At 69.4% G+C, this 55,595-nt stretch carries 58 protein-coding genes, 2 tRNA genes and 2 pseudogenes; 45 read left to right on the top strand and 17 right to left on the bottom strand.

Annotation, left to right across the window (positions count from 1 at the left end):
- Positions 1-292: 292 nt before the first annotated feature.
- From FKR81_RS39295 to FKR81_RS39285, 3 genes are all read left to right on the top strand, one after another.
- Positions 293-1,030 (top strand): HAD family hydrolase, encoded by a 738-nt coding sequence (locus tag FKR81_RS39295; protein ID WP_235922171.1) that lies wholly within the window; start codon positions 293-295, stop codon positions 1,028-1,030.
- 138 nt (positions 1,031-1,168) lie between these two features.
- Positions 1,169-1,243, top strand: a tRNA-Gln gene (locus tag FKR81_RS39290).
- Between the two features lie 67 nt (positions 1,244-1,310).
- Positions 1,311-1,383 (top strand) — tRNA-Glu (locus tag FKR81_RS39285).
- Positions 1,384-1,509: 126 nt separating this feature from the next.
- Here the strand turns inward: FKR81_RS39285 and FKR81_RS39280 are convergent.
- Positions 1,510-2,211, bottom strand: coding sequence for an IclR family transcriptional regulator (locus FKR81_RS39280; protein ID WP_186763444.1), 702 nt, complete (start codon positions 2,209-2,211; stop codon positions 1,510-1,512).
- Positions 2,212-2,282: 71 nt separating this feature from the next.
- Here FKR81_RS39280 and leuC point away from each other — a divergent pair, with 71 nt between their 5' ends.
- From leuC to FKR81_RS39265, 3 genes are all read left to right on the top strand, one after another.
- Entirely contained in the window at positions 2,283-3,689 is a 1,407-nt protein-coding gene (leuC, locus tag FKR81_RS39275; RefSeq protein ID WP_146359967.1) for a 3-isopropylmalate dehydratase large subunit, read from the top strand.
- 2 nt (positions 3,690-3,691) lie between these two features.
- Positions 3,692-4,294, top strand: coding sequence for a 3-isopropylmalate dehydratase small subunit (gene leuD / locus FKR81_RS39270; protein WP_146359963.1), 603 nt, complete (start codon positions 3,692-3,694; stop codon positions 4,292-4,294).
- A 186-nt stretch (positions 4,295-4,480) separates the two neighbouring features.
- Entirely contained in the window at positions 4,481-5,137 is a 657-nt protein-coding gene (locus tag FKR81_RS39265; RefSeq protein ID WP_146359960.1) for an HU family DNA-binding protein, read from the top strand.
- Positions 5,138-5,807: 670 nt separating this feature from the next.
- On the opposite strand, the gene FKR81_RS39260 is transcribed toward FKR81_RS39265, so the two are convergent.
- From FKR81_RS39260 to FKR81_RS39250, 3 genes are all read right to left on the bottom strand, one after another.
- Complete coding sequence (locus tag FKR81_RS39260) at positions 5,808-6,734, bottom strand: NUDIX hydrolase (RefSeq protein ID WP_146359957.1); 927 nt, start codon at positions 6,732-6,734, stop codon at positions 5,808-5,810.
- A complete protein-coding gene (locus FKR81_RS39255; RefSeq protein WP_407936583.1) occupies positions 6,735-8,834 on the bottom strand; it encodes an RNA degradosome polyphosphate kinase in 2,100 nt (699 codons plus the stop codon). It lies immediately after the preceding gene.
- A 227-nt stretch (positions 8,835-9,061) separates the two neighbouring features.
- Positions 9,062-9,253, bottom strand: a complete 192-nt coding sequence (locus tag FKR81_RS39250) for a cold-shock protein (protein ID WP_146359951.1) — start codon at positions 9,251-9,253, stop codon at positions 9,062-9,064.
- Between the two features lie 60 nt (positions 9,254-9,313).
- Here FKR81_RS39250 and FKR81_RS39245 point away from each other — a divergent pair, with 60 nt between their 5' ends.
- From FKR81_RS39245 to FKR81_RS39235, 3 genes are all read left to right on the top strand, one after another.
- Positions 9,314-10,816 carry an LVIVD repeat-containing protein gene (locus tag FKR81_RS39245; protein ID WP_146359948.1) on the top strand — a complete coding sequence of 501 codons (1,503 nt, stop codon included), beginning with the start codon at positions 9,314-9,316 and terminating at the stop codon, positions 10,814-10,816.
- Between the two features lie 514 nt (positions 10,817-11,330).
- On the top strand, positions 11,331-11,540 hold the full coding sequence (locus FKR81_RS39240; RefSeq protein WP_146359945.1) for a hypothetical protein: 210 nt from the start codon (positions 11,331-11,333) through the stop codon (positions 11,538-11,540).
- Positions 11,541-11,772: 232 nt separating this feature from the next.
- Complete coding sequence (locus FKR81_RS39235) at positions 11,773-13,293, top strand: LVIVD repeat-containing protein (RefSeq protein WP_146359942.1); 1,521 nt, start codon at positions 11,773-11,775, stop codon at positions 13,291-13,293.
- Here the strand turns inward: FKR81_RS39235 and FKR81_RS39230 are convergent.
- Together FKR81_RS39230 and cofC are read right to left on the bottom strand one after the other, a co-directional pair.
- Positions 13,227-14,360 carry an acyltransferase family protein gene (locus FKR81_RS39230; protein WP_235922170.1) on the bottom strand — a complete coding sequence of 378 codons (1,134 nt, stop codon included), beginning with the start codon at positions 14,358-14,360 and terminating at the stop codon, positions 13,227-13,229. The two genes, FKR81_RS39235 and FKR81_RS39230, sit on opposite strands and share 67 nt — an antisense overlap.
- An 80-nt stretch (positions 14,361-14,440) precedes the next feature.
- The gene (cofC, locus tag FKR81_RS39225) at positions 14,441-15,064 is read right to left on the bottom strand and encodes a 2-phospho-L-lactate guanylyltransferase (protein WP_146359939.1); all 624 of its coding nucleotides are present in this window, start codon (positions 15,062-15,064) and stop codon (positions 14,441-14,443) included.
- Positions 15,065-15,133: 69 nt separating this feature from the next.
- Here cofC and FKR81_RS39220 point away from each other — a divergent pair, with 69 nt between their 5' ends.
- From FKR81_RS39220 to FKR81_RS39205, 4 genes are all read left to right on the top strand, one after another.
- Positions 15,134-15,841: a lysophospholipid acyltransferase family protein gene (locus tag FKR81_RS39220; protein ID WP_235922169.1), complete on the top strand. Its 708-nt coding sequence runs from the start codon at positions 15,134-15,136 to the stop codon at positions 15,839-15,841.
- 2 nt (positions 15,842-15,843) lie between these two features.
- Positions 15,844-16,854, top strand: a complete 1,011-nt coding sequence (locus tag FKR81_RS39215; protein WP_146359936.1) for an NAD(P)H-dependent glycerol-3-phosphate dehydrogenase — start codon at positions 15,844-15,846, stop codon at positions 16,852-16,854.
- Positions 16,851-17,921 carry a cystathionine gamma-lyase gene (locus FKR81_RS39210; protein ID WP_146359934.1) on the top strand — a complete coding sequence of 357 codons (1,071 nt, stop codon included), beginning with the start codon at positions 16,851-16,853 and terminating at the stop codon, positions 17,919-17,921. The genes FKR81_RS39215 and FKR81_RS39210 overlap by 4 nt, the downstream gene beginning before the upstream one ends.
- 158 nt (positions 17,922-18,079) lie before the next feature.
- Positions 18,080-18,538: a cysteine dioxygenase gene (locus FKR81_RS39205; RefSeq protein ID WP_146359931.1), complete on the top strand. Its 459-nt coding sequence runs from the start codon at positions 18,080-18,082 to the stop codon at positions 18,536-18,538.
- Here the strand turns inward: FKR81_RS39205 and FKR81_RS39200 are convergent.
- On the bottom strand, positions 18,519-19,151 hold the full coding sequence (locus tag FKR81_RS39200) for a pyridoxamine 5'-phosphate oxidase family protein (protein ID WP_146359928.1): 633 nt from the start codon (positions 19,149-19,151) through the stop codon (positions 18,519-18,521). The genes FKR81_RS39205 and FKR81_RS39200 overlap by 20 nt on opposite strands.
- Between FKR81_RS39200 and pdxR the strand changes: the two genes are divergently transcribed.
- The 5 genes from pdxR to FKR81_RS39175 are packed head-to-tail and all read left to right on the top strand — an operon-like array spanning position 19,150 to position 23,673.
- The gene (gene pdxR, locus FKR81_RS39195) at positions 19,150-20,619 is read left to right on the top strand and encodes a MocR-like pyridoxine biosynthesis transcription factor PdxR (RefSeq protein WP_146360002.1); all 1,470 of its coding nucleotides are present in this window, start codon (positions 19,150-19,152) and stop codon (positions 20,617-20,619) included. The two genes, FKR81_RS39200 and pdxR, sit on opposite strands and share 2 nt — an antisense overlap.
- Positions 20,620-20,636: 17 nt before the next feature.
- Complete coding sequence (locus tag FKR81_RS39190) at positions 20,637-21,287, top strand: DUF4360 domain-containing protein (protein WP_146359925.1); 651 nt, start codon at positions 20,637-20,639, stop codon at positions 21,285-21,287.
- 28 nt (positions 21,288-21,315) lie between these two features.
- A complete protein-coding gene (locus tag FKR81_RS39185; RefSeq protein WP_146359922.1) occupies positions 21,316-21,921 on the top strand; it encodes a DUF4360 domain-containing protein in 606 nt (201 codons plus the stop codon).
- Between the two features lie 34 nt (positions 21,922-21,955).
- On the top strand, positions 21,956-22,570 hold the full coding sequence (locus FKR81_RS39180) for a DUF4360 domain-containing protein (RefSeq protein ID WP_146359919.1): 615 nt from the start codon (positions 21,956-21,958) through the stop codon (positions 22,568-22,570).
- A 35-nt stretch (positions 22,571-22,605) separates the two neighbouring features.
- Complete coding sequence (locus FKR81_RS39175) at positions 22,606-23,673, top strand: D-alanine--D-alanine ligase family protein (RefSeq protein ID WP_146359916.1); 1,068 nt, start codon at positions 22,606-22,608, stop codon at positions 23,671-23,673.
- Here FKR81_RS39175 and FKR81_RS39170 read toward each other — a convergent pair whose 3' ends face one another.
- Positions 23,674-24,237: a DUF3515 domain-containing protein gene (locus tag FKR81_RS39170; protein WP_146359913.1), complete on the bottom strand. Its 564-nt coding sequence runs from the start codon at positions 24,235-24,237 to the stop codon at positions 23,674-23,676.
- Between the two features lie 20 nt (positions 24,238-24,257).
- A complete protein-coding gene (locus FKR81_RS39165; protein WP_146359910.1) occupies positions 24,258-24,491 on the bottom strand; it encodes an Lrp/AsnC ligand binding domain-containing protein in 234 nt (77 codons plus the stop codon).
- A 97-nt stretch (positions 24,492-24,588) separates the two neighbouring features.
- On the opposite strand from FKR81_RS39165, the gene FKR81_RS39160 reads away from it, so the two are divergent.
- Genes FKR81_RS39160 through FKR81_RS39145 form a run of 4 tightly spaced genes read left to right on the top strand, consistent with a single transcriptional unit; the run spans position 24,589 to position 27,241 of the window.
- On the top strand, positions 24,589-25,557 hold the full coding sequence (locus FKR81_RS39160) for a thiamine-phosphate kinase (RefSeq protein WP_146359908.1): 969 nt from the start codon (positions 24,589-24,591) through the stop codon (positions 25,555-25,557).
- A 49-nt stretch (positions 25,558-25,606) separates the two neighbouring features.
- Positions 25,607-26,020 (top strand): GNAT family N-acetyltransferase, encoded by a 414-nt coding sequence (locus FKR81_RS39155; RefSeq protein WP_146359905.1) that lies wholly within the window; start codon positions 25,607-25,609, stop codon positions 26,018-26,020.
- Positions 26,021-26,029: 9 nt separating this feature from the next.
- Entirely contained in the window at positions 26,030-26,551 is a 522-nt protein-coding gene (locus FKR81_RS39150) for a gamma carbonic anhydrase family protein (RefSeq protein ID WP_146359902.1), read from the top strand.
- A 15-nt stretch (positions 26,552-26,566) separates the two neighbouring features.
- The gene (locus tag FKR81_RS39145; RefSeq protein WP_235922167.1) at positions 26,567-27,241 is read left to right on the top strand and encodes a uracil-DNA glycosylase; all 675 of its coding nucleotides are present in this window, start codon (positions 26,567-26,569) and stop codon (positions 27,239-27,241) included.
- Here the strand turns inward: FKR81_RS39145 and FKR81_RS39140 are convergent.
- On the bottom strand, positions 27,177-28,046 hold the full coding sequence (locus FKR81_RS39140; protein WP_146359899.1) for an NmrA/HSCARG family protein: 870 nt from the start codon (positions 28,044-28,046) through the stop codon (positions 27,177-27,179). The genes FKR81_RS39145 and FKR81_RS39140 overlap by 65 nt on opposite strands.
- Before the next feature lie 83 nt (positions 28,047-28,129).
- On the opposite strand from FKR81_RS39140, the gene FKR81_RS39135 reads away from it, so the two are divergent.
- Positions 28,130-28,633 (top strand): TetR/AcrR family transcriptional regulator, encoded by a 504-nt coding sequence (locus tag FKR81_RS39135; RefSeq protein WP_146359896.1) that lies wholly within the window; start codon positions 28,130-28,132, stop codon positions 28,631-28,633.
- An 18-nt stretch (positions 28,634-28,651) separates the two neighbouring features.
- Positions 28,652-29,848 carry an MFS transporter gene (locus FKR81_RS39130; RefSeq protein ID WP_146359893.1) on the top strand — a complete coding sequence of 399 codons (1,197 nt, stop codon included), beginning with the start codon at positions 28,652-28,654 and terminating at the stop codon, positions 29,846-29,848.
- Positions 29,849-29,857: 9 nt separating this feature from the next.
- Here the strand turns inward: FKR81_RS39130 and rpmB are convergent, their stop codons facing one another.
- Positions 29,858-30,049: a 50S ribosomal protein L28 gene (gene rpmB, locus FKR81_RS39125; protein WP_146359996.1), complete on the bottom strand. Its 192-nt coding sequence runs from the start codon at positions 30,047-30,049 to the stop codon at positions 29,858-29,860.
- A gap of 144 nt (positions 30,050-30,193) precedes the next feature.
- Between rpmB and FKR81_RS39120 the strand changes: the two genes are divergently transcribed.
- The 5 genes and pseudogenes from FKR81_RS39120 (at position 30,194) to FKR81_RS39105 (ending at position 36,075) form a co-directional block, all read left to right on the top strand.
- Positions 30,194-31,792, top strand: coding sequence for a DAK2 domain-containing protein (locus FKR81_RS39120; RefSeq protein WP_146359890.1), 1,599 nt, complete (start codon positions 30,194-30,196; stop codon positions 31,790-31,792).
- A 4-nt stretch (positions 31,793-31,796) separates the two neighbouring features.
- Positions 31,797-32,303 (top strand): annotated as a pseudogene (locus tag FKR81_RS45380) (OB-fold nucleic acid binding domain-containing protein); the annotation flags it as partial.
- A 1,017-nt stretch (positions 32,304-33,320) separates the two neighbouring features.
- Positions 33,321-34,994, top strand: a pseudogene (locus FKR81_RS44585) (helicase-related protein); the annotation flags it as partial.
- 66 nt (positions 34,995-35,060) lie between these two features.
- Positions 35,061-35,915 (top strand): helix-turn-helix domain-containing protein, encoded by an 855-nt coding sequence (locus FKR81_RS39110; RefSeq protein WP_146359884.1) that lies wholly within the window; start codon positions 35,061-35,063, stop codon positions 35,913-35,915.
- Positions 35,890-36,075, top strand: a complete 186-nt coding sequence (locus tag FKR81_RS39105) for a DUF397 domain-containing protein (protein WP_146359881.1) — start codon at positions 35,890-35,892, stop codon at positions 36,073-36,075. The genes FKR81_RS39110 and FKR81_RS39105 overlap by 26 nt, the downstream gene beginning before the upstream one ends.
- Here FKR81_RS39105 and FKR81_RS39100 read toward each other — a convergent pair.
- Complete coding sequence (locus FKR81_RS39100; protein WP_235922166.1) at positions 36,053-37,588, bottom strand: hypothetical protein; 1,536 nt, start codon at positions 37,586-37,588, stop codon at positions 36,053-36,055. The two genes, FKR81_RS39105 and FKR81_RS39100, sit on opposite strands and share 23 nt — an antisense overlap.
- Positions 37,589-37,714: 126 nt before the next feature.
- On the opposite strand from FKR81_RS39100, the gene FKR81_RS39095 reads away from it, so the two are divergent.
- The 3 genes from FKR81_RS39095 (at position 37,715) to FKR81_RS39085 (ending at position 40,490) form a co-directional block, all read left to right on the top strand.
- Positions 37,715-38,830, top strand: a complete 1,116-nt coding sequence (locus tag FKR81_RS39095) for a glycoside hydrolase family protein (protein WP_146359875.1) — start codon at positions 37,715-37,717, stop codon at positions 38,828-38,830.
- A 104-nt stretch (positions 38,831-38,934) separates the two neighbouring features.
- Positions 38,935-39,342 (top strand): YciI family protein, encoded by a 408-nt coding sequence (locus tag FKR81_RS39090; protein WP_146359872.1) that lies wholly within the window; start codon positions 38,935-38,937, stop codon positions 39,340-39,342.
- An 8-nt stretch (positions 39,343-39,350) separates the two neighbouring features.
- Entirely contained in the window at positions 39,351-40,490 is a 1,140-nt protein-coding gene (locus FKR81_RS39085) for an RNA polymerase sigma factor (RefSeq protein WP_146359993.1), read from the top strand.
- 786 nt (positions 40,491-41,276) lie between these two features.
- On the opposite strand, the gene FKR81_RS39080 is transcribed toward FKR81_RS39085, so the two are convergent.
- Complete coding sequence (locus FKR81_RS39080; protein WP_146359869.1) at positions 41,277-42,479, bottom strand: coiled-coil domain-containing protein; 1,203 nt, start codon at positions 42,477-42,479, stop codon at positions 41,277-41,279.
- A gap of 279 nt (positions 42,480-42,758) precedes the next feature.
- On the opposite strand from FKR81_RS39080, the gene FKR81_RS39075 reads away from it, so the two are divergent.
- Genes FKR81_RS39075 through coaD form a run of 6 tightly spaced genes read left to right on the top strand, consistent with a single transcriptional unit; the run spans position 42,759 to position 49,582 of the window.
- A complete protein-coding gene (locus FKR81_RS39075; RefSeq protein ID WP_146359867.1) occupies positions 42,759-46,136 on the top strand; it encodes a pyruvate carboxylase in 3,378 nt (1,125 codons plus the stop codon).
- A 39-nt stretch (positions 46,137-46,175) separates the two neighbouring features.
- Positions 46,176-47,246 (top strand): MBL fold metallo-hydrolase, encoded by a 1,071-nt coding sequence (locus tag FKR81_RS39070; protein ID WP_146359864.1) that lies wholly within the window; start codon positions 46,176-46,178, stop codon positions 47,244-47,246.
- Positions 47,239-47,829: an arginase family protein gene (locus tag FKR81_RS39065; protein WP_146359861.1), complete on the top strand. Its 591-nt coding sequence runs from the start codon at positions 47,239-47,241 to the stop codon at positions 47,827-47,829. Before FKR81_RS39070 ends, FKR81_RS39065 begins: the two co-directional genes overlap by 8 nt.
- Positions 47,811-48,494, top strand: coding sequence for an SDR family NAD(P)-dependent oxidoreductase (locus FKR81_RS39060; RefSeq protein WP_146359859.1), 684 nt, complete (start codon positions 47,811-47,813; stop codon positions 48,492-48,494). Before FKR81_RS39065 ends, FKR81_RS39060 begins: the two co-directional genes overlap by 19 nt.
- A 4-nt stretch (positions 48,495-48,498) precedes the next feature.
- Positions 48,499-49,047 carry a 16S rRNA (guanine(966)-N(2))-methyltransferase RsmD gene (gene rsmD, locus FKR81_RS39055; RefSeq protein WP_186763443.1) on the top strand — a complete coding sequence of 183 codons (549 nt, stop codon included), beginning with the start codon at positions 48,499-48,501 and terminating at the stop codon, positions 49,045-49,047.
- Positions 49,048-49,099: 52 nt separating this feature from the next.
- Positions 49,100-49,582 carry a pantetheine-phosphate adenylyltransferase gene (coaD, locus tag FKR81_RS39050; RefSeq protein ID WP_146359856.1) on the top strand — a complete coding sequence of 161 codons (483 nt, stop codon included), beginning with the start codon at positions 49,100-49,102 and terminating at the stop codon, positions 49,580-49,582.
- Here coaD and FKR81_RS39045 read toward each other — a convergent pair.
- Both FKR81_RS39045 and FKR81_RS39040 read right to left on the bottom strand, forming a co-directional pair.
- On the bottom strand, positions 49,579-50,019 hold the full coding sequence (locus FKR81_RS39045) for a GNAT family N-acetyltransferase (RefSeq protein WP_146359853.1): 441 nt from the start codon (positions 50,017-50,019) through the stop codon (positions 49,579-49,581). The genes coaD and FKR81_RS39045 overlap by 4 nt on opposite strands.
- Positions 50,016-50,243, bottom strand: a complete 228-nt coding sequence (locus FKR81_RS39040; protein WP_146359850.1) for a GNAT family N-acetyltransferase — start codon at positions 50,241-50,243, stop codon at positions 50,016-50,018. Before FKR81_RS39040 ends, FKR81_RS39045 begins: the two co-directional genes overlap by 4 nt.
- A gap of 62 nt (positions 50,244-50,305) precedes the next feature.
- Between FKR81_RS39040 and FKR81_RS39035 the strand changes: the two genes are divergently transcribed.
- From FKR81_RS39035 to mutM, 7 genes are all read left to right on the top strand, one after another.
- On the top strand, positions 50,306-50,713 hold the full coding sequence (locus tag FKR81_RS39035; protein ID WP_146359847.1) for a ribonuclease domain-containing protein: 408 nt from the start codon (positions 50,306-50,308) through the stop codon (positions 50,711-50,713).
- An 81-nt stretch (positions 50,714-50,794) separates the two neighbouring features.
- Positions 50,795-51,511 (top strand): ATP synthase F0 subunit B, encoded by a 717-nt coding sequence (locus tag FKR81_RS39030; RefSeq protein WP_146359844.1) that lies wholly within the window; start codon positions 50,795-50,797, stop codon positions 51,509-51,511.
- Positions 51,512-51,677: 166 nt separating this feature from the next.
- On the top strand, positions 51,678-52,259 hold the full coding sequence (locus FKR81_RS39025; RefSeq protein WP_146359841.1) for a YceD family protein: 582 nt from the start codon (positions 51,678-51,680) through the stop codon (positions 52,257-52,259).
- Between the two features lie 2 nt (positions 52,260-52,261).
- Positions 52,262-52,444, top strand: a complete 183-nt coding sequence (gene rpmF / locus FKR81_RS39020) for a 50S ribosomal protein L32 (RefSeq protein ID WP_146359837.1) — start codon at positions 52,262-52,264, stop codon at positions 52,442-52,444.
- Positions 52,445-52,461: 17 nt separating this feature from the next.
- Positions 52,462-53,265 carry a ribonuclease III gene (rnc, locus tag FKR81_RS39015; RefSeq protein ID WP_146359987.1) on the top strand — a complete coding sequence of 268 codons (804 nt, stop codon included), beginning with the start codon at positions 52,462-52,464 and terminating at the stop codon, positions 53,263-53,265.
- 10 nt (positions 53,266-53,275) lie between these two features.
- Complete coding sequence (locus FKR81_RS39010; protein WP_146359834.1) at positions 53,276-53,467, top strand: hypothetical protein; 192 nt, start codon at positions 53,276-53,278, stop codon at positions 53,465-53,467.
- A 1-nt stretch (position 53,468) separates the two neighbouring features.
- Complete coding sequence (gene mutM / locus FKR81_RS39005; RefSeq protein ID WP_146359831.1) at positions 53,469-54,356, top strand: bifunctional DNA-formamidopyrimidine glycosylase/DNA-(apurinic or apyrimidinic site) lyase; 888 nt, start codon at positions 53,469-53,471, stop codon at positions 54,354-54,356.
- A 195-nt stretch (positions 54,357-54,551) separates the two neighbouring features.
- On the opposite strand, the gene FKR81_RS39000 is transcribed toward mutM, so the two are convergent.
- Together FKR81_RS39000 and FKR81_RS38995 are read right to left on the bottom strand one after the other, a co-directional pair.
- On the bottom strand, positions 54,552-55,427 hold the full coding sequence (locus FKR81_RS39000; RefSeq protein WP_146359828.1) for an alpha/beta hydrolase: 876 nt from the start codon (positions 55,425-55,427) through the stop codon (positions 54,552-54,554).
- 36 nt (positions 55,428-55,463) lie between these two features.
- On the bottom strand, positions 55,464-55,595 hold a 132-nt coding region (locus FKR81_RS38995; RefSeq protein WP_146359825.1), incomplete at its 5' end, for an integrase core domain-containing protein.

Raw genomic sequence — 55,595 nt, 5'->3', positions numbered from 1 at the left:
GGTTTCCGCCCCGATGGTCCTCTGTGGACGGTCTGGTACCCGAGTCACGAATCCGATACGGCCCGGTGCGTACCGATACGGCGGCGCGTATGGTGTCGCCCCCGTCGAACTGCCCGCTCGGGCGCAAATCCTTGTCCTGAAAGGAACCCCCGTCTGGGTGATTGCTTTCGGCGCTCGGGGCAGTCTCACTAGTTCGTTTGGGGTCTCAAGTCCTCCTTGATCGTGCAAGGACCCACAGGAATCACCTCGTTAGCCGAATCGGACGAGGGTCCTTCGCCCCTAGCCTCACGGGGTGACAACTGCGTCCCCGACTTTCACGCGTAAGAGAACCGGCGAGATCCGCGCTGTGTGCCTGGACGTCGACGACACACTTGTCGACTACAGCACCTCTTCGCGCGCCGCGTTGGCCTCGATGGTCGGTAACGCCGACGCTTGGTCGCTGTGGCAGCGGATCACGGACGACCACGTCTCCCGTCAGCTCGCCGGTGAGCTCGAGTACGAGAGCATGCGCAACATCCGGACGCAGGCCTTCTTCGCCGCGCTCGGCGAGGAGCTCTCACTCGAAGAGGCGACGAAGCGCGAACTGGCCCGCCAGGAAGTCCTGTCCGCCGGCTGGTGCCTCTTCCCGGACGCCGTGCCGACGCTCGACTGGCTGCGCGCCTCCGGGCTGCCCATCGCCGCGATCAGCAACGCGTCCGGCCGCCACCAGCGCGTCAAGATCGCGCAGCTGGGGCTCGCCGAGTACTTCGACACCGTCCTCATCGCGGGCGAGGTCGGCTGCGCCAAGCCGGACCGGGTGATCTTCCACACCGCGTGCCTCGCGCTGGGCGTTCCGCCCGGTGACACGGTCCACGTCGGCGACCGGCTGCACGCCGACGCCATCGGTGCGCGGGACGCCGGGATGCACGGCGTGTGGATCAACCGGCAGGGGCCGCAGGGCGGCACGCTGCCCGCGGGCCTGTCGACCATCGGGAGCCTCGCGGAGCTTCCCGAGCTCCTCGTGTGCGAGCTGTCGACGGCCACCGCCTGAACGACCCTGGAGACCGGCCCTCACCTCGGCAGATGTCCGTTGGTGGGGGCCGATTTCACTTCTGGCGGGGGCTTGGTCTAGTATTTCTCACGGCACGAACGAGAGGCCCCCGCAAGGGAAGCTGATCAGGACCGCCAATGGGGTATGGTGTAATTGGCAGCACGACTGATTCTGGTTCAGTTAGTCTAGGTTCGAGTCCTGGTACCCCAGCCACAGAGGTTAGAAAGCCACTGTGGTAGAGTACCGAGCAACATAAAGAACTAAATACAGTTAGTTCTAGGGCCCCGTCGTCTAGCGGCCTAGGACGCCGCCCTCTCAAGGCGGTAGCGAGGGTTCGAATCCCTTCGGGGCTACAGAGGTGGAAGAGGTCTGCTCGGCGCATAGCGCCTGAGCAGGCCTCTTTCGCATTTTCATGTTGGGGGGCCGAGCCCCCCACGCCCCCACGTGGTGGGGGTGCGGGGGTGGCGGTCCCTTTGTTATTAAAGGCGAGCTTGCAGTGCTTCGGCCGCCGCCAATAGATCGGCGGCCCATCGCGCACCCGGTCGGCGACCCATTCGGTCAATAGGCCCGGAAACTGAGACAGCGGCCACAACAGCACCGGAACTGTCCCGAACCGGGGCGCTCACGGAAGCGACGCCTGGTTCGCGTTCTGCGACGCTTTGCGCCCATCCGCGGCGCCGCACCTCCAAGAGCGTGCGTTCGCCGTACACGGCGTCCGCCAGGACCGCGCGCTGCGTCCCCGGATCGCTCCACGCCGCGAGCACCTTCGCGCCGGAGCCCGCCGTCATCGGCAGCCGCGCCCCGATCGGCACGGTGTCGCGCAGACCGCTCGGCGGCTCCGCGGCCGACACGCACACGCGCTGCATCCCGTCCCGGCGGTAGAGCTGGACGCTCTCGCCGGTGATGTCGCGCAACCGGGGCAGCACCGAGGACGCCGCGTCGAGCAACGGGTCCGTCGCTCCGCCCGCGAGCTCCCCCAGCGCGGCACCGGGCCGCCACCGACCATCGGAACCGCGGCGCAGCAACCGATGCACCTCGAGCCCCACTGCCAACCGGTGTGCGGTCGCACGGGGCAGGCCCGTCCGGTTGCACAACTCGGCGAGCCCACACGGATCTTTCGCTACGGCGTTCAACACGGCCACGGCCTTGTCCAGCACGCCGATCCCGCTATGCTGTCCCACAAGCCGATACTAACTTCCCAGCAAGTGAGAAGTCCAGATCTGTCGGCGTGTCCAGATCCTGGGAGTCGAAGATGAGCCGCACGCTCGCGGAGAAGGTGTGGGAGGCCCACGTTGTGCGCCACGGAAGTGGTGCGGAGCCTGACCTGCTGTACATCGACCTCCACCTCCTCCACGAAGTCACCAGCCCGCAGGCGTTCGACGGCCTGCGCCTCGCCGGCCGCAAGCTGCGCCGCGCCGACCTGACGATCGCGACCGAGGACCACAACGTCCCGACCGTCGACATCGACAAGCCGATCGCGGACCTCGTTTCGCGCACCCAGGTCGACACGCTTCGCCGCAACTGCGCGGAGTTCGGTGTCCGCCTGCACCCGATGGGTGACGTGGAGCAGGGCATCGTCCACGTCGTCGGCCCGCAGCTCGGACTCACGCAGCCCGGCATGACGGTGGTGTGCGGTGACAGCCACACGAGCACCCACGGCGCGTTCGGCGCGCTGGCGTTCGGCATCGGCACGTCCGAGGTGGAGCACGTGATGGCCACCCAGACGCTGCCGCTGCGTCCGTTCAAGACGATGGCCATCACCGTGGACGGAGAGCTCGGTCCGGGCGTCACGGCGAAGGACGTCATCCTCGCGGTCATCGCGAAGATCGGCACCGGCGGCGGGCAGGGCTACGTGCTCGAGTACCGCGGCAGCGCGATCGAGGCGCTGTCGATGGAAGCGCGGATGACCGTCTGCAACATGTCGATCGAAGCCGGTGCGCGCGCGGGCATGATCGCGCCGGACCAGACGACCTTCGACTACATCGAGGGCCGTCCGCACGCGCCGTCCGGTGCGGACTGGGTCGCGGCCGTCGAGTACTGGAAGACGTTGCGCACGGACGACGACGCCACGTTCAGCGCCGAGGTCCACATCGACGCGGCCGAGCTGACCCCGTTCGTCACCTGGGGAACCAACCCCGGTCAGGGACTGCCGCTCGGTGCGTCGGTTCCGGACCCCGAGTCGTTCACGGACGAGCACGAGCGCGTCGCCGCCGAGAAGGCGCTGACGTACATGGGACTGGAGCCCGGCACGCCGCTGCGCGACATCCACGTGGACACCGTCTTCCTGGGCTCGTGCACCAACGGCCGCATCGAGGACCTGCGCGCCGCGGCGGACGTGCTGCGCGGCAAGCACGTCGCTCAGGGCGTGCGGATGCTCGTGGTGCCCGGCTCGATGCGCGTGCGCGCACAGGCCGAGCGGGAGGGCCTGCACGAGGTGTTCCTCGACGCGGGCGCCGAGTGGCGGCAGGCGGGCTGCTCGATGTGCCTTGGCATGAACCCGGATCAGCTCGCGCCGGGCGAACGCAGCGCGTCGACCTCCAACCGCAACTTCGAGGGCAGGCAGGGCAAGGGTGGGCGCACCCACCTGGTTTCGCCACTCGTGGCGGCCGCGACGGCCGTCCGAGGCACCCTGTCGGCCCCCGCAGACCTGGAGAACTAGAGATGGATGCCTTCACCACCCACACCGGCGTCGGCGTGCCGCTGCGCAGGTCCAACGTGGACACCGACCAGATCATCCCGGCGGTGTACCTGAAGCGGGTGACCCGCACCGGCTTCGAGGACGGCCTCTTCGCCGCGTGGCGCGGAGACGAGCACTTCGTGCTCAATCTGGAACCGTTCAAGGCGGGCAGCGTCCTCGTTGCCGGACCGGACTTCGGCACCGGCTCCTCTCGGGAACACGCCGTCTGGGCGTTGATGGACTACGGCTTCCGCGTGGTCATCTCGTCCCGGTTCGCCGACATCTTCCGCGGCAACTCGGGCAAGCAGGGACTCGTCGCCGCCCAGGTGGACCAGCAACATGTCGAATTGCTGTGGAAGCTGCTCGAGGCTGAACCGGGCACCGAGGTGACCGTCGACCTCACCGACAAGACCGTGCGCGCCAAGGACTTGGTAGCGCCATTTGAGATCGACGACTACACGCGTTGGCGCCTGTTGGAGGGCCTCGACGACATCGCGCTGACCCTTCGCCACGGCGATGAGATCGGCCGATTCGAGGGCAATCGCCAGACTTGGTTGCCCACAACCGATCCGCTTCAGGCCGTCTGAGAGGGGGCCGGATTCCCCTCTGATGAGGCCGGAATCCGGCGCCTCTGTCCCTCTACAGGGCGCAATTAGCCACGCCACAACGAAAAATCTGGCGTGGCGATTGGTATTTCTTGCGTTTTGGGCCTACCGTGGCGTTCTAGTCGGCCTGAACACTTGGGGCCGTGAGCGTCCTGGGAGGGACTGAAGGTGAACAAGGCCCAGCTCATCGAGGCGCTCGCCGAGCGCCTCGGAGACAAGAAGACCGCGGGTGCTGCTGTTGACGGCATCGTCGATGTGATCGTTCGTAGCGTCAACAAGGGCGAGAAGGTCAACATCACGGGCTTCGGCGTCTTCGAGAAGCGCGCCCGTGCCGCTCGCACCGCGCGCAACCCGCGCACCGGCGAGACCGTGAAGGTCAAGAAGACCAACGTGCCCGCGTTCCGCCCCGGTTCGACGTTCAAGGACGTCATCAGCGGCGCGAAGAAGCTGCCCAAGGCTGTTGCCGCCAAGGCTTCCGCCCGTCCGGCCGCCACCGCGGCTACGAAGCCCGCCGCTGCGAAGGCACCGGCGACCCGCACCACCACGCGCACCACGACGACGCGCACCCGCACGGCCGCAGCGGCCACCAAGGCTCCGGCAACCCGCCGGACCACCACGGCCGCCGCCGCCAAGCCGGCTGCCAAGGCCACTGCTGCCAAGGCTCCGGCCAAGGCCGCAGCCGCGAAGCCCGCGGCGAAGGCAACCGCGGCCAAGGCGCCCGCGAAGCGCACCACCACCGCCGCCAAGACGACCGCGGCTGCCAAGCCCGCGGCCAAGGCTGCGGCCAAGCCGGCTGCTCGCAAGCCTGCTGCCAAGAAGAAGTAAGGCACTCACCTCCCATGTGAGGTGCTGAAACGCCGAAGGGCCCCTGTGTGCGCACACAGGGGCCCTTCGGCGTTTGCGTGCCCTGGCTGGGGATCCGGGCGCGGTCGCAGTTCGGCGTGGAGCGGCTTTGCCGCGATGTGTGCGGCTGCGGGCGCGGTTCACGCCTGGCCGGGGTGGCTGATGCGTGGCTCGGGTCCGGTTTTGGCGTGGTGGGGCGTTGTTGTGGGGCCTGGTGCTGCACGTGGTGCTGTTGTGACGGTTCTGGGTGGATGTGGACGGCCCGCGGAGTTGGTGCCGCTGCAGGGGATCTCAGGGCCCGCGGCGGGCGGCCGGAGGGCACAAGTCGACATTGCCTGGTGCCGAAGGGGAGTTCCGGAGAGCTGCCACGCAACTGCCGGGAGTGCCTGGAGCTGCAAGGATTCAGGCCGAGGTCCCATGAATGGCGATCCGAACGCCTCGCCAATGTCCGACCGGGTTGTTGGCAAAGCCGGGTGTTCTCGGCGCTCACCGGGATCGCAAAGCGCGGCGACAATGCGGCTGATGCGTTGGGCATCGTCCGCACACGCACCTTTCACTAGTGCGCAAAGCGAAGCTTCTGAGCCCCTTTGAGGAACCCCGAACACGACTCCGCGCCCCTGCCGACACGGCGGGGGCGCGGAATTGACGACGACTAAGGCCGGGGCAGCGGACTGGCGATGTAGTGCGCCGACACCAGCGTTGGCCAGCGCGAAGGCGAGTCCGAAGTGGACCACGTCCCGAACGGCCGGGTGAATGCGAGCACCCACGCGCTGCCCTTCTTGCAGGGCACCTCACCCAGCCGGAGACCACCCATGTCGGCGAGTGCGGACACCACCGCGGGGATGACCCCGCCCTGGCTGGACACCACCACGCGGCCCTCGTCGGCCGCGATCTCCAGCAGCCGCACGAGCCCGGCGTCCTCGTCGGGCCAGAAGCCCTCCTCGGACATCCGGGCCTCCAGCACGACGTCCACGCCGAGGTCGGCGGCCAGCCCGGACACGGTGGAGACGCACCGAACCCGAGGCGCGGCGTGCACTCGCGTGGGTGACCACAGGGGCAGCAAGGCCTGCAGTGCCGCGGCCTGCCGCCAGCCGGCGTCGGAAAGAGGGCGCAGGTCGTCATCCCCGGACCACTCGGACCGCTTGCCCGCCTTGGCGTGCCGCACGAGCAGCACGATGGACAGGTCCGCGGGCAGCCGGGCGAACTCGGCCACGACGGACCGGTCGTCGGGGTAGGTCAGCAACGCGGGAGCCGATGCGACGGACACCCACCGCAGCTCGTCGACCTCGTCGTTCGCGACGAACGCGCCGGACACGGCCTCGGCGCTGTAGTAGTGGACGTCCTTCGAGGAACCGCGGTGGACGTACGAGACGGTGCGCAGGAACCGGCCGAGCACGCACGCGTACCCGGTCTCCTCGTGGATCTCGCGCACCGCACAGGCGGGCACGGTCTCGCCCTCGTCCAGCTTCCCCTTGGGCAGCGACCAGTCGTCGTAGCGCTGGCGGTGCACCACGGCGATCTCGACGTCGCCATCGGCCTCACGCCACAGGACCGCCCCTGCGGCAACGATCTGCGCCACCTAGCCCAGCGCCCCGTGCTTGCGCAGCATCTCCATCTGGTGGTCGCGCACCTGGCTGCCGTCCGACGGGGACGCCTCCCACTCGCCGTCCGACCGCAGCACCCAGCAGCGGGTCGCCGGGTCGAGCGCCGAGTCGAACATGTCCTCCAGCTGCGCGGTGAGGCGCGTGTCGGTGACGCGCACCTGCACCTCGACGCGGCGGTCGAGGTTGCGGTGCATCATGTCCGCGCTGCCGATCCAGTGCTCGTCGCAGCCGACGAAGTGGAAGACGCGCGAGTGCTCGAGGAAGCGGCCGAGGACGGAACGCACGTTGATGTTCTCGGACAGTCCCTTGATGCCCGGCTTCAACGCGCAGATGCCGCGCACGACCACGTCGACGGGGACACCGGCCTGCGACGCGCGGTACAGGGAGTCGATCACCTGCTCGTCCACGAGCGAGTTCACCTTGATGCGCACACCGGAGCTGTGCCCGGCGCGCGCGTGCTCGATCTCCCGCTCGATCCGCTCGATGATGCCGCGGCGAACGCCGTACGGGGCAACGAGGAGGCTGCGGTAGGTGTCCTGCCGCGCGTACCCGGTCAGCACGTTGAACAGGTCGGTGAGGTCCGCGCCGATCGTCGGCTCGGCCGTCAGCAGGCCGACGTCCTCGTACAGGCGCGCCGTCTTCGGGTTGTAGTTGCCGGTGCCGATGTGGCAGTAGCGCCGGATCGTCGAACCCTCCTGGCGCACGACCAGAGACGTCTTGCAGTGCGTCTTCAGGCCCATCAGGCCGTAGACGACGTGCACACCCGCCTTCTCCAGCGCCCGCGCCCACTTGATGTTCGCCTGCTCGTCGAAGCGCGCCTTGATCTCCACCAGCGCCACGACCTGCTTGCCCGCCTCGGCCGCGTCGATCAGCGCGTCCACGATCGGGGAGTCACCGGACGTCCGGTACAGCGTCTGCTTGATCGCGAGCACGTGCGGGTCCGCCGCCGCCTGCTCGATGAACCGCTGCACGGACGTGGAGAACGAGTCGTACGGGTGGTGCACCAGCACGTCGCCCTCGCGCAGCGTCGCGAAAACGCTCTTGGGCGTCTCGCGTTCGCCGAACGCCGGGTGCGTGGCGGGCACGAACGCGGGGTCCTTCAGCTGCTTGCGATCCACGCCGTACAGCTGCCACAGACACGACAAATCAAGCAGACCGGGCACCGTCACGACGTCGTGCGGGTCGACCTCCAGCTCGCGCAGCAACCGCTCGAGCATGTCCTCGGTCATGTCGTCCGCGACCTCGAGCCGCACCGGCGGGCCGAACCGGCGGCGCGCCAGCTCGCGTTCCAACGCCTGCAGCAGGTCCTCGTCGCGGTCCTCCTCGACCTCGAGGTCCGCGTTGCGCGTCACGCGGAACGCGTGGCTCTCGATGACGTCCATGCCGGCGAAGAGCTCGCCGAGGTGCGCGGTGATCAGCGCCTCCAGCGGCAGGAACGTCGCGGAGGACGACGAGCGGTCCGCCTCGACGCGCACCAGGCGCGGCACGTTGTCCGGCACCTTCACGCGGGCGAACTTCTCACCGCCGCCCTCGGGGTCGCGCACGAACACCGCGAGGTTCAGCGACAGGCCGGAGATGTAAGGAAACGGGTGTGCCGCGTCGACCGCGAGCGGCGTCAGCACCGGGAACACCTGGTCGGTGAAGTAGTTCGAGAGCCGCAGCCGGTCGTAGTCCGTGAGGTCCGCCCACGTGACGATGCTGATCCGGTGCTCCTCCAGCCCCGGCCGCACGTGGTCGAGGAACGCCCGCGCGTGCTGCTCCACGAGCTCCTGGGTGCGCTTGGCGATGCCGGCCAGCTGCTCGCGCGGGGTGAGCCCGTCCGCGCTGCGCACCGTGAGGCCGGTGTCGTCGCGCCGCTTCAGGCCGGCGACGCGCACCATGTAGAACTCGTCGAGGTTCGACGCGAAGATCGCCAGGAATTTGGCCCGCTCGAGCAGCGGCTGCGACGAGTCCTCGGCCAGCGCGAGCACCCGCGCGTTGAAGTCCAACCAGGACAGTTCCCGGTTGAACCACCGGTCGTCGGGCAGGTCGGTGAGCGTGGTGCCCGAGGTCACGGCAGGGGGAGCGGACGGCACTCCGCGCGGTGCGTGCGTCTCGACCTCGGCGGGAGCGGGCTTCGGCGGGGTCGTCGCTCGCCGCGTCGCCGCCCGTGGCTGCCTGCGCGGGGTGGCCGCGGTCTTCCTGGTGCGCCGCTTGGCCGGGGTCGCCTTGCCGTCGTTGTCGTCCGTGCTCACGTCCTGCATTGTTCCGCACTATCGGCCGCAACGCGCCCGTCGAGAACGACGAGACGGTGAACTCCTCATCACAGAACCGGTCTGCGGACCGCCTGCACCGCCCCATCGGGCGTACGTTCGAGGGTTACCCGTTGACCGGGGCGGAGCATCCGCCAGCCACCTTCCGTGACCGCTTCGGCCGTCACGTCGAGCAGGACGCCGTCGTCGCGCAGCACCGTCGCTGACCCATCCGAGTGGAACGCGCTCACCGTGGCCTGCACGCGGGCAAGCCTAGACGTTCGACCGTGGTGGTCTCACCAGGCGCGCACCACGCTGCGTTCATGAGGCTTTTCGCAGCGTTGACCGCAGGCTTGTTGACGGCGCTCACGGTCCAGGGCGTCGCGACAGCACAGGACGAATCGCCCGCGGTGGAGAAACCGCGGATGGAAGCGGCGGCCAAGAACGTCCGGTTGCGCACCGTGCTGCCCGGTACCGAGCGGGCGATCTCCATCGCGTTCATGCAGTACGGGCGCAAGGACGTCGCATTCGTGTCCGGCCAGTTCGGGCTCAAGTCGTTCGACGTCACCGACGTGGACCACCCGAAGCTCCTCGACCACCTGACGAACAACGAGTTGGCCCTGCCGGGCGACGACCCGGCGAAGGGCTTCTGGGAGAACGAGGACCTCAACGTCGACCCGCGGCGCAGGCTCGTCTTCATGGCCCGCGAGATGTCGACTTTCGGCCAGGACAAGCCGACCGGTGTCTACCTGCTGTCCGCTCTGGACCCGGCCGATCTGCGGATGATGAGCTTCCAGCAGCTCCACACCGGCCACATCACCTCGTGCGTCAACAACTGCGACTACCTCTGGACCACCGGGTTCGACGGTTCGGACGAGAAGCAGGGCCGGGTGTACGTCACGGACATCCGCGACCCGCGCAACCCGAAGACGCTGCCGGTGAAGGTCGACCTGCGCGGGAAGCCGGGGCAGGACAAGGTCACCCACGACGTGCAGGTCGACGCGCAAGGCGTCGCGTGGGTCGCGGGCGACGGCGGCACGCGGGGCTACTGGACGGACGGCTGGCGCAGGGACCCGTTGACCGGCGAGCACCGCAGGGCGACCGCCGACAACCCGGTGCCGTACGCGGGCGGTGCCGTGCCGAAGCTGGACATGCCGACCTCGTTCACGCACAACTCGTTCCGCCCGGTCGGCACCAGGCTCGCCGACGGTCCGCTGCCCACGAAGGAGAACCCGGCGGGCAGCCTGCTGCTGCACACCGAGGAGGCGTTCGGTGATCCCACCTGCAAGGACCAGGGCAGGTTCGTCATCTCGTCGTTGAAGGGCACCGAGAACGGCGAGGGCTGGGGCGAGAACCCGAAGGAGATGAAGACGGTCGGCGTGTGGAGTCCGGACGACCAGGAGGGCACGCTGCCCGGCTCCGACACGTTCTGCTCGGCGCACTACTTCGACGTGCGGAAGCGGATCGTGGCCTACTCCTGGTACGAGCAGGGCACCCGGTTCCTCGACATCTCCAACCCGGCCAAGCCGATCCAAATCGCCTACTGGCGGCCGGACGGCGCGGTGTCGTTCGCGCCGTACTGGCACGGCGACTCCCTGTTCCTCGCCGACCTCAGCCGCGGCGTCGAGATCCTGACGCTCACGAAGGACGCCCACGCCGCACAGGAAAGCGGTACCAACGTCCAGCTCGTCACGACTCCGTCAAAGGTGAAAGCCGGGCGGAGCAACGGTGAGCGCCTGCCGCTCGTGCCGGACCCGGTCTACGGCAGGGGTTGCCCGATGATGGCCGGCCGGGACGGGAAGTGCGGTCCCGGCTCCTGCTGCTGACCGTCCGCGCCACCTTTGCGGTCAGGAACGACCGCAAAGGTGGCCGGTCCCACTTGAGAGCGCCAGGGCCGATCGGCCCTCGTCACGGGCGTGAGAGCGCTACCACAATCGCCCGCGTGAAGATTCTTCCCGTACTGGTCGCGGCGGTGCTGGCCGCGACCGCGACACCCGCGGTGGCCGAGCGACGTCGTGATCCTGAGCCTGCAGTCAGGTCTGAAGTCCTACGACGTGTCGGATCCCGACCATCCCGTGCTGCTCGACCACCTCACGCTGGACGAGCTCACCCTGCCGGGCGACAAGACGGACTACTTCTGGGAGAACGAGGACGTCAACGTCGATCCCAGGCGCAAGCTGGTCTTCATGTCCCGCGACAAGTGGGGCATGGGCCACGAGACCGAGCCCGGACCGTCCGGAATCTACGTCGTCTCCGCGGCGAACCCGCGTGACCTGAAGATCCTCACGTTCGCCCGCGATCGACGCGCCCACGGCGTTCACGCACAACTCCTACCGCCCGGTGGGCCGGAAGCTGCTGGACGGTCCGCTGCCCACGAAGGAGAACCCGCCCGGCAGCCTGCTGATCCACAACGAGGAGGCCATGCGCAGCAAGACGTGCGCGGACCAGGGCAAGCTCGTCCTCTCGTCGCTGAAGGGCTCGCACCAGGGCGAGTCGTGGCGCTGCGCGATCTTCTCGGTGGTGGGCTGCCGGCTCGGCTCCTGCTGCTGACCGCAACTAGTGCGGTGACCACAATCCTCACCGGCAATTCCGCGCCCAGAGGCCAGCTCGCGGCACCGCGCAGCGCTCCATCACCTGGCGCCCCCGTACTACCAGTACGAGGACGTGGGGGCGGCACCACGATCCGGCCGCCTGAACACGAAATGGCACGGCAAGGGTTAGTGGTCACAGCACTAGACGTTCGGACGTAGTGGCCGCTGTCCGCGCTTGCCACGCTCAGTGCATGAGAGTTCTCGCAACGTTGACAGCGGCCGCGCTGATGGCGCTCGCCGTCCAGGGCACTTCTTCGGCGGCGGCGGCCGAAGAAGCCCCGGCCGTCGAGAAGCCACGGTTGTCGGCCGCGGCAAAGAACGTCCGGCTGCGCACGGTGCTGCCCGGCACCGAGCGTGCGATCTCGATCGCGTTCGCCGAGTACGGGCGCAAGGACGTCGCCTTCGTGAGCGGCGAGTTCGGACTGAAGACGTTCGACGTGACGGACGTCGACAAGCCGAAGTTCCTCGACCACCTGACCAAGCAGGAGATGGCTCTCCCCGGCGACGACCCGTCGCAGCGCTTCTGGGAGAACGAGGACATCAACGTCGACCCCAAACGCAAGCTCGCGTTCCTGGCGCGCGAGGTCAACGCGTTCGGCCGTGCGCTGCCGGGTGAACGGCCGACCGGCACCTACATCATCTCCGCGGTGAACCCGGCGGACCTCAAGATCCTCACGTTCCACCACGAGGGCACCGGGCACACGACCACGTGCATCAACGACTGCCAGTACCTGTGGACGGCGGGCCGCGACCGCACGGGCGAGGCGACGGGCCGGATCTTCGTCACCGACCTCCGCGATCCGCGCAACCCCAAGCAGTTGCCGGTGAACGTCGACGTCCGCGGCAAGGTGGGCGAAGGCAAGATCACGCACGACGTGCAGGTCGACGCGCAGGGCGTCGCGTGGGTCGCAGGCGACAACGGCACCCGCGGCTACTGGACGGACGGCTGGCACAAGGATCCGCTGACCGGCAAGTCCCGCAGGGCCACGCCGGTGGACCCGGTGCCGTACGCGGGCGGCGGCGTGCCGAAGATCGACATGCCGACCTCGTTCACGCACAACTCGTTCCGCCCGGTGGGCCGGACCCTGATGGACGGCCCGAAGCCGACGCGGGAGAACCCGGCGGGCAGCCTGCTGCTGCACACCGAGGAGGCGTTCGGCTCCTCGACGTGCAAGGACCAGGGGCGCTTCGTCATCTCGTCGTTGAAGGGCACCGAGAACGGCGAGGGCTGGGGCGCGACGCCCAAGGAGATGAAGACGGTCGGCGTGTGGAGCCCGGACGACCAGGAGGGCACGCTTCCTGGTGACGTCACGTGTTCCGCGCACTACTTCGACGTCGAGAAGCGGATCGTGGCCTACTCCTGGTACGAGCAGGGCACCCGGTTCCTGGACATCTCGAACCCGGCCAAGCCGATCCAGATCGCCTTCTGGCGGCCGGACGCGGCGGTCTCCTGGGCGCCGTACTGGCACAAGGGCAACGTGTTCGTCGCGGACCTCGCGCGCGGCGTCGAGATCGTGTCGCTGACGAAGGACGCGTACGCCGCGCAGGAGAGCGGGACCAACGTCCAGCTCGTCACGACGTCGACGCCGAAGGTGAAGATCAGGGACGCGGGCCGGGAACGCCTGCCCCTCGTCCCTGATCCCGACTACGGCTTCGCGTGTCCGATGGTGGCCAGTCGCGGCGGCTCCTGCGGGCCGGGCAGCTGCTGCTGACGCTTGACGCTCCTGCGGGCGATGACCCGTCGCCCGCAGGAGATCATCGGCAGCTCGACGGTCTTGTAGAGGATGCTCGCGAAAATGAGTCCCAGCGTCGTGACCGCGACCGCCTGCCCAATTCCGGACAACTCGGGCACGATGAACGCGATCACGGTCGCGGAGATCCCCTGCACGAGGTAGAGCGAGTACGAGCGTTCACCGATGAACTGCATCGGGCGCGTGGAAAGCGCATTCTGGACCGGTCCCGGCGCGAGCAGCGCGGGCAGCAGCAGGCACATCGCCGCCGCGTACAGCGGAATGACCAGGTTGTGTCCCGGAATTCCGCCGAAGCCGCCCAGCAAAGCGCAGATCGGTCGCACCGCGATGTGCACGGCGACGAATCCAATTGAGACGAAGACGCTCACGACCGGATTCGTCAGCGGGCGCAGCGCGGCGAATCCGCGCGAGCTGTGCATGACCAGAGCGAGCACGCATCCGGTGAGGATCGAGAAGTAGTGGATCGTCCACCCGCCGTTGGGGTGCGTCAGCGTGAGGCCGACGAACGCCACCGAGAGCAGCATGCCGACGAGCGCGACGGAGATCCTCCGCTTGAGCGCCACGGTGCCCACCGCGACGAACAGCAGCGGCCAGACCAGGTAGAACTTCTGCTCGATGCCCAGCGACCACGACTGCGCGTAGGGGTTGCCGGGGCCGAACTCGTTGAAGAACGTCAGGTAGTACTTCAACGCGCCCGCGATGCCGTTGCTGAAGAAGGTGCCGGCCGCGATGCTGCCGAGCACGGTCACTCCGAGCAACACCAGGTACACGGGCAAAATGCGGAACGCCCGGCGGAGGTAGAACTCCGGCAACGCGATCCGGCCCGTTCTCCGCTCCTCGCGCAACATGAGCGTCGTGATCAGGAAACCGCTGAGCACGAAGAACATCTGCACACCGATCCACCCCTGCAGCCAATCCGGGCCGCCGTAGTGGAAGAACACGACCATCACCGCTGCGATGGCGCGGAGACCGTCGAGTGCGGGGAATCGGCGCAACGCCAGGTAGTCGGCGTGCGTCATGGACCTCATCAGTTCGGAACTCCTCGCAGGGTGGACTGAGCCTTCAGACGTAAAGGTGCCGACCCTGGGGGAGAAGTTGCTCGTTTTGGTTATTTCGTGGTTGAGATCACGGTGATTTTCGAGGAGTGCTCACCTATGCCGAGCGCGGTCGCGACGCGGAGGTCGTCCGCCGTGTCCACGTCGCAGCGCAGCGACGGCCACGGTCCGAGCAGTGCGATCGCGCCGCTCACGGCGTGCGCCGAAGCGGACCCGACGCCGAAGCGGGGATCGAGATCACAACCGGGCGCGGCGAGGAGCAACGTCGTGCCGGTGCCCTGGCGGTCCGGGCAGTAGGCCCGCCGGCCGCCTGCCCGCCGGAGAGCCGCCGCGAGCTCCGCCGGCCGCAGCGCGGGCAGGTCCGCCTGGAGCGCGCCGACTCGGTCGGAACGGAGGAACGCGGCGCCGTGCCGGAGCGCGGCGTTGAGGCCCGACTCGGCCGGTTCCGGTACGGACTCCACGCCCAGCGCGGCCATCTCGGCGGCCACGGCCGGGTCCGATGTGACGGTCACCACGCGGCGCACACCCTCCGTGCGCAGAGCCGCCGCGACCGTGTCCATGGCGAGCGCGAGCGCCAGCGCCGCGTGCGTCACCGGATCACCGGTGGCGCTGGTCAGCCTGGTTTTGGCCCGGTCGAGGGTTTTGACCGGAACCACGAGGTCCACTTCGTCCCGCACATGGCCATGGTCCACGATTCCCGGACTAGGGTGACCACGCAGGTCGTGCGACGAAGGAGAGGCTGCCACGTGGCTAGGGAGAAGGGCGGTTTCTGGGTGGGGGTCGCCGCGGCGATCGTCTACCCAATGTCCGCTGTGCTGGGCAAGCACCGCATCATCAACGGTGAGGGCATCCCCGGGGAGGGCTCGGCACTGCTGGTGCTCAACCACATCTCCCATCTCGACCCGTGCTACGACGCTCGGTTCGTGCACACGAACGGGCGCGTGCCGCACTTCCTCGGCAAGCACAGCCTGTGGAACGTGCCGATCATGGGCGCGATCCTGCGCGGCGCGAAGCAGATCCCGGTCTACCGGGGCACGTCCGACGCCCAGCAGAGTCTGCGCGAGGCGCACAAGGCGCTTGAGGACGGCATGGTCGTGGTGATCTACCCGGAGGGGACGATCACCAAGGACCCGGACGGCTGGCCGATGAACTCCCGCACCGGCGTGGCGCGACTGGCGCTGCAGCACGACGGACCGGTGATCCCGGTCGCCCGCTGGGGCACGGTCGACATCTACAACCACTACCAGAAGCGGTTCCGGCCGCTGCCGCGCAAGACGGTGACCCACAAGGTCGGCGAGCCGATCGACCTGTCCGCGTACAAGGGGCGCGAGGAGTCGATCGCGCTGCTGCGCGAGGTGACCGATCTGCTGATGAACGGCGTCAAGGAGCTGCTCGCGGAGGTTCGCGAGCAGACGGCGCCGGAAGGTTTCTACGGGACCTCCAGGAAGAGCTGACGATGGCGATCGACAAAGTCGCGGTGCTCGGCGCCGGGTCCTGGGGCACCACCTTCGCGAAGGTGGTCGCCGACTCGGGCCCGGACGTGGTGTTGTGGGCCCGGCGCGACGAGGTCGCCTCGGCGATCTCCTCCACGCGCACGAACCCGGACTACCTGCCCGGTGTGACGCTCCCGTCGAACCTCGTGGCGACATCGGATCCGGCGAAGGCGTTCGACGGCGCGCAGGCCGTCGTGCTGGCCGTGCCGTCGCAGACGTTGCGCGCGAACCTCTCCGGCTGGCGCGACATGCTGCCCGCGGGCGCCACCCTGGTCTCGCTGGCCAAGGGCGTCGAGCTGGGCACGCTGAAGCGGATGAGCGAGGTGATCAGCGAGGTCGCCGCCGTGCCGTCCGACCAGGTCGCCGTCGTGTCCGGACCGAACCTGGCGAAGGAGATCGCGGCCGGTCAGCCGACCGCGACGGTCATCGCGTGCTCGGACCACGACCGCGCGGTCGACCTCCAGCACGCGTGCTCGAACAGCTACTTCCGGCCGTACACCAACACCGACGTGGTCGGCTGCGAGCTGGGCGGCGCGTGCAAGAACGTGATCGCGCTGGCGTGCGGCATGGCCGCCGGGCTCGGCTTCGGCGACAACACCATGGCGTCGATCATCACCCGCGGTCTCGCCGAGACGTCGCGCCTCGGTGCTGCGCTCGGCGCGGACCCGCTGACGTTCGCCGGGCTGGCCGGGCTGGGCGACCTCGTGGCGACGTGCGCGTCCCCGTTGTCCCGCAACCGGACCTTCGGTGAACGCCTCGGCCGAGGCGAGTCGCTCGCGCAGGCGCAGGAGGCCGCGCACGGCCAGGTCGCCGAGGGCGTGAAGTCCTGCTCGTCGATCCGCGCGCTCGCGCAGCGGGTCGGCGTCGACATGCCGATCACCGACGGCGTGCACATGGTGTGCCACGACGGTCTGTCCGCAGGCGACCTCGGTGCCGCGCTGCTCGGGCGGGAGCGCAAGGCCGAGCGGCAGTGACCTTCGGGGACGGGACGCGTGTGGTCCACACCGGACCGTCGGGTCCCGGTTCCTCGCTCGGGGTGCCGTCCCCGGTCGCCGCGTCGACCTACCGGCTCGGCGGCCCGGACACCTACGGCCGTCCGCACAACGCGTCGTGGCGCGCGCTCGAAGAGGCACTGGGCTCTTTGGACGGTGGTGAGTGCGTGCTCTTCCCGTCCGGGATGGCCGCGATCTCGTGTCTGCTTCGGACGGTTCTGTCCACAGGCGACCGACTGGTCCTGCCGTCCGACGGCTACTTCCTGACGCGGCAGCTGGCCGCGTCCTACGAGGTGGTCGAGGTGCCGACGGCCGGGCCGTACCCGTCCTTCGACGGCGTGCGGCTGGTGCTGCTGGAGTCCCCGTCCAACCCCGGCCTCGACGTGTGCGACATCGCCGCACTCGCCGAGGCCGCGCACGCCGCCGGTGCGCTGGTTGCGGTGGACAACACGACCGCGACACCGCTCGGGCAGCGCCCGTTGGAGCTGGGCGCGGACGTCGTCGTCGCGTCGGACACCAAGGCGGTTGCCGGGCACAGCGACGTCGTGCTCGGGCACGTGACCGTCCGGGATCCGGAGCTGGCCGCCCGGCTGCGCGACGAGCGGACGCTGACCGGTGCGATTCCCGGTCCGTTCGAGGCGTGGCTGGCGCACCGCGGACTGGGCACTTTGGACCTTCGCCTGGCCCGCCAGGCCGCCAATGCGAACGCTTTGTACGACGCCTTGCAGGGCAAGGTGGCGGGCCTGCGGTGGCCCGGCGCGTCCGCGGACCCGGCGCACCTCCTCGCCGCGAAGCAGATGCGCCGGTTCAACGGCGTGCTGACGTTCGAGCTGCCCTCGGTGGCCGCGGTCGACGCGTTCCTGGCGGCCTCGGAACTGGTGGCGGCGGCGACGTCGTTCGGCGGACTGCACTCGTCGCTCGACCGCAGGGCCCAATGGGGCGACCCGGTGCCGGAAGGACTGTGCCGGTTCTCCGCGGGCTGTGAGGACACCGCCGACCTGGTGGCCGACGTGCTGTGCGCTCTGTCTCACGCTCTGGGACTGGATTGACCCCCGCGCCCGGTGTGCGGGACCCTTTTCTCGTGTTGTTGCGCGCGATGATCGACGGACGGGGTCACATCGACCTCCGTCTGGTCTGCAGCGCGCTCTGTCCTGCCTGGTGATAGCCCCGCATTCCTGCTGGCCACCCTTGGTTAGGACCTCTTCTCATGTTCGCCGTTCCTGAGAACACCGTTGCCCTGCCCGCGTCCTCCGCTGTCGTGCACCCGGTGCGCGTCGCGCTGAGCTTCGCCGCGGACCGCGACCGCTGGAAGCACCTGCTCCGCTACTACCCGGAAGAGCGCTTCTCCGCGCTCGTCGAGCGCTCGGACGACCAGGAGATCTGGCTGATGAGCTGGCTGCCGGGCCAGACCGCGTCGCTGCACGACCACGCGGGCACGACCGGCGCGTTCACGGTCGTCAGCGGCACGCTGACCGAGGTGGTGACGACCCGCGTCCAGGTCGTGCACCAGCTCGTCGCGGGCCAGTCGCGCGTGTGGGGCCCCGGCTACGTGCACCAGGTGCGCAACGACGGCGTCGACCCGGCCGTGTCGGTCCACGTGTACCGCCACGGCACGCGCGCCATGACCCCGTACCGCTACGACCCGGTCAACGGCCCCGTTCGCTGACGTGCGCGGGCACCGCGTGCCCGTTGTCGGTGACCGGCACGCCCCACGAGGTGTGCAGCGGCAGCACCCCGGCCCACACGGTGTCGGCCTCGATGTCCTCGGCGTCGTCACCTGGCCCGCCGGTCCGGATCTTCACCGACGCCTCGGTCAGGTCGATGGCGAGCACCGCGGTCTTGGCCATCTCCTTGGGCGTCGGCGTCCGCGCGTACTCCCACGACCCTGGCGAGCTCTGCGCCACGATCGCGCGCAGCCCGCGCACCTCGTCCTCGGCGGGCTGGGCGATCCCGTGGATGACCGCGCTGCGGTAGTTCATCGAGTGGTGGAACACCGACCGCGCGTACACGACCCCGTCCACGAGGGTCACGGCCACGCAGACGGGCTTGCCGGTGATGGCTTCGCGCAACGACCGCGCGCCCGTGGAACCGTGGATGTAGAGGGTGTCCCCGTCGCGCCCGTAGGCCGTGGGCAACACGATGGGCGCACCGTCGACGTCGACCGCGAGGTGGCAGATCAACCCGGCGTCGAGCACCGAGTAGAGCTCGTCGCGTGAGGTGACGGCGCGTTTCTTGCCGCGCTGGACGGTGCTGCGTGGAGTGGGCGAAAGCGTCGTCATGCTTCAACTCTGCGCCGATAAGTGGCATGCTGACAGAGCCAATTTCAAGGCATCTGAGAAGGCCACTTCGGCAAGCCCGACACAAGTAAAGCAGAGGTGGGCAGTGGAGACAGCGCTTCCGGTGGCACTGGACCGCGAGTCCCAGGAGCCGCTGGCGGTCCAACTGGCGGACGCTCTGCGCAGCGCGGCGGCCGAAGGCAGGCTCCGCAGCGGCGACCGCCTGCCGTCGACGAGAGCGCTGGCCGAACGCCTCCAGGTCAGCCGGACGGTCACCGCGGCGGCCTACGAACAGCTGCACGCCGAGGGCTGGATCGCCGGCAGGCACGGCTCGGGCACGTACGTGACCACCACGCCGCCGGGCGCGCTGCGCAAACGTCCGCGCAAGCCGCTGGAGGTGAAGGAGGCCGCCGAGATCGTCGACCTCGCACCGGGCGCGCCGTGGGCGGGCGGTCTCGACCGCGCCGCCTGGCGCCGGGCGTGGCGAGCCGCCGCCGACTCGGCGCCGCTGTCCCGTCACACGCGCGCCGGACTCCCCGAGTACCGCGAGGCGATCGCCGAGCACCTGCTGCGTCACCGCGGCCTCGCGGTCAACGACGACCCGGTCCTCGCGACCGGCGGCACCACGGCCGCGCTCACCGAGCTCGCGGTCGCGGTCTTCAAACGGGGCGACGCCATCGCGGTGGAGGAACCGGGTTACCAGCGCGCCGTGTGGACGTTCCGCGCCGCCGGGCTCAAGGTCCTGCCGTCCGCGGTCGACGAGGAAGGCCTGCTCGTCGACGCCGTGCCGCGCGGCGTGCGCGCGGTCTACTGCTCTCCCGCGCACCAGTACCCGCTGGGCGGCCGCATGTCGGCCGGACGCCGCGTCGCGCTCGTCGAACGCGCCCGCCGCGACGGCTGGCTCGTCATCGAGGACGACTACGACGGCGAGTTGCGCTACGACGTGGCCCCGCTGCCGCTGCTCGCCGCGCTCGCGCCGGACGTCGTCGTGCACCTCGGCACGACGTCCAAGATCCTCACCCCGATGCTCGGCACGGGCTGGATGGTCGCGCCGGAGTCGATCGCGGGCGCCGTGCTCGGCCACCGCGACCGCACCGGCACCGCACCCGCGGCCGCGGGGCAGCGGGTGCTCGTCGAGCTGGCCCGCACCGGCGACCTCGGCAGGCACCTGCGCAAGCTGCGGCGCGAGCTGTCCGAACGCCGCGCGCTGCTCGTCGAAGCGTTCCACGCCAACAAGATCCCGGTGCTGGGCGACGACGCGGGCGCGCACATCGTCGTGCCCGTCGCGAGCATCGAGCGGGAGCAGAAGCTGCTCAGGGTGGCGGAGCAGCGCGGGTTGCGGCTGGACGGGCTGGGCAGGCACCACATCAACAAGCCCGAGGTGCACGGGTTGGCCATCGGGTACAGCGCCTGTTCGCGGGATCAGCTCATAGCCGCTTTGCCGGTACTGGTGGAGTTGTTGCGGCCCTAGGCTCGAACTGCCGTCGCATGACAAGAAGGGCCGTCATGCACGTGTTCGCCGCATCAGCACTCGTACTCGCGGCACTCGCTCCGAGTGCCCCCACCGTCGTCGATCCGCCTGCGGAACCGGTCACCGCCGAGGTCGTCGCCTCGATCGGCCGCGGCTGCCCGGTGGGCGGGTTCACCGCCCCCGTCGCACCGGACAACCGCTCGATCACCCTCACCTCGGTCGGACCCGGTGGGGCCATGGCCACCGCCGGCCCCGGCACCACCTACCAGGACGAGCGCAAGCCCTGTCACATCAACCTGCGGGTCGACGTGCCCGCCGGGTACACCTACGCCGTCGGGGGCAGCGAGTACCGCGGCTTCGCGGACCTCGCCAAGGGCGCCAGCGCGACGCTCTTCTTCTACGGCTACTTCCAGGGCATGAGCTTCTTCCGGGAGCGCACCTACCTGTTCAAGAGCCCGTACAACGACGACTGGGTTCGCGAGGACCGCGTCGGGATCGAGTCGCTCGTGTTCCAGCCGTGCGGGACCAAACGAAGCCTCACCCTGTTCGTGGAGCTGCGGGCGAACAAGGGCACCGCGGACCCGGCGGCGACCAGCTTCCTGTACCGGGACGACAGCGAGACGACCTACGCCCTGCACTGGAAGCGTTGTCCGCCAGCACATTCCTGACCTCTCGCCAGCTGCAGAAGGGTCTGTCATGCACGTGTTAGCAACGCTCGTGTTCGCACTGTCCGCGCTCGCCCCGCTCGACGATCCGCCGACCGAACCGGTCACCATCAACGTCGTCACCTTCAACGGCAACGGCTGTGGGGCCGGTGGCGGGGCGGCGGTCTACGTCGCTCCGGACAACACCGAGTTCGTCGTCCTCGTGGGCGGCAACAGCCTGATCCGCGTCGCCGCGGGCGCGAAGGCCACCCCAGGCGACGCGCGCCGGAGCTGCCAGCTCAACCTCCGGGTCAACACTCCGCCCGGCTACACCTACGCCATCGGCAAGGTGCGCTTCCAGGGCCTGGCCACGATCGAGAAGGGTGCCACCGCGTCGCTGAGGGCCGCTTACTCGTTCCAGGGCCAGGGCAACTTCCGCGACAACACCTACCGCTTCCCCGGCCCGTTCGCCGACTGGTGGGAGCGGGTGGACCAGAGCGGCCAGCCCACGTTCCTGCCGTGCGGGGAGAAGCGCAACCTGACCATGCTCACCGAGATGCGGGCCGCCGCGGGCACATCGGACCCGACGACCACGAGCTACCTGTACCGGGACGCGGGCGAGACGAGGTACGAGCTCCTCTGGAAGCGCTGCCCCTGAGAGTGCCGGATCCACTGACGCAGAGAGGCAAGTCATGCACGCGTTCGCAGCAGCCGCACTGGTCCTCGCCGCTTTGGCCCCGACGACCGACGTCGACCCGCCCGCCGAACCCGTCACCGCCGAGATCGTGAACTTCCTCGGCCGTGCCTGCCCCGAGGGCGGCCTCACCATCTCCGTGGCGCAGGACAACCGCTCCTTCACCCTCAGCTCGGTCGGCCCCGGCATCGTGTACGCCGCGGCAGGCGCCCGCACCACCGTCAGAGACTGGCGCAAACCGTGCCTGATCGGTCTGCGAATCCACCCGCCGGACGGCTACACCTACGCCGTCGGCAGCAGCTCCTACCGCGGCTTCGCCCTGCTGGAGAAGGGCGCCAGCGCGACGCTGCGCACCAGCTTCTACTTCCAGGGCCATGCCACCACCCACAACCGCAGCTTCAACTTCGACGGGCCGCGCTCCGACGACTGGGCGCGTGAGGACCACGTGGGCATCGACGAGCTGGTCTTCCACCCGTGCGGCGAGAAGCGGAATTTCAACCTCAACGTCGAGCTGCGGGTCGCCAGGGGCACATCGGACCCGGACACCACCAGCTACCTCTTCCGGGACGCCGGCGAGACGACCTGGGACCTGCACTGGAGGCGCTGCCCGTAAAGACCAATTAGCCCAAACGGGTATGGTCGGGCGCTATGACGCAAGGGACTGGTACGCAGCGCAAGACGAGGGTGGCCGTGGTGTTCGGCGGCCGCAGCTCCGAGCACACGATCTCGTGCGTGTCGGGCGGAAGCGTGCTGTCCCACCTCGACCGCGAGCGATTCGAGGTGGTGCCGGTCGGCATCACCCCCGAGGGCGGCTGGGTGCTCGGCAAGGGCGACACCAGTGCGCTGGAGATGAGCGGCCGCAACCTGCCGACGGTGCGGTCGCTCGGCGAGCTGGCCCCGATCGAGCCGAGCCACGCGCTGGCGGACGTCGACGTGGTGTTCCCCGTCCTGCACGGCGCGTGGGGCGAGGACGGCACCATCCAGGGTCTGCTGGAGCTGACGGCGCTGCCCTACGTCGGACCTGGCGTGCTGGCGAGCGCGATGGCCATGGACAAGGCGTTCGCCAAGCGCGTCCTGCAGGCCGCCGGGCTGCCCGTCGGCACGTTCTCCGTGCTCGACCGGCGCCAGGAGACGCTGTCGCTCGACGAGCGCGACCGCCTCGGCCTGCCGGTGTTCGTGAAGCCGGCGCGCGCCGGGTCGTCCGTCGGCATCTCGAAGGTCAAGGACTGGGCGGACCTCGACGCGGCCATCGCGCACGCCCGCGAGACGGACCCGAAGGTCATCATCGAGGCCGCGGTGACCGGCCGCGAGATCGAGTGCGGCGTGCTGGAGTTCCCCGACGGCCGGGTCGAGGCGTCGCTGCCCGCCGAGCTGCGCATCGTCGGCGAGGGCGTCGACTGGTACGACTTCGACGCCAAGTACCTCGACGACGTCTGCGAGTTCGACATCCCCGCGAAGCTCGACGACGAGACCGCGCGGCAGCTGCGCGAGATGGCCGTCACGGCCTTCCACGCGCTCGACTGCCAGGGACTGTCCAGGGTGGACTTCTTCGTCACCGACGGCGGCGAGCTCGTGATCAACGAGATCAACACGATGCCGGGCTTCACCCCGATCTCCATGTACCCGCGCATGTGGGCGGAGACCGGCGTGGACTACACCACCCTGCTGACCACGCTCATCGACACCGCGCTCGCCCGCGGCACGGGCCTGCGTTAGTCAGGCGGACGTCTTCACCGCGGTCTTCGGCAGCAGGTCGCGGATCGTGGTGGAGACGTCCTGCAACGGCCCCGTGCCCGCGTCGTCGGGCACCGTGAGCGCCACGTACACGGGACGGTCCACGACGAACCAGGTCGCGGTGCCGGAGCCCTCGACGCGCAGCCACTGCACGTCGGAGATCACCCGCAGCTCGGACGTGGGGGTGAGCTCGTTCGGCCGGTTCAGGCCGCAGCGCAGCACCACCGGGTCGTGTTTCGCGTCGCCCCACGCCACGGCACCGACGGGTGCGGGCGAGGCGATCTCCCTGCGCGGCAGCATGTCCTTACCGGACGGCAGCCCGACGGGGAGCTTCTCGACGAGCGACGTGCACTCCGGGGACGCGGCGGCGGGCGCGTCGACCGTCACCAGCGCGATGGGGCCCGTGCGGTCCGACGGGGTCTCCTCCGGGTTACCGGTCCCCAGCACGAGTCCGATCGCCGCGACGCCGACCGCGAGCAGCACGGCGAGCCCGACCGCGACCGCGATCAGCGGCCGGGACAGCACCGAAGTGGATTCCTGTGTCACACGGCTATGACAGCACGGACCTAGAGGTGCACCACCGGGCAGGTCAGCGTCCGGGTGATTCCCTCGACGTTCTGGATGCGGGCCACCACGAGCTGGCCCAGCTGGTCGACGGTGTCGGCCTCGGCGCGCACGATGACGTCGTACGGGCCGGTGACGTCCTCGGCCGTCGTGACACCGGCGATACCGGAGATTTCGGAGGCGACTGCGGCGGCCTTCCCGACCTCGGTCTGGATGAGGATGTATGCGTGCACCACGGCGTGCCCCTTCGTCGCGACAGGTTGGGTCGGGGTAGGAACGTGTCACGCAACGTACCCCAGTTGGGGTTCCGAATGCTCAGATTGGGAGGCAACTTTGCGTCCGGAGCCGCCGCGCGACGCGGAGACGGTCGCCGAAGTGGGTGAGTTCCGTCTCATCCATCGGGTGACGGCCGGTCGGGCGCAGCCCCCCACCACGTTGCTCGGCCCCGGTGACGACGCCGCTGTCGTCGCCGTGCCGGACGGCCGCGTCGTGGCCTCGACGGACGTCCTCGTCGAGGGTGTCCACTTCAGACTGGACTGGTCGTCTCCCGAGCAGGTCGGCCGAAAAGCGGCCGCGGTGAACCTCGCGGACATCGTCGCGATGGGGGCGCTGCCGTCGGCGCTGCTGGTCGGTTTCGCCTGTCCTCCGGACACCCCCGCGTCACTCGTCGAGGGGGTCATGACCGGTCTCTGGGCGGAGGCCGCGGTCGCCGGCGCTGGCGTCGTCGGCGGCGACATGGTCAGCTCCCCCACGCTGGTGATCTCCATCACGGCACTCGGCGACATGAACGGGCTCGAGCCAGTTACCCGGTCGGGCGCGCTCGTCGGTGACGTCGTCGCGGTGTGCGGGAAGCTCGGCTGGGCGGCCGCCGGTCTGGCCGTGCTCGGTCGCGGCTTCCGCTCGCCGGTCGGCATCGTGGCCGCGCAGCGCACGCCCGAGCCGCCGTACCCGGCGGGCCCGCAGGCGGCCGAGGCAGGCGCCACGGCCATGGTCGACGTCTCGGACGGCCTGCTCGCGGACCTCGGCCACATCGCGAAGGCCTCGGGCGTGGCGATCGACATCCGCACCGAGCTGCTCCCCGTGCACCCGCGCCTGCTGGATGTCGCGTCCGCGCTCGGCGCCGACGCCAGGCACTGGACGCTCACCGGAGGCGAGGATCACGCTCTCGCGGCGACGTTCCCCGGCCCGAAGACCGTGCCCGAGGACTGGCAGACCATCGGCACCGTGCGCGCGGGCAGTGGCGTCACCGTCGACGGCCGGGTGTACGAGAAACCTCCTGGCTGGGAGCACTGGCGCACGTAGACTGGAGTGCGTGGAACTATTCACGGTCGCGTATGACCATCCAGACGCGATGAAGTTGATCGCGGAGCTGCAGCAGGTGTACGTCGTCCGCTACGGCGACGTCGATGCCACGCCCGTCGACCCGGCCCAGTTCGCGGCGCCGGAGGGCTACTTCGCCATCGGGTACTCCGACGGCGTCCCGGTCGCCTGCGGCGGCTGGCGCTACCACTCCGCGATGGGCGGCGCGGAGATCAAGCGCATGTACGTCATCGATCGCCTGCGCGGCCGCGGGCTTTCCCGGCAGGTCCTCGCGCACCTCGAGTCGACCGCGCGTGCGGCTGGCCACCGGCGCATGGTGCTGGAGACCGGCCAGGCGCAGCCCGAGGCGATCGGCCTGTACGTGTCCAGCGGATACACCGAGATCGAGAAGTACGGCGTGTACAAGGACGAACCGGAAAGCGTTTGCTACGCGAAGGACCTGTAAGTTCGGCCCATGGCCATCTATGCACTCGGGGAGTACGAGCCGCACATCCATCCGGACGCCTACGTGCACCCGGACGCGACCGTCATCGGTGACGTGCGCATCGGCGCGTTCTCCTCGGTGTGGCCGCAGGCCGTGCTGCGCGGCGACTACGGGCGCATCGAGGTCGGCGAGCGCACCAGCGTGCAGGACGGCACGGTCGTGCACTGCACCGAGGTGCACCCGGTGCACATCGGCTCGTCGTGCGTCATCGGGCACAACGTGCACATCGAGGGCGCGACGATCGGCGACGACTGCCTCATCGCGTCGGGATCCGTGGTGCTCAACGGTTCCATCGTCGGCAACGGCGCGATCCTCGGCGCGGGCGCGGTGATGTCGTTCGACGGCAGGCTTCCCGAGCGCTCGATGGCGCTCGGCGTGCCCGCACGCGTGCGGGAGGGACACGTTGTGCCGGAAAAGGCGTGGAGCTTCATCGTCGAGAAATACGTTGCCAACATTGAGGTGTACCGGTCGGGGTTGCGGCGCCTCGATTAGATAAGGTCCTTCGCCGTGGCACGTCCTCTGAACGAGATCGTCGAGACCGGCTGGGCTGAAGCACTCGCCCCGGTTGCCGACCGCATTGCCGCCATGGGTGAGTTCCTGCGCGAGGAAGTCGCCGCGGGCCGCACCTACCTGCCAGCGGGCGAGAACGTGCTGCGCGCGTTCAAGCAGCCGTTCCACGGCGTCCGCGTGCTGATCGTCGGCCAGGACCCGTACCCGACGCCCGGCCACGCGGTCGGCCTGTCGTTCTCCGTCGCGCCGGACGTTCGTCCGCTGCCGAAGTCCTTGGTGAACATCTACAAGGAGTACGCGGAGGACCTCGGGCACCCGTTGCCCTCCAACGGAGACCTGACGCCGTGGGCCGACCGCGGCGTGCTCCTGCTCAACCGCGCGCTGACGGTGCAGCCGGGCAAGGCCAACGCGCACCAGGGCAAGGGCTGGGAAGCCGTGACGGAGCAGGCGATCAAGGCGCTCGCCGCCCGCGACGAGCCGATGGTCGCGATCCTGTGGGGCCGCAACGCCCGCAACCTGCGCCCGCTGCTGGAGCCGTTGCCCTGCATCGAGTCCGCGCACCCGTCGCCGCTGTCGGCGCACTCCGGCTTCTTCGGCTCCAAGCCGTTCAGCCGGGCCAACGAGCTGCTGCAGAAGCAGGGCGCGGAGCCGATTGACTGGAAGCTGCCCTGAGCTGAGCCGCGCCCGTGGCGTGCAGCCACGTGCGCAGGTTCATCAGGCCGGGGTGGAGCTTCGCCACCCGGTAGCCCAGCTCGTTGAGCCACCGGTTGGCGAACGCGAAGTCCGCGGGCATGGCCTCCAACGGGATCTGCTCGTACGGCAACGGTCGCCCGAGCACCTCGGAGAAGGCGGCCGCGATCTCCACGGGCGTCACCGAGTCGCCGGCGAGCTCGACGGTGCGGCCGATCCAGCTCGCCGGGTCGGCGAACGCCTGCGCGGCGATCATGCCCACGTCGTCGACGGCCATGAGCTGCTGCGGCACGTCCGGGGCGAGCCCGGTGGCCATGAAGTCGTCGTGCAACGCGTAGTCGCCGGTGAAGTTCTCCAGGAACGACACCGGCCGCAGCACCGTCGCGGGCAGTCCTCGCGCGTAGATGTGCTCCTCGATGCGCCACTTGCTGATCAGGTTCACGGGCAACCGCTCCTCCAGGTGCCTGCCCGTGCCGGCGACCGACGTGTAGACGAAGTGCCGCACGCCCGCTTCGGCCGCGGCCGAAGCGACGTTCATGCCCCAGCGCACCTCGTCCTCGGCGGAGAAGTCCGGCGCGGTGCCGGGGGAGCCGACGGTCGGCTGGACGCTGAACACGCCGTGCGCGCCCTCCATCGCGGCCACGAGCGACGCCACGTCCTCCATGTCTGCGTGCACGAACCCCGGCCGTGAGCGGGACAGCGCCCGCACCGTCCAGCCGCCCGCGCGCAGGTGCTTCGCCACCGCGCCGCCCTGCGATCCGGTCGCGCCCACCACAACGATGTCCATCACCGAGCTCCTAACCGGGGTGGTCCTCCGTTTGCTGGTCGCTACGATATGGAGGGGTACCCCGGTTAGCAAGGAGATTTCGGATGCGAGCGGACGCGCGCCGCAACTACGAGCGGATCCTGGCCGTCGCGGAGGAGGTCGTGGCCGAGCAGGGCGCCGAGGCGTCGCTCGAGGAGATCGCGCGGCGGGCAGGCGTGGGTTCCGCGACGCTGCACCGGCACTTCCCGTCCCGGCAGGCGCTGCTGGACGCCGTCTTCCGCGAACGGGTGGAAGCGTTGTGCGCGCAGGCGGAGGAACTGGTCCCGTGGCTGCGCGCCGTCGCGCGGCACGCCGCCGCCAACCGCGGCCTCGGCCCGTCGCTGACGAACGGCGCCGACTGCCACGCGATGATCATCGCGACGGGAAGCGAGCTGCTGGAACGCGAGGACACCGTGCGCCCGGACGTGACCATCGGCGACCTGCTGACCCTGGCGGGCGCGATCTCGTCGGTCACCGAGGGCGATCCGGACGCGGCGGAACGCTTGATGACCATCGCGCTGGAGGGCATTTCGCGCGGCGTGAAATCCGATGGGCCGAACAGCGCCTGATCAGTAGCGTCGCGAGGCATGTGGGGGAAACGCGACCTGCCGTTGGTCGTAGGCGGCGCAGTGGTGTCCGACTTCGGCAACGCGATCACCATGATCGTCCTGCTCCTCTGGGCGACCCCGATCAGCCCGCTGCTGGTGGCAGGGGTCCTGGTGGCCGAGATGCTCCCGATCGCACTGGGTGCCCCGATCGCGGGCTGGCTGGTCGACCGCTTCCCGAACCGCAGACTCCTCATCGCGGCCCTGCTGTGCCAGGGCGCGGTCACCGCCGCGATCGCCACCGCCATGACCGTCCCGGCGCTGGTGCTGACCCTCGTCTTCCTCTCCGGCTGCGGCCGGGCGATCACCGCCCCGGCCCAGTCGGCACTGATCCCGCACATCGCGGGCGAGGAGAACTCGACCAAGGCCTACGCGTGGATGGGCACCGGCCGCAGCCTGGGCATCCTGGCGGGCGCGACGGGCGGCGCACTGCTGGCGGGCCACTTCGGCTACGGCCCGGCGCTCGTCATCGACGGTGCCACGTTCGCGCTCCAGGCGCTGGCGCTGGCCTTCGTGCGGCAGGAACGCCGCCCGCGGCCGGGCGATCACCAGGAACGCCCCAGCGCCACCGCGGGCCTGCGCCACGTCAGGACGGACAAGGTCCTCCTGGCGGGCATCAGCGGTCTGGCGAGCTTCGTCGGCTGCGTCGTCCTGATCAACGTCGCAGACCCCGCGTACGTCCGCTACGTCCTCAACGGCGACGAGTTCACCTTCGGCGCCATCCAGTCGTGCTGGATGCTCGGCCTCCTGGTCGGCAACCGCCTGGCAGCGCGTCTGACCAGGGAACGTCAGGTAGCGGGGTGGCTGGGCGTGGCGGGAATCGGCATCGGGACGGCCGTGCTGATCCCGGCGGCCTTGCCCTACGTGGTCGCCAACGGGATCGGCTGGTTCCTCGGCGGCATCTGCAACGGCGTGGACAACGTCACGGAGAAGGTGCTGATCAGGATGCGCACCCCGGAGGAGATCCGCGGGAGGGTGTTCGCCGCGGTCAGCTCGGTGGTCACGGCGGCCAACCTCGTCGGCACGGCGGCGGGCGGTGTCCTGCTGCTCTCGCTCAGCCCGCGCTGGGTGTTCGCGATCGGCGGCACCGGGGCGATCATCGCCGGGGCGTTGTGCCTGGTCAGGGTCCGAAAAGCAATGAGCCCGGCCGAAGCCGGGCTCATCACGACGAGCAAGTAAAGCGCGGTCTCAGCCGCGCACCACCTTGCCGGCCTTCAGGCACGAGGTGCACACGTTGATCCGCTGGCGCTGCGAGGACGAGACCTTCGCGCGCACGGACTGGATGTTCGGGTTCCAGCGGCGGTTCGTCTTCCGCTGGGAGTGCGAAACCGAATGGCCGAAGCCCGGCCCCTTTGCACAGACGTCGCACACGGCAGCCACGTCAGCCACTCCTTCTAGATTGCTGGTGTCTCACGCCCCGGCGGGCGCGCAAGCGTATGCACAAGCCTCAACCGGGCACGGCAACCCAGCAAGGGTAGCCGGTGGCCTGCACGGGAACCAAACCGGGTGGATACCCTCGCCGCCATGCACGATCTGGATGCGGTGGCGGTGCGACGTTGGGCGGACGCGTGCGTCCGGTCGTTGGACGCGAATCGCGAGGCCATCGATCAGATCAACGTCTTCCCGGTCCCCGATGGTGACACGGGCACGAATCTCCTGCACACGATGCAGTCCGCGCTGGACGCACTGCTGCGCGCGCCCATGAGCGGCGTCGGCGAGGCGCTGTCCGCGCTCGCCAAGGGTGCGCTCGCCGGGGCGCGCGGCAACTCGGGCGTGATCCTGTCGCAGGCGCTCAGGGGCCTGGCGGAGGCCGCGAAGGACCTCAGCAGCCTCACCGGCACCGCGCTCAGGCAGGCGCTGCACCGGGCCGACGAGCTGGCCACCGCGGCCGTCTCCAACCCGGTGGCGGGCACCGTCCTCTCCGTGCTCCACGCGGCCGCGGAGGCCGCCAAGGACACGTCGACCGACGAGCTCGACGAGGTCGTCACGGCCGCGGCGAAGGCGGGTGCCGAGGCACTGGCCGAGACGCCGCGCCAGCTCGCCGTGCTGGCCAAGGCCGGGGTGGTCGACGCAGGTGGCCGGGGTCTGCTTGTGTTGTTGGACACACTGGCCGCGATCGTCACCGGCAAGGAGCTCGCGACGCTGCCCGCGAACATCGTCCCGCGCACCCTCGAGTCGCTCACGACCGACCGCGAGGCGGGGTCGGCCGAGTTCGAGTACGAGGTCATGTACCTCCTCGACGGCACGGACGAGGTCGATCAGCTCAAGATCGACCTCAACCAGCTCGGCGACTGCGTCTCGGCCGTCGGCGACGGCGACGGCCTGTGGACCGTGCACGTGCACTGCAACGACATCGGCGCCGCCATCGAAGCGGGCGTGCGCACCGGCCGCCCGCACCGCATCACCGTGCAGCGCTTCGCGGACCAGATCGCCGCGCAGGCGTCCCGCTTCGTCCGCGACCGCGCGATCGTCGTGCTCGCCAGCGGCGCGGTGGACCTGTTCCGCGCCGAGGGCGCCTCGGTGGTCGACCTCGCGCGCGACGTCACGGCCAACGACCTCCTCAGCACCATCGCGGGCACGCGCGCGCGGCACGTCGCCGTGCTGCCGGGCGACCCGGACGTGCGCGACCAGCTCGACGAGGCCATCGCCTACGCCGTCGCGGCAGGCCAGGACGTCGTGGTCGTCCCGACGTTCTCACCGGTGCAGGCGCTGGCCGCGCTGGCCGTGCACGACCCGTCCCGCCGCGCGGGCGACGACGTGGTCGCGATGGCCGAGGCCTCGGCCGCCACGCGACGCGGCGAGCTCGAGGTGTCCGACCGCGAGGCGATCACGTGGGTCGGCCGCTGCCAGCCGGGCGACCTGCTCGGCATGCTGGACGGCGAGGTCGTGCTGATCGAGCCGGGCCCCGCGTCGCCGGAGAACCTGTGCGACCTCGCGTGCCGCCTGGTCGACCGGATGCTCGGCGGTGGCGGTGAGCTGGTGACGCTCATCCTCGGCGAGGCCTGCCCAGGCGGTCTCGTCGAGACGCTGGAAGATCATCTGCGGGTCACCCATCCGGAGGTGGAAGTGACCGCGTATCCGGGCGGACAGCCGGACGCCGTCATCTTTGTCGGTGTCGAGTAGTTCAATGGCAGCGATGATCTCCTTCGACGACAAGCTGCAGCCGTTGCTCGGCAAGAAGTCCGCCGACGCACTGGAGTCCGGCCTCGGCCTCACGACGGTCGGCGACCTGCTGCGCCACTACCCGCGGCGCTACGACGAGCGCGGCAAGCTCACCGAGATCGCGTCGCTGGAGCTCGGCGAGCACGTCTCCGTGCAGGCCAAGGTGAAGAAGTGCACCAAGCGGTCCATGAAGGCCCGCCGCGGCCACATGACCGAGGCGGTGATCACGGACGGCACCAGCGAGCTGCACCTCGTCTTCTTCGGCGGCCCGGCGCACTCGGCGGAGAAGGAGCTGCTGCCCGGCACGAAGGCGCTGTTCGCGGGCAAGGTCGGCCAGTTCCGCAACAAGCTCCAGCTCGCGCACCCCGCGTACGAGGTGCTCACGGACGAGGCGTCGGGCTCGGACTTCCTCAAGGCGTTCCTGCCCGTCTACCCGGCGTCGCAGGGCATCAACACCTGGAACATCGAGAACTGCGTCAAGCAGCTGCTGGAGATCTGGGACGGCGTCGAGACGGACCCGCTGCCCGCGGAGGTGCGCGAGCGGCACGACCTGATCGGCCTGGAGAAGGCGCTGCGCGCGATCCACCGCCCGGAGAGCTGGGCCGAGATCTCGATCGCCCAGAAGCGCCTGAAGTGGGACGAGGCGCTGGCCGTCCAGCTCGCGCTCGCCCAGCGCCGCAAGTCCGCCGGCGCGCGCCCGGCCCCGTCGTGCGCACCTGTCGAAGGCGCGATTCTCGACGCGTTCGACGAGCGCCTGCCGTTCACGCTCACGGCCGGGCAGGTCGCGGTGGGAGAGGAGATCGCGCGCGACGTCACGGGCACGCACCCGATGAACCGCCTCCTGCAGGGGGAAGTTGGTTCGGGCAAGGCCCAGCCGCTCGACGCGAAGGTGCTCACGCCCACGGGGTTCAAGCTGATGGGCGACGTCCAGGTGGGCGACGAGATCATCGCCGCGGACGGCGACGTGACGGTGGTGACCGGCGTGTTCCCCCAAGGTGAACGCGATGTCTACCGGATGGTGCTGTCCGATGGCCGGAGCGTTGAATGCGATCTCGAGCACCTGTGGGCGGTCAACACCACTGTCCGGCGGAATCGTGGCAATCCGCTCAAGGTGTTGTCCACGCGCGAGATTCGTGACGACCTGGTCACGGCGAACGGGGCTTCGAAGTGGCACCTGCCAGTGGTAGCCGCGCCCGAGCTGGACTGCGTTGCTGAGCAGGCGATTGATCCTTACTTGCTGGGTCTGTTGCTCGGTGACGGCTCCTTGTTGAACGGCCGTGTCGTGTTCACGACTGCGGACCCAGAATTGCTCGTGGCAGCGATGGCGGCACTCCCGAAGGGGACACATCTCGCCAAATCTGCTCACCGCCCCCATGACTGGTACGTCAATGGCTGTCGTAGGGGGACGAACCCCCTACTTGCTGCGTTGCGACAACTAGGCGCGTACGGCCACCAGGCAGAGGACAAGTACGTTCCCGAGCGCTATCTGGTCGCGCCTGTCAAGGATCGGCTCGCTCTGCTCCAAGGCCTGCTCGACACCGACGGCACGATCAACAGCAAGTGCGGCTCCGACGTGAGCTTCCTGTCCGCGTCCCCCGCGCTTGCCGACAACATCGCCTGGTTGGCAGAGTCGTTGGGGGGCACGGGCCGGGTGCGTCCGGTGACCAAGGCCGGCAACACCTATCACCAGGTGAGCCTTCGCCTGCCCAATCAGTTCCCGCCTTTCCGGCTCAAGCGCAAAGCCGACCTCGTCAGGGAGAGAACCAAGTACGAGAAGCCCGTCCGCGCCATTCGTGCGGTGGAGTTCGTCGGCAGGAAGCCGGTTCAGTGCATCTCGATCGCGCACAAGGACCAGCTGTACGTCACTGATCACTTCGTGGTCACGCACAACACTATGGTCGCGTTGCGGGCGATGTTGCAGGTCGTCGACTCGGGTCGGCAGTCCGCGATGCTCGCGCCGACGGAGGTCCTCGCCGCGCAGCACGCCCGCTCGTTGCGCGAGATGCTCGGCGACCTCGCGATGGCGGGGGAGCTGGGCGCCGCGGAGCAGTCGACGCGCGTGACGCTGCTGACCGGCTCGATGAACACCGCGCAGCGCAAGCAGGCGCTGCTGGACATCGTCACCGGCGAGGCGGGCATCGTCGTCGGGACGCACGCGATCATCCAGGACAAGGTCGAGTTCCACGCGCTCGGTCTGGTCGTCGTCGACGAGCAGCACCGCTTCGGCGTCGAGCAACGGGACGCGTTGCGCGCCAGGGCGGGCAAGGAGAACCCGCACGTCCTGGTCATGACGGCGACGCCGATCCCGCGCACGGTCGCCATGACCGTGTACGGCGACCTGGAGGTCTCCGCGCTGCGCGAGCTGCCGCAGGGCCGTTCACCCATCAAGACCTCGGTCGTGCCGATGCGCGAGAAGCCGGCCTGGCTGGACCGCGCGTTCGCCCGCGTGCGGGAGGAAGTGGCGCAGGGCCACCAGGCGTACTTCGTGTGCCCGCGCATCGGCGACGGCGACGACGACGAGCCGCCGTCGGAGGACGGGTCGGAGCGCCGCCCGCCGCTGTCCGTTGTGGACGTCGCGAACATGCTGGCAGCGGGCCCCTTGAAGGGCCTGCGCATCGAGATCCTGCACGGGCGCATGCCGTCCGACGAGAAGGACGCCGTGATGCGCGGCTTCGCGGCCAACGACGTGCAGGTGCTCGTCGCGACCACGGTCGTCGAGGTAGGCGTGAACGTCCCGAACGCGACCGTCATGGCGATCATGGATGCGGACCGCTTCGGCGTCAGCCAGCTCCACCAGCTGCGCGGCCGCGTAGGCCGAGGCAGCGCGCCCGGCCTGTGCCTGCTGGTCACGGACATGCCAGAGGCCACGCCGACGATGGACCGCCTGCGCGCCGTCGAGTCCACTCTGGACGGTTTCGAGCTGGCCCAGCTCGACCTGGAGCTGCGCCGCGAGGGCGACATCCTGGGCGCCGCCCAGTCCGGCAAGCGCTCGGCCTTGAAGATGCTGTCGCTGCTGCGGGACGAGGACGTCATCACCGCCGCGCGCGTCGAGGCGCAGGCGTTCGTCGACGTCGACCCCGACCTCAAGACGCAGCCGGGCCTCGCCGCGATGGTCGCAGGGCTGCTCACCGAGGAACGAGCGGAGTTCCTGGAAAAGGCCTGAGTAAACGGTTGTCCCCACCCGAACGGGGTCGCCTATGGAACGGGTCCATACCCTACTTTCGGGGCTATGACCTGCAACACCTCCACGCCGTACAGCCGGGATCTCGGCGACGAGCTGCGCCGCATCCGCGAGAAGCAGACCAAGTACAACGGCGTGGCCATGGGTGACTTTCTCGGTTGGGACCAGAGCAAGGTCTCGAACGTCGAGAACGGCAAGGCGCGGGCGAGTGAGATCGACATCGTCCAGTATCTGACGGTGTGCGGCCAGGATCGCGAGTTCGTAGAGGGCTTCCTCTCCCGGTACCGCAACGCTTTCGACACCTACTTCGTGCAGGTGCCGCAGAACCTGCGCACGATGGCGCTGGCTGAGGCCTCAGCCAGCAAGATCACCAGCTACACCATGGTATCGATTCCGGGTTTGCTCCAGACCGAGGATTACGCGCGAGCGTTGTGCGGGCAGTCCGGAAACGTGGCTGACGAGGATGTCGAGGCCTTCGTCCGCTTTCGCATGGAGAGGCAGGCGATTCTGCGGCGGCATGATCGGCCGGAGTGCACCTTCTTCGTGCACGAGTTCGCGCTGCGGATGAAGGTGGGGAGTGACGAGGTCATGGAGGAGCAGTACCGGCGCCTGCTGTTCCGCACCCACATCTTGCGCATCGTGCCGGAGTCGAGCGGCCTGGTCGGCGCGCTCCCGGCGACCTACATCCTGTGGCAGTACGAGAAGCTGGCGCCGGTGGCGTTCACGGAGAGTGCCCTAGCGAAGGTGTTCGTGCAGGATCCTGGCGCGATCACGCACTGCAAGGACACCTTCGAGCAGCTGGATGGTGTTGCGTTGAGTGAGGGACAATCGCGGAAGCTGCTGACGGATCTCGTCAGCCGACCGCGAGAGGACCGCAATGCCCCAGGACTGCGTTTGGCGTAAGAGCAGCTACACCAGTGCCGACTCGGTGGACAGCGAGTGCGTCGAGGTGGCGTTTTCGCAGGCTGTGCGCGTGCGTGACTCGAAGGACGCGACAGGTCCGCAGCTCAGGTTCTCGGCGTCGGCGTGGCGCGCGTTCGTCAAGGCGGACCGAGTTTCGTGAGGTCGAGTGCTTCCCGCGACAGGCTGAAGCCGTCGGGAGGCATGCTCTTGGGCGAGGCGAGCCAGCCGCCCTTGTCGCGGGGCCGCGAACTGACCTCACCGTCGATGAGCAGCGACACGTAGCAGCCGTAGTCGATGGCGAACCCGTCGTACAACGCGCCGGGCGTCTTGCTGTCGACGATGCCGCGGCGCAGGACGTGCAGCAGCCGCGCGTCGTAGAGCTCGTCGATCGTCTCGTGCCGCAGGCAGGACATCTGGTCGACGACGAACGTGCGCGAGCGGCGTCGTCCGACGACCTCGTCGACGAGCAGCCGCAGCATCCGGCGGGCGGCGGAGTTCTCGCTGATGGCGGTCTGCTTGTCGCGCAGGTACCAGTCGCGCGCGGCGCGGCGGATGTCGGCGATGCCGATCGGCTCGTTGTGCGCGTGCTGTGCGGCCAGCGCGGCGATGTTGATCGCGTCGCGCGGCACGCCTTCTGCGGCGCGCACGAGCTCGTTGAACGCGTTGCCGCGGAACAGCAGCTCGACGAACGACTCGGCGTCCTCCGGCTTTCCGGCGCTGGCGGGCATGCGCGCCATGCCGTGGTTGAAGAACAGCTCGGCGAAGAACTCGCGCGCGCCTGCCTGCGTGTGGTCGAAGATCATGACGTCGTCGAGGCTGACCGCGCTGGCGGCGTCCGCGCCGACCTCGATGCCGACGTAGTCCCCGGCGGCACCGGGTTCGCAGAACTTGCTGCGCCGCTCGATCGCGGCGATCTTGACCGTGATGCCCTGCGCGGGCAGCACGCTGCGCCGCAACAGGTCCGCGAGCAGCGGCTGGAGATCGAGCGGAATGCTGCTCCACTCGTCGAGCAGCAGCCAGAGCCTGCGGCGTCCCAGCGCGCGCGTGATTCCCCGCAGCGCGCGGGAAAGCGGCCCGAAGACGATGTGGTGCCGTTCGACGCCGGTGCGTCGCGTCCTGCTCTCCGCGCTGACCGCCTGTCTGCTGCCGAGCGAGATCTTCGGCGCCCGGCTCAACTCGAGCCCCTGTTCGTGGCTGCGCGTGCCGCCGACCCTGGTCTCCTGCTCGACCTGCCCGACGACCTCGACGACCGTCGCCGCCTCGGCCAGCGTGTCGAGTGCTTCGAGCAACTTCGTCTCGTCGCCGATGTCCCGCTCGGACGCGAGCGTCAGCAGCTCCTCGTGCACCGCTTCGAGCGTGTCGACGAGCAGTTGCGTGCCCCGGACGTTCGTGTCGACCGAGCTGTCCCCGTACATCCCGCCCGCCGACCCGATGGTGCGCAGATCGAGGTAGATCGGCACGTCCCCGGTGCGGTCGACGAGGTCGCTGAGGAACTGCAACGCGTGCGTCTTCCCCGTTCCTCTGCGCCCGTAAAGGATCTGATGATCGGTTGAGTGCAACATCGCCGAGAAACTCCCCGCCGCGACGTACGTGCTGGCGAGCGAGTACCTGTCCGTGCTCTCGGCGCGCCTCGGGATGCGCATCAGCGCCTGGTTGAGGTGTTTCTGCCGCATGGCTGCCATTTGCTTTCGAGCGTCCCGCGCGGTGCGGTGAGGCGCAGCCCCCGGTTGGGCGACATGGGTGTGTGTCGCGCGCCGGAATAGTCCGTATCGGCCCTACCCTCCCGCCTTGTGCGTCACGTGATCATCGTTTGTGCGTTGCTGCTGTGCGTTGCCTCTCCGGCTTCCGCGGCCGAGGTCAAGGCGTTGAGCGGTGAGGAATCCCGCTACCCGCACGCGATCCGCCTGGAACACGGCCGGAACGCAGGCGACATCCTGGTGAGCGTCAACAAGTGGACGCAGACCGAGATCTACCGCGGCAACCGCCATGGCCGCTCGTTCCGCCGCGCGGCCGTCTTCACCGACACCCTCGCGGCGACGTCGTTCATGTGCTGCGCTCACCTGTACGAGCTGCCTTCGCCGGTGGGGGACATGCCCGCCGGGACCGTGCTGTGGGCCGGGTCCGTCGGCACCAAGGAACACGGCATGGAGATCCGCATCTGGCGCAGCCCCGACGCCGGCACGACTTGGTCGTACCTGTCGACGTGCGCGTCGTCGGCCAACCGGGGCGGGATCTGGGAGCCCGAGTTCTCCGTCGACGCCTCGGGTCGGTTGGTCTGCCACTTCGCCGACGAGAGCTTCGGCGTCTCGCACAGCCAGGTGCTCGCTCGGACCGTGTCCGCTGACGGGGTGCACTGGTCGGCGAAGGAGTTCACGGTCGCGCTCAGCCCGCGCGGGTATCGGCCGGGGATGGCGCACGTGCGGCGCATGCCCGGTGGGTCCTACTACATGACCTACGAGGTGTGCGGGCAGAGGTCGCAGTACTTCTGCGAGGCCTACTACCGGACGTCCGCTGATGGGTGGAACTGGGGAGATCGGGCTGCGTTCGGCACCCAGTTGCACAGTCGGGAGGGGCGGTACTTCGCCCACACGCCCTCCATCGCTCTCGCTCCCAACGGGACTCCTGCCGGGCGGGTGGTGTTGATCGGCCAGATGTTGATGCACTCGTCCGGGAAGATCGACGAGGCCAACGGGGCTCGGCTGTTCGTCAACGACAACGGCGGCGTCGGGGAGTGGTACGAGGCTCCTGCCCCCGTCGCGGTGCCTCAGGCCCGCGACGTGAACTGCCCCAACTACCATCCGGCGCTGCTGACCTCGTTGGACGGGAAGTCCGTGCTGGAGTTCACCAGCGACTTCAACGCCGCCGGGGCCTGCGTGACCCAGTTCGCTTCCGGGGCTTTGCCGGCTCATCCGTAGATCGAGAAAAAGTTTCGGCCGGCGATGTCGAGAACCGGTGATCGGCTCCGTCCCCGAGGTGAATGCGACCAAAATGGGTCGCACCAGCACCGAGGAGAAACACCATGGCCAAGTACCTGCTGCTCAAGCACTACCGCGGCGCTCCGGCCTCGGTCAACGACGTGCCCATGGACCAGTGGACGCCCGAGGAGGTCTCGGCCCACCTGCAGTACATGCGCGACTTCGCGAACCGGCTCGAGGAGACCGGCGAGTACGTCGACGAGCAGGCACTCGCCCCCGAGGGGACGTTCGTCCAGTACGGCGGCGAGGGGCGCCCGCCGGTCACCGACGGCCCGTTCGCCGAGACCAAGGACCTCATCGCGGGGTGGATGGTGATCGACGTCGACAGCTACGAGCGCGCCGTCGAGCTCGCCGGGGAACTGTCGGCCGCCCCCGGTGCGGGCGGGAAGCCGATCCACGAGTGGCTCGAGCTGCGCCCGTTCTACGGCGTGTCGCCCACCATCACCGAGTGACCACTCAGATGAACGAGGCCCTGCTCCGGAGCCTCACGCCGAGCGTGCTCGGGGTCCTCGTCCGTCGCGGAGCCGACTTCGCGGCGGCCGAGGACGCCGTGCAGGACGCGCTGGTCGAGGCGATCCGCGTCTGGCCGACCGACCCGCCGCGGGACGCGAAGGGCTGGCTGGTCACCGTGGCCTGGCGCCGGTTCCTCGACGCGACCAGGGCGGACGCCGCCCGCCGCCGGCGTGAGGACGTCGTCGACGAGGAGCCGGCGCCGGGGTCCGCGCCCGCGGTGGACGACACGCTGCAGCTCTACTTCCTGTGCGCCCACCCGTCGCTGACGCCGTCGTCCGCGGTCGCGTTGACGCTGCGCGCCGTCGGCGGGCTGACCACCCGCCAGATCGCCCAGGCCTACCTCGTGCCCGAGGCGACCATGGCGCAGCGCATCAGCCGGGCCAAGCGCACCGTGTCCGGCGTGCGGTTCGACCAGCCCGGCGACGTCGCCACCGTGCTGCGCGTTCTCTACCTGGTCTTCAACGAGGGCTACTCCGGCGACGTCGACCTCGCCTCCGAAGCCATCCGGCTGACCCGGCAGCTCGCGTCCGCGATCGACCACCCCGAGGCGGCGGGCCTGCTCGCCCTCATGCTGCTCCACCACGCCCGGCGCGCCGCCCGGACCACGCCCGACGGCAGCCTCGTGCCGCTGGCCGAGCAGGACCGCGGCCGGTGGGACACCGCGTCCATCGCCGAGGGCGTCGAGATCCTGCAGGCGGCCCTCGCCCGCGACCAGCTGGGCGAGTTCCAGGCGCAGGCCGCCATCGCGGCACTCCACGCGGACGCGCTTGTTGCCGAGGAGACCGACTGGGTGCAGATCGTCGAGTGGTACGACGAGTTGGCGCGGCTGACTGACAGTCCGGTTGTGCGGCTCAACCGTGCGGTTGCCGTTGGTGAGGCCGATGGGGCGCGTGCCGGGCTCGCGGCGCTCGCGGGGGTGGATGAGTCGGTGCCGCGGTATGCGGCCGTGGCTGCCTATCTCCATGAGCGTGATGGCGACGTGGTTGCTGCGGCTCGGTTGTACGCCGAGGCTGCTTTGAAGGCGCCCAACCTCGCTGAGCGTGATCACCTGACTCGGCAAGCCGCGCGGCTCAACTCTCTTCGTTGACGGGGTGGGGAGGGGCTCGCTGATCACCTCACGGTCGCCACATCGAAAAGCCCCTGTCAAGGCGGAAAAGCTGCCTTGACAGGGGCTTTTCGATGTGGCAAGGCTGCGCCTGATCAGCGAGCCCCTCCCCACCCCTGGCCCGTTCGGATGCTTGGGATCATTTGGCTGCCGGTTTGTGTTCGGGGGCCGCGCCCGGTTGGCAGTGCGGGGGTTGCTGGTGCGGCGGGCGCTCTTTCTTTTGGTATCTGCCGGTTTTCGCTGGGCTCTCTTGGTACCTGCCGGTTTGTGTGGGTTGCTTGGTGTGCTGGCTTCGCTTCGCTCGCGGGGTCTCCGCCGCGCCGCAGAAGTGCTGGCTTTCGCACCGGTTTCATGGCTGAGGCCGCTGCGCGGCCGGGGATTGTCGGTGCTGGCTGGGAGCATCGATTCGGGGGGTTCTCACGTGCGGGGACGCCTGCGTGAGCGTTGCCAAGCGGGCCGCGCGGCCCGCTTGGCACAGGCCGCCGGTCTCCGCACCCGCCGCCCGTCACCCGTCACCCGTCCCGCCAGGCCCGCCCACGCCGCCTCGTCCCAGTTGCGCCTCGTCCCAGACTGCGCCTACCCCGCTCGCCCTGGCTTGTCGCTGCTCCGGCCCCGCCACTGCTCTGGCCCGCTGCCCAGCTCGAGCGCGCTAGCCGTGCCTGGCCTGGCCTGGCCTGGCCTGGAAACGCAAAACAGGGGTCCCCGGCCGGGGGGAACCCCTGTTTTCAGCATCTCACGCGACACCGACAGTTTCGGCGTTTGCGCAGGTCAGGACTTCTTGCGGTCCTTGTCGGGCCGGGGCAGCGGGAACTGCTCGGTCTTCGCGTCATCGCCAGGCGAGGGCAGCGGCGTCAGGGACTTCACCGCGTTCGCGACCGCGTCCTGCGCTGCGGCGAACTGGGCGGTGAGGTCGTCGTGGACCTTGCGGAGCGTGGTCTCGCGCTGGGACGCGGCGGTCAGGCGGCGGTCTGCGTGTTCGTCGGCCGAGCGCACGGTTTCGGACGCCTTGGCCTCGGCCGCGCGGACCGTCTCGGTGGCCTTCGCGTCGGCCTCGCCGATGGTGCGCGTCGCGTACTCGTCGGCCTCGGTGGTCTTGGATGCCGCGTACTCGTCTGCGTCGCTGACGGTCTTGGCCGCCTTGGTGGTGGCCTCGGTGGTCAGCGCGTCCACCTTGATGAGGGCCTCGGACTCCAGCTCGGAGATCATTTTCTCCGTGTCGGCCTTCTGGGCGGCCAGGGACTCGGCGAGTTCCGCGGCAGCGGTCTTCTCGCGGTCCGCCACCTCGGCCAGAACGCGTTCGGCCTCGGTGCGGGCGTCGATCAGGATCTTCTGGTGTTCGGAGTTCAACGTCGAGCGCAGCTCGTCGTACTCCTTGTCCAGCTCGTCGTGGTACTTGGAGTACTTCTGCTCCAGCGCGGTGCGGCGCTCCTCCAGTTCGGCCGTCTTGCGGTCGAACTCGGTGGTCACGCGCTCGGCGTCGGCGCGGACCTCGACCAGCAGGGCCTCGTGTTCGGCGGACAGCTTGGCGCGGAGCTGCTCGTGTTCTGCCTCGAGTGCGATTCGGCGCTCGTCGTACTGCTGGCTCAGCTCGGCGGTGCGCTGCTGGTGAGCGAGCTCCAGCTGCTTGCGGCGCTCGTCCACCTCGGACAGCAGGCGGGCGTGGGCGGCCTTCGTCTCGGACGCGTAGCGGTCCGCCTCGGCGCGGACGCCGTTCGCCTGGTCGACCGCCGCCTTGCGGATGTCGGCGATCTCCTCCTCGGCCAGGCTCATCATCACGCGCACGCGCTCGGTGACGTTGGACGCGCTCACCGGGCTGTTGGCCAGGTTGGTGAGCTGGCCCTTGACCTTGTCCAGCTCGGCTCTCGTCGCGTTGAGGATCTTGTTGAGCTCGCCGACCTGCGCCGCAGCGGCGTCACGCGCGCGGCTGGAGTTCCGAAGATCGAACTCCAGTCGGGTGACGCGTTCGTTCACCTGTCGCTGGTTGTAACCACGGAGAACTACGTCGAAATGTGCTGTGCGGGCAGGAGGCTGCCCGGTCCCATCGGCCCCGGCCATATGGCTCACCCTACCGAGATGTCACTGAAGATCGTCACTCGATCCGGTTATTCCCACTACACGGCGGAGTCCGACCGGGTGCTTCCACGAGGGATCGATCAGGATGACGCCCGTCACGTGGGACGAATCTCCCGAGTGGCGGGAGGAGCAAGGTAACGTGCCGAAACTGACCGCCGAGTAACCGGGAGGGAACGGATGTTCCGCAAGGTTCTTGTCGCCAACCGCGGCGAGATCGCGATCCGAGCGTTCCGCGCGGCCTACGAACTGGGTGCCGGCACGGTCGCCGTTTTCCCGCACGAGGACAGGAACTCGCTGCACCGCTTGAAGGCAGACGAGTCCTACGAGATCGGTGAGCCTGGTCACCCGGTCCGCGCGTACCTCTCCGTCGACGAGATCATCAAGGCCGCCCGCAAGGCGGGGGCCGACGCGATCTACCCCGGATACGGCTTCCTGTCGGAGAACCCCGAACTGGCGCTCGCGTGCCGTGAGGCGGGTCTCACGTTCATCGGCCCCATCACCGAGGTGCTGGAGCTCACCGGCAACAAGGCGCGCGCCATCGCGGCCGCGCGCGAAGCCGGGCTTCCCGTGCTGGAGTCGAGCGCGCCGTCGTCGGACGTCGACGAGCTGCTCGCCGCCAGCGAGAAGATGCGTTTCCCAGTATTCGTAAAGGCTGTTGCCGGTGGTGGCGGCCGAGGCATGCGCAAGGTCGACGACCCCGCCGGGCTGCGCGAGGCGCTCGAAGCCGCGTCCCGCGAGGCCGAGTCCGCGTTCGGCGACCCGACCGTCTTCCTCGAGCAGGCCGTCGTCGAGCCGCGCCACATCGAGGTGCAGATCCTCGCGGACGGCCAGGGCAACGTGATCCACCTCTTCGAGCGCGACTGCTCCGTGCAGCGGCGCCACCAGAAGGTGATCGAGATCGCGCCCGCGCCGAACCTCGCGCCCGAGCTGCGCGACCGGATCTGCGCCGACGCCGTGAAGTTCGCGCGGCACATCGGTTACCGCAACGCGGGCACCGTCGAGTTCCTCCTCGACCCCGAAGGCCACTACGTCTTCATCGAGATGAACCCGCGCATCCAGGTCGAGCACACGGTCACCGAGGAGGTGACCGACGTCGACCTCGTCCAGTCCCAGATGCGCATCGCCGCGGGGGAGACGCTCGAGGACCTCGGGCTGAGCCAGGACACCGTGCAACTCCGCGGCGCCGCGCTCCAGTGCCGCATCACCACCGAGGATCCGGCGAACGGCTTCCGCCCGGACACCGGCATGATCAGCGCTTACCGCTCGCCCGGTGGCTCCGGCATCCGCCTCGACGGCGGCACGACCGGCTCCGGCACCGCGATCGGCGCGCACTTCGACTCGATGCTGGTCAAGCTGACCTGCCGCGGCCGCAACTTCCCCGCCGCCGTGGCCCGCGCTCGCCGCGCGGTCGCCGAGTTCCGCATCCGCGGCGTGTCCACGAACATCCCGTTCCTCCAGGCGGTTCTGGACGAACCGGACTTCTTCGAGGGTCGCGTCACCACGTCGTTCATCGAGAAGCGTCCGCACCTGCTGACCGCGCGGCACTCCGCCGACCGCGGCACGCGCCTGCTGACCTACCTCGCCGACGTCACGGTGAACAAGCCGAACGGGCCGCGTCCGTCCATCGTGGACCCGCGCGACAAGCTGCCCGTCGTCGACCTGAACACCGAGCCGCCCGCGGGCTCCAAGCAGCGGCTCACCGAGCTGGGCCCGGAGGGCTTCGCGCGCTGGCTGCGCGAGTCCAAGCCGATCGGCGTCACGGACACCACGTTCCGCGACGCGCACCAGTCGCTGCTCGCCACCCGAGTGCGCACCAAGGACCTGCTCGCCGTCGCGCCGCACGTCGCGCGCCTGACGCCGCAGCTGTTGTCGCTGGAGTGCTGGGGCGGCGCCACGTACGACGTCGCGCTGCGGTTTCTCGCCGAGGACCCGTGGGAGCGGCTGGCCGCGCTGCGCGAGGCCGTGCCGAACATCAACCTCCAGATGCTGCTGCGCGGTCGCAACACGGTCGGCTACACGCCGTACCCGGAGGCCGTGACCAAGGCGTTCGTCGAAGAGGCGACCGCGACCGGCATCGACATCTTCCGCATCTTCGACGCGCTGAACGACGTGGAGCAGATGCGTCCGGCGATCGAGGCCGTGCGGGAGACCGGAACCGCGATCGCCGAGGTCGCGCTGTGCTACACGTCCGATCTGTCCAACCCGGACGAACGTCTGTACACACTGGACTACTACCTCAAGCTGGCTGAGCAGATCGTCGGCGCCGGTGCGCACGTGCTGGCCGTCAAGGACATGGCCGGACTCCTGCGCCCGCCGGCGGCCGCACGCCTGGTCTCCGCGCTGCGCAAGGAGTTCGACCTCCCGGTCCACCTGCACACGCACGACACGGCCGGTGGCCAGCTCGCGACGTACCTCGCGGCCATCCAGGCCGGTGTGGACGCCATCGACGGCGCGACCGCGTCCATGGCGGGCACGACGTCGCAGCCGCCGCTGTCGGCGATCGTCGCCGCGACCGACCACACCGAGCACTCCACCGGCCTCGACCTGCAGGCCGTGTGCGACCTCGAGCCGTACTGGGAGGCCGCGCGCAAGGTCTACGCGCCGTTCGAGTCGGGCCTGCCCGCGCCGACCGGCCGCGTCTACCACCACGAGATCCCCGGTGGACAGCTCTCCAACCTGCGCACGCAAGCGGTTGCGCTCGGTCTCGGCGAGAAGTTCGAGGAGATCGAGGCGATGTACGCGGCCGCCGACCGGATGCTCGGGCACCTGGTGAAGGTGACGCCGTCGTCCAAGGTCGTCGGCGACCTCGCGCTGCACCTGGTGGGCGCGGGTGTGTCCCCGAAGGACTTCGAGGCCGACCCCGGCAAGTTCGACATCCCGGCGTCGGTGATCGGCTTCCTGCACGGCGAGCTGGGCGACCCGCCCGGCGGCTGGCCGGAGCCGTTCCGCAGCAAGGCACTCCAGGGGCGTCCCGCGCCGAAGGGCGTCGCGGAGCTGACCATCGAGGACGCCGCGGGCCTGGCCGAGAGCCGCCGCGCGACGTTGAACCGCCTGCTCTTCCCGGCGCCGACCAAGGAGTACCTGACGCACCGCGAGGCGTACGGCGACACGTCGGTCTTGCGCAGCAAGGACTTCTTCTACGGTTTGCGTCCCGGCGAGGAGTACTCGGTCGACCTGGAGCCCGGTGTGCGCCTGCTCATCGGCCTGGAGGCGATCTCCGAGGCCGACGCGCGCGGCATCCGCACGGTCATGGCGACCCTGAACGGCCAGCTGCGGCCGATCCAGATCCGCGACCTGTCCGTCGCGGCGGACATCCCGGTCGCGGAGAAGGCCGACCGCTCGAACCCGAACCACGTCGCGGCGCCGTTCGCCGGTGTCGTCACCGCCGCCGTCGCGGAGGGTGACAGCGTCGAGGCCGGTCAGACGGTCGCGACCATCGAGGCCATGAAGATGGAGGCCGCGATCACCGCGCCCAAGGCCGGTGTGGTGCAGCGCCTGGCGCTGCGCGGTGCTCAGCAGGTCGAGGGCGGTGACCTGCTCATCGTTCTCGAATAGCCGGGAACTAAACGGTCCGGTGCCCGCGTTGCACCGGACATGAAGAAAGCCGTGGGAGCACTGCTCGGGCTGGCCGGGGTCGCGTGGACGCTGCGTGACGTCCCGGCCGCCATGGGCGGCACGCCAGATCCCGAGCAGATGAACCGGTCGCCGCAGTTCAGGGACGGCGTGTTCCACAACCGCTCCGAGGCGCGCGCAGGTGTGCCGGACGGCAACACGTTCCGCGACTTCCTGTTCGGCAAGGAGAAGCGCAAGCCGTCGGCCCCGGTGCCACTCGTCGGCCCCGCCGCGCCCGTTTCGTCCGGTTTGCACGTCACCTGGTACGGGCACGCGTCCGCGCTCATCGAGATCGACGGCGCGTCCGTGCTGCTCGATCCTGTGTGGAGCGACCGCTGCTCGCCGTCGTCGGCAGTCGGCCCCAAGCGGCTGCACCCGGTGCCGCACAAGCTCTCCGACCTGCCGCGGCTGTCCGCGATCGTGATCTCGCACGACCACTACGACCACCTCGACATGGAGACCGTGCGCGCGTTGCGCGAGACCCAGAGCGCGCCTTTCGTGGTGCCGCTGGGACTCGGCGCGCACCTGCGGCGCTGGCACGTCCCCGCGGAGCGGATCGTGGAGCTGGACTGGAACGAGTCCTTCTCCGTCAACGGTTTCTCGCTCACCGCGACCGCCGCGCAGCACTTCTCCGGGCGTGCCTTCACGCGCAACGTCACGCTGTGGGCGTCGTGGGTGATCAAGCGGGGTGAACGCTCCGTCTTCTACAGCGGCGACACCGGCTACTTCGACGGGTACGCCGAGATCGGCGCCGCGCACGGGCCGTTCGACGCGGTGCTGATGCAGATCGGCGCCTACAACGACGCCTGGCCGGACATCCACATGACGCCCGAGGAAGGGCTGGACGCGTTCGGCGACCTCGGCGGGAAGCTGCTGATCCCGGTGCACTGGGCCACGTTCAACCTGGCCATGCACTCGTGGACCGAGCCGGTCGACCGGGTGTGGGCCGAGGCCAAGGCGCGGGACGTGGCACTGGCCGTGCCGCGGCCGGGCGAGCGGGTCAACGTCGACGACCCGCCCGGCGTCGACGGCTGGTGGCAGGCGCTTGCCTGAGCCGCTGGTCGACTCGGGCACCGAGGTCGCCCGGATCGCGGCCGCGCGCCGCAGGCACGGTCACGCGCTCGGGCTCGCGTGGTTCGACGCGCACGGGAGCCTGCACGCGCCCCGTGGTCCGGCCCGGCACGGCACCGCGCTCGCCGCGGTCATGGGGCTGGGCGACCCGGAGTTCGTCGCGTCGCCCCGGATCGGCGGCGGGCGGGTGGCGTTGATCGGCGCGCGCAAGCTGGGCGTGCTGGAGTGGCGGCACGTCTGGGAAGGCCGCGTGCGGCACCTGACCGTGGCCGCCGCCCGGCGGGCGAGCGTCGTCAGCAACTGCCTGCTGGAGACCGACGCGGACGAGGTCTACGTCCACATCGGCCTGGACGTGCTGGACCCGGCCGAATTCGCTGGCGCCGAGCGGCCCGAGTCCGGTGGGATGAAGGTCGCGGAGGTCGTGACGGCGGTCCGCGCGATCGCGGCCGCGCTGCCGATCATCGGCGCCGGGATCACCGGGTGCGCGACCACCGATCCGGAACAGCTGCGGCGGCTGGAGCCGCTGCTCGACGTCGTGGGGGAAGTGTGCGGACTGCGGTCGTGACCGGTGGCGGCACCGGTATCGGCAAGGCCATCGCGGTGGAACTGGCTGGTCAGGGCGTTGACGTCGTGATCACCGGCAGGCGGGCGGACGTGCTGGCGCAGGTGCCCGGTGTGCGGGCGGTCGCGTTCGACGCGACCTCGCCGGAAGCCGTGGACGCGGCGCTGGCCGAGCTGCCTGCGTCGGTCGACGTGCTGGTCAACAACGCGGGCGGCGCCGTCACGCGGGACAGCCTGAAGGAGCAGTGGCTCGCGAACTACGAGTCGAACGTGGTCAGCGCGGTGCTCGTGACCGCCGCGCTCGAACCCCGGCTGGCGGAGAACGGTCGCGTGATCACCATCGGCTCCATCGCCGGCCGGCGCGGCGGCGGCAGCTACGGCGCGGCGAAGGCGGCGGTGGAGGCGTGGACGGCTGATCTCGCCACCGAGCTCGGGCCGCGCGGCATCACGGCCAACGTCGTGTCGCCCGGCCTGATCGTCGACACCGAGTTCTTCGGCGGCAAGATGACGTCGTCGCGGCTGGAGATGCTGGTCTCCCAGACGAAGAACGGTCGCGCGGGCACGCCGGACGACGTGGCGAAGCTCGTGGCGTTCCTCGCTTCTCCCGGTGCGGGGCACATCACCGGGCAGGTGCTGGCCGTCAACGGCGGAGCGCACCTGGGACGATAGGCGCGTGACACGCATCGTGGCCGGCAGCGCCGGCGGACGTCGGCTGAAGGTGCCTCCGAAGGGCACCCGGCCCACGTCGGATCGCGTGCGCGAGGCGTTGTTCAGCTCGCTGGAGGCAGTGGTGGGCCTCGACGGCCTGCGCGTGCTCGACCTCTACGCGGGGTCGGGAGCGCTCGGGTTCGAGGCCCTGTCGCGCGGAGCCGCGTCGGCGACCTTCGTGGAGTCGGACCGGCGCGCGGCGGACGTGCTGAAGGGCAACGCGCGCGAGCTCGGACTGTCCGGCGTGACCGTGGTGAACCGCACGGCCGAGGCGTTCTGCGCCACTCCCGGCGAGGCGTTCGACCTGGTCTTCGCGGACCCGCCGTACGCGGTGAAGGACGCGGCGATCGGGAGCGTGCTCACCGCGTTGGTTTCCAACGAACGGGTGGCAGCGGGCACTGTTCTCATCGTGGAACGCGATGCCCGCAGCGCGGAACCGCCGTGGCCGGATGGAGTAGAACCGTTGCGCGCCAAGCGTTACGGAGATACGACGCTGTACTGGGCGCAGGCGTGATGCGGAACACGCACCCGCCTGGGCGCGTCCGATCGGGTGCTACCGTCCGGCCATGACGCGTGCCGTGACCCCCGGCTCCTACGACCCGGTCACCAACGGCCATCTGGACATCGTCGAAAGAGCGGCGAAGCTCTTCGACGAGGTCGTCGTCGCCGTGATGATCAACAAGAACAAGCGCACCCTCTTCTCGGTCGAGGAGCGGATGGACATGCTGCGCGACTGCACCAAGCAGTGGCCGAACGTGCGCATCGACTCGTGGCACGGCCTGCTGGTCGACTACTGCCGCGAGAACGACATCCAGGCGATCGTGAAGGGCCTCCGCGCGGTCAGCGACTACGACTACGAGCTGCAGATGGCGCAGATGAACCACCAGCTCACCGGGGTCGACACGCTGTTCATGCCGACCAACCCGCTGTACAGCTACCTGGCGTCGTCGCTGGTGAAGGAGGTCGCCACCTACGGCGGCGACGTCTCCTCCCTGCTGCCGCCCCAGGTGGAGCAGCGGCTGCAGCAGCGGCTGGCCGAGACCCGCTAGAGGTTCAGCCTCATCCCGACGTGGCTCGCCACGAACCCGAGCCGCTCGTAGAACCGGTGCGCGTCCTCCCGTGACGCGTCCGTGGTGAGCTGGACGAGGCCCGCTCCCCGTGCGCGCGCCTCTCCGAGGGCCCACTCGACGAGCTGCTGGCCGAGCCCTTCGCCGCGCTGGTCGTCGCGCACCCGCACGGCCTCGATCGTCGCGCGGGTCATGCCCCTGCGGGACAGGCCGCTGGTGAACGTGAGCTGGAGCGTGCCGACGACCTCGCCGTTCTTCTCAGCGACGGCGAGGTACTGGTGCGGGTCATCGTCGAGCCGCTTGAAGGCGTCCTGGTAGCTCGGGTCACCAGGGGATTCGCGGGTGGCGCCCAGCGGGTCGTTCGCGAGCATCGCCACGATGGCGTCCACGTCGTGCTGCGTCGCGCGCCTGATCTTCATGCCAGCTCCAGCTTCATGCCGATGTGCTCCGCGGTGAACCCGAGCCTCTCGTAGAAGCGGTGGGCGTTCTCGCGCGAGGTGTGGCTCGTGAGGCGGACGATGCCCGCGCGCCTGGCCTTCGCCTCCTCGATCGCGCGGGCCACGAGCTGCCTGCCGACACCCTGGTCGCGGTGGTCGCGGTGCACCAGGTCCTCCCTGGTGGCGCGCCTGATCGTGAGCTCCATGCGCCCCCCTGGTCACTGTTGGTTAATGTCAGCGTTGCACGATGTGAGTACGTTTCACTCGTATGAGCCACATCACCCTGCGTCCAGCAAAGACCTTGCTGGCACTGCTCATCACCCTGTTCGCCCTCATCGCCCCGGTCACCAGCGCGTCCGCCCAGGCGGCATGCGGCAACACCTCGGGCTTCACCAAGAGGGCGCTGTCGAGCCTGCCTGCACAGGCCACCGACACCGTCCGCCTGATCCAGCGCGGCGGGCCCTACCCGTTCCCGCAGGACAACCAGACGTTCGGCAACCGCGAGCGGATCCTGCCGCTGTGCGCGTCGGGCTACTACAAGGAGTACACGGTCAAGACGCCCGGCAGCTCCACTCGCGGGGCACGGCGGATCGTCACCGGCAACGCCTCGCCGAAGCTCTACTTCTACACGGCGGACCACTACGCGAGCTTCGTGCTCGTGGACATCTCTCGCTAATACTTGACACGCCCTGCCGATGTCCCCGATCGGGGGAGATCGGCAGGGCAAACTATTGCGGGATCAACAGAGGAGTGTGACGTGTACCGGGTGTTCGAGGCCCTCGACGAATTGGTCACCATCGTCGAGGAAGCGCGCGGCGTCCCGATGACCTCGGGTTGCGTCGTGCCGCGAGGGGACGTCCTCGAACTGCTCGACGACGTGCGCGACGCGATCCCTGCCGAGCTCGACGACGCGCAGGACGTGCTCGACCACCGCGACGAGATGGTCGGCAAGGCGAAGCACGAGGCGGAGGCGGGCGTCTCCAAGGCCCGCGCCGACGCCGACCGCATCCTCGCCGAGGCGCAGGCCGAGGCCGAGCGCATGCTGTCCGACGCCCGCTCCCGCGCGGAGCGCATGGTCGCCGAGGCGGAGGAGCAGTCCGAGCGCACGGTGTCCGCGGGTCGTCAGGAGTACGACGAGCTGGTGGGGCGCGCGCACGCCGAGGCGGACCGGATGGTCCAGGCCGGGCGGGCCAACTACGAGCGCGCCACCGAGGAGGGCCGGGCCGAGCAGACCCGGTTGCTCAACGAGACCGAGGTCGTGCGGGCCGCTCACGCCGAGTCGGCGCGGGTGCTCGACGCCGCTCAGTCCGAGTCGATCCGGTTGCGCAACGAGTGCGACGCGTACGTCGACTCCAAGCTGGCCGACTTCGAGGACCTGCTCGCCCACACGCTGCGGTCGGTCGGCAAGGGGCGTTCGCACCTGCGCGGGCCCGCCGTGGCCGGTGCGGCTGCTCCGTTCGACTACCACGACTGACCCGGCATCGCCCGTTCGGCGGACTGTCCCTCTCCGGGAACCTGCCGGTCGAGTGGGCTTGGGCACACATTCAGGTGCGATCACCTGGCGATTTCACGCCTGACCCACTTGTCCCGTACCCTGGACCGGCTGGACGTGGTAGGTCCCCGCCAGCAAAACCACGATTATGTCTAAATATCGCCACGCGTCCACGCGTCCCACAGCAACCGGTCCCTGGGTCATCGACACCAGGGAGCTCGGTCGTCGAGCGGGCTCCAGCCGACCCGTCAAGAGGTCGGTTCCCGCGGAGGGCGTTGGCCTTGAAGGCGTGATCGCGGTGCCGGAAGGCGGGGAGATCGAACTCGACCTGCTGACGGAGTCGGTAGTGGAAGGCGTGCTGGTCACGGGTTCCGCGAAGACCACCGTCACCGGGGAGTGCTCGCGTTGTCTCGAGCCGCTCTCCGACGAGGTCGAGGTGGTGCTGACGGAGCTGTACGCGTATCCGGACAGCACGACGGACGAGACCACTGATGAAGACGAGGTCAGTCGGATCGTTGACGATCTGATCGACCTCGAGCCTGTGGTGCGGGACGCAATCGTTCTCGCGTTGCCGCAGGTGCCGCTCTGCACGCCGGACTGCCAGGGGCTCTGCTCCGAGTGCGGAGGCAGGCGGGCGGAGCTTGGGCCCAACCACGGGCATGAGACGATTGACCCTCGCTGGGCCGCGTTGCAAGAGCGGCTCAGTGGTGACAACAACGAGGAGAACTAGTCGTGGCCGTCCCGAAGCGGAAGATGTCGCGCTCGAACACGCGCTCGCGCCGCGCCCAGTGGAAGACGTCTGCCGTGCACCTGGTTGCGTGCCAGAACAAGGCGTGCAAGCAGCCGAAGCCGCAGCACGTCGCCTGCCCGGCTTGTGGTCAGTACGCTGGCCGCAACGTCGTTCAGCCGGCCTGAATCTCCTCGGCTCAGTAGTGGGGGGAAGGTCGCCGCGCGGTCAGGCAGCTGATCGTGCGCCTTTGCTCGAAGCGCTCGGCGTCCACCTGGACGCCGAGCTGCTCGTGCTCGCCCTGACCCATCGGTCCTACGCGTACGAGAACGGCGGATTGCCGCCGAACGAGCGTCTCGAGTTCCTCGGAGACGCGGTGCTGGGCCTGGTGGTCACGGACCACCTCTACTGCACCCATCCCGACCTGCCCGAAGGTCAGCTCGCGAAGCTCAGGGCCAGCGTGGTGAACATGCACGCACTGGCTGGAGTTGCGCGTAACCTCGGAGATGGTGGACTGGGAGCGCACCTGTTGCTCGGTCGCGGCGAGGAACTGACCGGTGGCAGGGACAAGGCGAGCATCCTCGCGGACGGTCTCGAGGCCGTCATCGGTGCGGTGTACCTGCAGTGGGGTATTGATACCGCACGAACGTTGGTTCACCGGCTGTTCGATCCGCTGCTGGCCAAGGCCCCTCTTCTCGGGGCCGGCCTGGACTGGAAGACCAGCCTGCAGGAACTCACCGCCCAGGCCGCCCTCGGTGTACCCGAGTACAAGGTCGACGACCAGGGGCCGGACCACCGCAAGGAGTTCACCGCAACGGTGCTCGTCGGTGGGCAGGCCTATGGCAAGGGCGATGGGCGCACCAAGAAGGAAGCCGAGCAGAAGGCGGCCGAAGCCGCCTATCATGTTCTGTCGGAGAGGGTGCAAGCCGAGCAGGAGTCGGCTGCGTCCTCGAACGGGCAGAATGGCGCCTCGGTGACGCCAGGGAGCTCCCCAACCGAGGAAGACTAGAGACAACGCGATGTATGCCACCAGGTATCGCACCAACCGCCGCCGTCCCGCACGGGGCCCGGTCAACGCCAGCCGCAGTGGGGGCATTCAGGGCCTCGTGCTGGTGAGGGACCACAGCCGCGCGGGTGTATGGGTGCTCAAGCCGACGAAGCCGCAGGCCGCGGTCATCGACGCGCCGGACGAGGCTTCGTCCGAAGACTGAGGTGCCCGAACTTCCAGAGGTCGAGGTAGTCCGCCGCGGCCTAGACAAGCATGTCTCCAATCGGGTGATTTCCGATGTGGAGGTGCTGCATCCAAGAGCCATTCGCAGGCACCTGCCGGGCGCCGCTGACTTCAGCGCGCGCCTCGCAGGCCTGCCGATGGTCGCTGCCCAGCGACGGGGCAAGTACCTGTGGGTCGAGCTCGGCGAGGACGCCGCGATACTCGCCCACCTGGGCATGAGCGGCCAGATGCTGGTCCAGCCATCTGACACCCCGGACGAGAAACATCTGCGCGTCCGGATTCGCTTCGCCGACGACGGCCCTGAGCTGCGCTTCGTCGACCAGCGCACGTTCGGCGGCCTCGCACTCGCCGACCTCGTCGACGTCGACGGCACCCGCCTCCCGGAACCCGTCGCCCACATCGCGCGCGACCCCATGGACCCCGCGTTCAGCCCCGACGCCGCCGTCCGCGCACTCCGGGCCCGAAAGACCGAGGTCAAGCGGGCTCTGCTCGACCAGACCCTGGTCTCCGGCATCGGCAACATCTACGCCGACGAAGCACTCTGGCGCACCAAGCTCCACGGCGTCCGGCCGACGGACAAGCTGACCAAGGCGCAGGCCGCCGAGCTGCTGAGCCACGCCACCGACGTCATGCACGAGGCGCTCGACCAGGGCGGCACCAGCTTCGACGCGCTCTACGTCAACGTGAACGGCCAGTCCGGCTACTTCGACCGGTCCCTCAACGCCTACGGCCAGGAGAACGAGCCGTGCCGCCGCTGCGGCGCGCTGATCATCCGCGAGGCGTTCATGAACCGGTCCTCGTACTCGTGCCCGATCTGCCAGCCGCGGCCGCGGGCTACACGGCTTGTTCGCGCACGTCAGAGGTCGTGAGTGATTAGGCGTGCAATAGGCCTCCTAATCACTCACGACGCCTGACCTGCCAACTTGACTGGTGAGCTCGGAAGGTTAGACGGCCCGCTTCGCGTGTTGGCCGAGGATCCGTGCCGCGTCCGGAGCGACGAGGCTGGTTGTCTGTGTTTGCCGAGCTCAGAGCGTTCTCGCCGAGCCCCGAGCCGCGGCCCAGGGCTAGACGGCCCGCTTCGCGTGCCGGCCGAGGAACCGCACCACGTCCGGAGTGACGGACCGGTAGAAGGCGTCGTCGTGCCCACCGGGCCCGACGTGCCCGACCGCGGGCTTGGCGCTCGCGATGAACCGCCGCGTCCCCTCGACGAACCGGTCGCGGTCACCGATCCACACACCCAGCGGCGTCGAGCCGGTCCCACCCAGGTGCCGCAGCGGGTCGAGCGACGCCCACTGGGCCTCGTCGGCGAACGCGCGGCGCTTGCGCATCTCGGGCCACGACGTGATCAGACCGGGGGAGATCGCGGCGACCGCGCTGACCGGCGCACCGCGTTCGGCGCGGCGGCGGCCGTACAGGAGGGCGCCGAAGCCGCCCATCGACACACCGGTGCACGCGAAGGGCTCGCCGTAGCCGCGTTCCCGCAGCCAGCCGGGCACCTCGTCGAGCAGCATGGCCATCGGGTCGTCGCCGGGGACGTTCTCGTGCCAGTAGTTGTTGCCGCCGTCGACCGCGACGAACCCGAACGCGGGCACCGTCCCGCGTGCGACGGCGTTGGTCAGCACCGAGGGCAGGTCGCCGATCGCGGCGTGCCGGGCGTCGCCGTGCAGGCCGTGCAGCAGGATCGACATCGGCAGCTTGCCGGACGCACCCGCGGGCAGCACGAACACCAGCTCGACCTCGCGGCCGCGGGCCTTCGAGAACACCCGTTCCGAACGGACCACCGCGGCCTTGGTCGCGGCCGCCACGTTCCCGGCGTGGCTGATCGCCTCGCTCAGCGGCGAGCGCTCCGACGACACCTTCAGCGCGACCCCGGCCGCGGTGAGTCCCACCAGGCCGATGGAGGCGAGAAGTGTGCGGCGGTTGAACCCCGGATCCCCCATGCTCACCTCATCGCGTGCGTACCGTTCCTCGTTTCCCTAGATGTGATGTCCAGGGAGGTTGGTCAGCCGGGTGATGGGTGGCTTGCCTCCGATGGCTGAGTGGGCTCGGTGGTGATTGTAGAAGTGCAGCCAGCTGGGCAGGGCTGCTCGTCGTTCGGTTTCTGAGTG

Origin of the sequence: Lentzea tibetensis, from assembly GCF_007845675.1 — a bacterium.
GTDB lineage: Bacteria > Actinomycetota > Actinomycetes > Mycobacteriales > Pseudonocardiaceae > Lentzea > Lentzea tibetensis.
The sequence above is the reverse complement of the archived record's forward strand: the minus strand, read 5'-3'. Positions and strand labels throughout refer to the sequence as shown.

What these genes read in the sequence shown, in the direction of transcription:
- leuC (WP_146359967.1), top strand. Translation starts at nt 2,283, where the DNA reads ATGAGCCGCACGCTCGCGGAGAAGGTGTGGGAGGCCCACGTTGTGCGC.
- leuD (WP_146359963.1), top strand. Translation starts at nt 3,692, where the DNA reads ATGGATGCCTTCACCACCCACACCGGCGTCGGCGTGCCGCTGCGCAGG.
- FKR81_RS39245 (WP_146359948.1), top strand. Translation starts at nt 9,314, where the DNA reads ATGAGGCTTTTCGCAGCGTTGACCGCAGGCTTGTTGACGGCGCTCACG.
- FKR81_RS39235 (WP_146359942.1), top strand. Translation starts at nt 11,773, where the DNA reads ATGAGAGTTCTCGCAACGTTGACAGCGGCCGCGCTGATGGCGCTCGCC.
- FKR81_RS39230 (WP_235922170.1), bottom strand. Translation starts at nt 14,360, where the DNA reads ATGAGGTCCATGACGCACGCCGACTACCTGGCGTTGCGCCGATTCCCC.
- FKR81_RS39215 (WP_146359936.1), top strand. Translation starts at nt 15,844, where the DNA reads ATGGCGATCGACAAAGTCGCGGTGCTCGGCGCCGGGTCCTGGGGCACC.
- FKR81_RS39205 (WP_146359931.1), top strand. Translation starts at nt 18,080, where the DNA reads ATGTTCGCCGTTCCTGAGAACACCGTTGCCCTGCCCGCGTCCTCCGCT.
- pdxR (WP_146360002.1), top strand. Translation starts at nt 19,150, where the DNA reads ATGCTTCAACTCTGCGCCGATAAGTGGCATGCTGACAGAGCCAATTTC.
- FKR81_RS39200 (WP_146359928.1), bottom strand. Translation starts at nt 19,151, where the DNA reads ATGACGACGCTTTCGCCCACTCCACGCAGCACCGTCCAGCGCGGCAAG.
- FKR81_RS39190 (WP_146359925.1), top strand. Translation starts at nt 20,637, where the DNA reads ATGACAAGAAGGGCCGTCATGCACGTGTTCGCCGCATCAGCACTCGTA.
- FKR81_RS39185 (WP_146359922.1), top strand. Translation starts at nt 21,316, where the DNA reads ATGCACGTGTTAGCAACGCTCGTGTTCGCACTGTCCGCGCTCGCCCCG.
- FKR81_RS39180 (WP_146359919.1), top strand. Translation starts at nt 21,956, where the DNA reads ATGCACGCGTTCGCAGCAGCCGCACTGGTCCTCGCCGCTTTGGCCCCG.
- FKR81_RS39175 (WP_146359916.1), top strand. Translation starts at nt 22,606, where the DNA reads ATGACGCAAGGGACTGGTACGCAGCGCAAGACGAGGGTGGCCGTGGTG.
- FKR81_RS39155 (WP_146359905.1), top strand. Translation starts at nt 25,607, where the DNA reads ATGAAGTTGATCGCGGAGCTGCAGCAGGTGTACGTCGTCCGCTACGGC.
- FKR81_RS39150 (WP_146359902.1), top strand. Translation starts at nt 26,030, where the DNA reads ATGGCCATCTATGCACTCGGGGAGTACGAGCCGCACATCCATCCGGAC.
- FKR81_RS39140 (WP_146359899.1), bottom strand. Translation starts at nt 28,046, where the DNA reads ATGGACATCGTTGTGGTGGGCGCGACCGGATCGCAGGGCGGCGCGGTG.
- FKR81_RS39135 (WP_146359896.1), top strand. Translation starts at nt 28,130, where the DNA reads ATGCGAGCGGACGCGCGCCGCAACTACGAGCGGATCCTGGCCGTCGCG.
- FKR81_RS39130 (WP_146359893.1), top strand. Translation starts at nt 28,652, where the DNA reads ATGTGGGGGAAACGCGACCTGCCGTTGGTCGTAGGCGGCGCAGTGGTG.
- FKR81_RS39120 (WP_146359890.1), top strand. Translation starts at nt 30,194, where the DNA reads ATGCACGATCTGGATGCGGTGGCGGTGCGACGTTGGGCGGACGCGTGC.
- FKR81_RS39110 (WP_146359884.1), top strand. Translation starts at nt 35,061, where the DNA reads ATGACCTGCAACACCTCCACGCCGTACAGCCGGGATCTCGGCGACGAG.
- FKR81_RS39105 (WP_146359881.1), top strand. Translation starts at nt 35,890, where the DNA reads ATGCCCCAGGACTGCGTTTGGCGTAAGAGCAGCTACACCAGTGCCGAC.
- FKR81_RS39100 (WP_235922166.1), bottom strand. Translation starts at nt 37,588, where the DNA reads ATGCGGCAGAAACACCTCAACCAGGCGCTGATGCGCATCCCGAGGCGC.
- FKR81_RS39090 (WP_146359872.1), top strand. Translation starts at nt 38,935, where the DNA reads ATGGCCAAGTACCTGCTGCTCAAGCACTACCGCGGCGCTCCGGCCTCG.
- FKR81_RS39085 (WP_146359993.1), top strand. Translation starts at nt 39,351, where the DNA reads ATGAACGAGGCCCTGCTCCGGAGCCTCACGCCGAGCGTGCTCGGGGTC.
- FKR81_RS39075 (WP_146359867.1), top strand. Translation starts at nt 42,759, where the DNA reads ATGTTCCGCAAGGTTCTTGTCGCCAACCGCGGCGAGATCGCGATCCGA.
- FKR81_RS39070 (WP_146359864.1), top strand. Translation starts at nt 46,176, where the DNA reads ATGAAGAAAGCCGTGGGAGCACTGCTCGGGCTGGCCGGGGTCGCGTGG.
- coaD (WP_146359856.1), top strand. Translation starts at nt 49,100, where the DNA reads ATGACGCGTGCCGTGACCCCCGGCTCCTACGACCCGGTCACCAACGGC.
- FKR81_RS39045 (WP_146359853.1), bottom strand. Translation starts at nt 50,019, where the DNA reads ATGAAGATCAGGCGCGCGACGCAGCACGACGTGGACGCCATCGTGGCG.
- FKR81_RS39040 (WP_146359850.1), bottom strand. Translation starts at nt 50,243, where the DNA reads ATGGAGCTCACGATCAGGCGCGCCACCAGGGAGGACCTGGTGCACCGC.
- FKR81_RS39035 (WP_146359847.1), top strand. Translation starts at nt 50,306, where the DNA reads ATGAGCCACATCACCCTGCGTCCAGCAAAGACCTTGCTGGCACTGCTC.
- FKR81_RS39025 (WP_146359841.1), top strand. Translation starts at nt 51,678, where the DNA reads ATGTCTAAATATCGCCACGCGTCCACGCGTCCCACAGCAACCGGTCCC.
- FKR81_RS39010 (WP_146359834.1), top strand. Translation starts at nt 53,276, where the DNA reads ATGTATGCCACCAGGTATCGCACCAACCGCCGCCGTCCCGCACGGGGC.
- FKR81_RS39000 (WP_146359828.1), bottom strand. Translation starts at nt 55,427, where the DNA reads ATGGGGGATCCGGGGTTCAACCGCCGCACACTTCTCGCCTCCATCGGC.